Below are 57,671 nucleotides of genomic sequence, written 5' to 3' on the forward strand. Positions count from 1 at the left end.
GGGGTGTCCTGTGGCTGACTGCGTGATGATCATGCTGTGGTCCGCTGGGTTCGGGCGGAGGAGCATGCGTGGCGAGGGTGAAGCGTCGGTTGCCGTGCAGAGCGCGAGCTGGGGTGTAGGGATCTTTACTCACTAAACAGATCGCACTCCTGCGCCTGCGGCGCATCCGTTCGATCTGCCCGTTCGCCAGGGCGCCGCCCTGGACCCGCGCCTCCCGCGGGGCGCCTGCGCAGCGGGCGGCAGGGGGAAGCTCGCCGCGATCCCCTGCACCCCTCGGCGCCTCCCGGCGGGGTCGAGAGGGTTCGTTCGCCACGCCCCCTCGACACTCCCCCACGGCGTCTCCGACGGCTCGGGGGCCGTTCCGCACGCCCCCGAGACCCCCTCGCTCCCGGGGAGGCGCCGGCGCCCTCCCCGATCCCCTCCAGCGCGGCCGTCCCGTTGCCGCGCGCACCTTTCGGTTGCGCGCGCGGCGACGGGACGGCCGAGAGACTGCGATGGTGGGCAGCGGATACGCGGGAGCCCCAGCCTGACCTGCGGCGGCCGGAGGCTGGGGCGATGGCGTTCGACGCACGCACCGTCTGTGACGCGCGCGTCGAGCGCCACCGCCCGGTGGGTGTGGGGTGAGACGGGAAGCGTCGTTCCTCCAACAGCAAGGAGCGAGCCGATGCTCGACACCATGACCGCCATCGCGGCGGCGACCCCGTGGACCCAGACGCTGCAGCGTGGCGATGTGGTTCTCTTCAATTTCCCCTGCGCCGACGACGGCCCGGTGAAGGCCCGGCCCTGCCTTGTGCTCGAGGTCGGCCGCGTCGCCGATCACGCGTTCGCCGAGATCGCCTACGGCACCACCGCGACCGGCAAGGCCAATCGCGGCTGGGAGATCCACATCGGCGCCGTCGCCGGTATGGCGATGGCGGGACTCGACCAGCCGACCCGCTTCGTGGGCTTTCGCCGGGTGACGGTGACCCTCGACAGCACGCTCTTCCGCATGCCGAGGGGCCGCAAGACGCCGGTCATCGGCCGTCTCGACGACGCCGGGCTGGAGCGGATGAACGCCGTCCGCGCCCGCATCTGGGCCGAGCGCGACATGGCGGCCGAGCGGCGCAACGAGCGCCGCGGCGTCACCGAGCAGGGCGTGCCCGTCATCTGGCGCGGGGGCGCCTACAAACTTTCCGCCGCCAGCAAGGGAGCAGCGTGATGCTCGACCTCAACACCGTGATCCGTTCCCTCGATGAAGAGGTCGCCGAGGAGACGCGCAACGACATCGTCGAGGCCTTGGCCACCGCCTGCGCTGGTGCCGTCGCCGAGGCGATGGACACCGCATACTGCTCGCCTGCCGTCTGGGACGGCATGCGTCTTTGGCTTGTCAACAACCTCAACTCTGACTGCGAGGACGAGCGCTACGGCTTGCCGGCGATGACGAGCCTGCTGGAGACGCTGGCCCGAGCGTGCGTGGAGGGCTTTTCCTACAGCGCGCTGCCTAACGACCAGTGGTATCCCGGCGCCCCGGTCGATCTCGACATGCACGACCGCGGCGGCGCGATCATGCACAGGCGGGCCTACAACTGCGCGGCCGTCCTCTGCATGGTCGCCCACGGCGAGCAGGGCGCGACGATCGTCAAGGGCTTCGACGACCTGCAGGACCGCAACCTGCGCAAGATGGCCGAGCTGATCGGCAAGCGGCTGGGCGAGAAGCTCAGGGGGCGGTGAAAAGCCAAACAAGTAGAGAAGCTAGGGCGCAGAATGCGCCCCCACTCACCTAAATCCGTTGCTGCAGCTAGTGATTATTTTACATTCCATCAGAGGACATACGAAAAAAATAAATACAGAATAATTTATTCTACGGTCTCTCCAGAAATATAAAAATATCTTACTTGTCTTCTATTCGCCGCGCATCCCTTACCTGAAATGACAGTATCTCACCATCAGGATCAGTCCGCCGCTGCACAAGCATCTCACAACTTGACGAGTCCCTTCCTTGAAGGAAATATCGACTATGGCTGTCGAGCAAGATGGATACCGCTTGGGAAGGCATATTCTTTGCTATATCTATTGAAACGACCCTACCAAGCTCCGGAAAGAAAGCACCACCAGATCGATCATTGGCATTAAGTCGCGCTACAGATGCCTCCATCCAGACATACTCATGATCGTCATTCATCTCCAAAAGAAACTTCTTTGTATCCGCGTTAAGAACAACTCTTGCGTGATCTCCAATTATTGTTATATTGTGTGATCCGTTATTGACAACATTGTGAGCCCTCTTAAGGGGTGGGCGCAATGCTTGCCTCAACGCTGCAAAATCGCCAGGCCTCCTCTCAACGAGCTCATTGATCTCCTCAGGTGGCTTGCGGCTATCGCCGACGCAATTGGAGATCAGCCAAATCAAAGTTGCTGTTAAAAGCCCGCTAGTAACGGCGAGACCAATCTGCCCACCCATCGAAACTGGTCCAGGATGAGATAAAATAGCAAGCGCGTCAAAAACTACAGAGCCTGACTGCGGCGGCCGCATGACAAGTTGCGCCCTACTGTCATATGGAGCCCTAAACCTAACCTTACCGTTGATCAAATAGTGACTGCTACGCGCAAAGCACAAACCAATATTAGATATACTCTCACCACCTTCCAGAAGGGGCAGCTGGTGGCTGACGGCGCGACCGCCATCAAAGCGAAGCTCTAGCTTTTCAGTCAATGCATTCCCACCGCCAGCTCGCCCACCTGCACAATCAACACCTTAACCAGTCGAAAAAAGCAACCCGCATGATTACGCCTCTTTCGCGCTTGCCGCTCTCCCCCTTGCCAACACCAACCGCGCCGCACCCCGCTAGTGCGACTATTACCTGCGTTAATCGTCTACGAAAGCATGGCTCATCAAGTGCTCCCATGCTGCAGCGTCTTCGGCATCGCTGAACTTCACCGCTCGATCGCCAAGGAAATGGATGAGCGCCCCCGCAGCCGCCTCAGGAGCAAGCGCATCGTTGGGCGGCGTCACGGCGTCGAAACACGGCCAGCTCGCCACCGGCGCGACCGTGACGCTGAATGGAGCGTCGCCACCGAAGATCGTCACGCGCATCGGGTTGCCATCGTCATAGCGCTCGACGGTGACCGCCACCTTCTCGCGCTCGTCGAGGCGACAGCCGGTGAGCACGGGGAAACCCCACTCCGAGTTCGGCGCGATCTCGAAGTGGTAGTTCACCATATCGACCAGCGTTTTCAGTCGCCGGATCTCGCGGTCGGTGTAGTGGAGGTTGGTGATGTCCTTCTGCTTGTGGCCGAGCAGCGCCGCGCAATCGCTGTCCTTCACATCCTGAGCCGCGAGGCGCGAGTTGAAGGTCCGCCGCAGCGCGTAGAAGTCCTCGTTCTCGTCGAGGATGCCGAGGCCCTTGCGGATCGAGGTGAAGCGACCGCCGAAGATGCCCGACAGGCGGTCCGACGCCGCCCCCGGCTCGATGTCGTCGAACAGGAACAGTCCGTCCTCCCGCCGCTTTTCATTGACCCACGCGATGAAGCCGAGCTTCAGCAGAACCTCGGGCACCGGCACATAGCGGCGGCCGGCCTCGGTCTTGACGGTCGTGCCGGCGTCCTCCGCCACCAGGACCGCGTAGACGCCATTGCGGCGGACGACATCGCGCTTGCGCAGCTGCAGGATCTCCTGCGGGCGCATCCCCATCGTCGCGGCGATCAGGGGCGTCCAGTAGAGCGAGTCGCGGGTGAGGTGCTTGCCGGCCGTGTGCCTGCGCTTCGGCTGATGCCCGCGATAGAGCGGGCTGTTGAACAGCGCCATCAGCCGCTCGTCCGACCACGAGGCGCGCACGCGCTGGCGCTGCGCGATGTCCGCGCCGGCTTCGTATTCCATCTGGGCCGCCGTCTTCGCGCGGACGCGGAAATCGGCGAGCACCGCCGGCAGCTCAGGTCCGGCGTAGCCGAGATGATTGCGCGCGACCCTGAACGCGAGGCGGACGAAGGAATGGACCTTCTTCAGCGTCTTCTCGTTCAGCCGGCGCGTCAGGCCGGCCTGCAGGCGCGCCTCGCGCTCGCGGGGCTGAAGTTCGAGCGCGTCGAGCGTGGCGCGCAGCTCAGCGTCCTGCCGGTCGGCGCGCGCGATCTCGTCGTGCTTGCTGATCTCGACGCCGTCGCTCTTGTAGCGGTTCCGGCCGTGCTTGCGGCCGTGGTCAATCGGCAGCCGCCGGGCGAAGAGCAGGAGCGAGAGGAACTCCTCGCGCCCGATCGCCGAGAGCGGGGCGTCGCCCCAGGCGGCCAGCGCCACCCGCATCGCCGAGGCGATGTGGTGGCGGTTGTCGGCCGACTTCTCGACGGCGAGCGCCTTCTCGAACGCCTGGGACACGGTGATGCGCTGACCGCGCGCAGCCTGCCGGGCGCTGACGACGGCGGCGGCGGCGATGTTCGCTGAGGCCGCCGCCTCATCCACGGACGCGCCCTCCTCGACTTGGACCTCGGTCTGGTTCAGCTGGCGCAGCGCGGTGAAGGTGCGCGCGTAGAGCGTCTGGCGCACGCCCGCGTCGGGCGACGGCCCGTAGCCGAGGCTCGCGGTGATCTCGGCCGAGACGGGCTTGGCGCGCTCGTAGTCGCGCAGGCGGGCCTCCTCGCGGAACGCCGCCTGCTCGGCGAAGCGCGCCTTCAGCGCGGCGTCGGCCTCGGCGCGGGTGCGCGCAAGACCCTCCTCGTGCTCGCCGATCATCCGCGCCAGCTCGCGCACGAGCAGTTCGTCGATGATCTGGTCGATCGCCCCGGGGGTCAGGGGCCGCGCCGACGCCGTCTCCATTGCGATGCGCTCCCACGCCGCCTCGAGGACGCGGTCGAGGCCCTGCGCCCGCACCATCGCCTCGGGGAGTCGGTCGGTGCGCAGCGAGATCGCGCGCACCGTCCGCAGACCGAGGGCCCGCAGCGGCTCCGGCGTCCGCCTGCGGTGATGCCAGACGCCGCCGCGGCGCGTCAGGTGGAGGGTGGGCCGTTCGCCGCAGCACGGACGATGCGCCGGCAGCCGCAGGCGCGCGGCCGGCGGCGTTGTGCGGCGCCCTGTGTCGCAGATTGTGCGACAGTCGGACTCGTCAGCGAAAAACCCGCCCCATTCGGCGGCGTAAGTCGCTGAAAGCAGTTGATTTTCGGTGAACATGGCTGGGGAACCTGGATTCGAACCAGGACCGACGGAGTCAGAGTCCGCTGTTCTACCGTTAAACTATTCCCCAATCGCTTCGCGATGCGAGAGGTGTGCGTAAGAGCAGGCGCGGGCGTCGTCAAGAGCGCCGCCCGGCGCGCTTCGCGCAAACCGCTGCGGCGCGCTTGTCGCAGGCGATTGACCGCGCCGGGGGGCGGCCCCATAACCCTCGCCCATGACAGAGCTTTCGCGCATCCGCAACTTCTCCATCGTGGCGCACATCGACCACGGAAAAAGCACGCTCGCCGACCGGCTCATTCAATTGACCGGCGGGCTCTCCGAGCGCGAAATGAAGGAGCAGGTGCTTGATTCCATGGATATCGAGCGCGAGCGCGGCATCACCATCAAGGCGCAGACCGTAAGGCTCGACTACACGGCCGCCGACGGCGAGGCCTATGTCCTGAATCTGATCGACACGCCGGGACACGTCGACTTCGGCTACGAGGTGTCGCGGTCGATGCGGGCGGTCGAGGGCTCGCTGCTCGTGGTCGACGCGTCGCAGGGCGTCGAGGCGCAGACGCTGGCGAACGTCTATCAGGCCATCGACGCCAATCACGAGATCGTGCCGGTCCTGAACAAGATCGACCTGCCCGCCGCCGAACCCGACCGCGTGAAGGAGCAGATCGAGGACGTCATCGGCATCGACGCCTCGCAGAGCGTTCTGATCTCGGCGAAGTCCGGGCTCGGCGTGGCGGACGTGCTGGAGGCCATCGTCAAGCGCCTGCCGGCGCCCAAGGGCGACCGCGACGCGCCGCTCAAGGCAGCGCTGGTGGACAGCTGGTACGACCCCTATCTCGGCGTCGTCGTGCTCGTGCGCATCCATGACGGCGTCCTGCGCAAGGGCGACCGCGTGCGGATGATGCAGACCGGCGCGACCTATCAGGTCGACAAGGTGGGGGTCTGCCGACCGACGCGGAAGGTCGATGTCGAGGAACTCGGCCCCGGCGAGATCGGCTTCCTGACAGCCTCGATCAAGCAGGTGCGCGACACGCGCGTGGGCGACACGATCACCCATGAGAAGCGGCTCTGCGCCAAGGCCCTGCCGGGCTACAAGCCGGCGCAGCCAGTGGTGTTCTGCGGGCTCTTTCCAGTGGACAGCGCCGATTTCGAGGATCTGCGCACCGCGATCGAGAAGCTGGCGCTGAACGACGCCAGCTTCTCCTACGAGGTCGAGACCTCGGCGGCGCTCGGCTTCGGCTTTCGCTGCGGCTTTCTGGGGCTGCTGCATCTGGAGATCATCCGCGAGCGGCTCGAGCGCGAATACGACATCGACCTGATCACGACGGCGCCCAGCGTGGTCTATCACCTGCACATGACCGACGGGACGATGACGGAGCTGCACAACCCCGCCGACATGCCCGACGTGATGAAGATCGACCGCATCGAGGAGCCGTGGATCAAGGCCACCATCCTGGTCCCCGACGAGTTTCTGGGCGACGTGCTGAAGCTGTGCCAGGAGCGGCGCGGCGTGCAGGACACGCTGACCTATGCGGGCTCGCGCGCGATGGTCGTCTATCGCCTGCCGCTCAACGAGGTCGTGTTCGACTTCTACGACCGGCTGAAAAGCGCGACCAAGGGCTACGCCTCGTTCGACTACCAGATGGACGGCTACCAGGCCGACGCGCTGGTGAAGATGCAGATCCTCGTCAACGCCGAGCCGGTGGACGCGCTGAGCATGATCGTCCACCGCGACCGCGCCGACCTGCGCGGTCGCGCGATGTGCGAGAAGCTCAAGGATCTGATCCCGCAGCACATGTTCCAGGTGCCGATTCAGGCTGCCATCGGCGGTCGGATCATCGCGCGAGAGACCATCCGCGCGCTGCGCAAGGACGTGACGGCCAAGTGCTACGGCGGCGACGTAAGCCGCAAGCGCAAGCTGCTCGACAAGCAGAAGGCCGGCAAGAAGAAGATGCGCCAGTTCGGGAAGGTGGACATCCCGCAGGAAGCGTTCATCTCGGCGCTCAAGATGGACAGCTGACGGCGGCCCGCAGGCCGCCGCTTCTTTCGCCTCCACCCGGCGCGTCAGCCGAGCATGTTCACCGCCTTGACGTTCACGAACTCGCGGATGCCGGCGCCGCCGTGCTCGCGGCCGTAGCCCGACTGCTTCACGCCGCCGAAGGGCATGTTGGCCTGCGCGAGGTCGTAGCCGTTGATGAACACCATGCCGGTCTCGAAGGCGTCGCGCGCGATGGCGCGCGCCCGGTCGACGTCGCGCGAGAAGATGCCGCCGCCGAGGCCGTAGCGGCTGTCATTGGCGACGCGGATCGCCTCGGCCTCGTCGCTCACGCGGATCAGGGCTGCGACCGGGCCGAACAGCTCGTCGTCATAGGCGGGCATGCCGGGGGCGACGTTCTCCAGCACCGTCGCGGGATAGTACCAGCCGCGGCCGCCGGGCATTTCGCCGCCGCAGAGCACCCTGGCGCCCTTCTCGACAGACCGGCGCACCTGCTCGTGCAGGCCGTCGCGGAGGTCTTCGCGCGCCATCGGGCCAAGCTCGCTCCCGGCGTCGAACGGGTCGCCGCAGCGGATCGCCTCCATGCGGGCGACGAAGCGATCACGGAACGCCTCATAGATTGCATCCACCACCACGAAACGCTTGGCGGCGATGCAGGTCTCGCCGTTGTTGTAGACGCGGCCCCTTACGCAGCTCTCCACGGCGAGGTCGAGGTCGGCGTCCTCCAGCACCATGAAGGCGTCGTTGCTGCCGAGCTCCAGCACGGTCTTCTTGACCACCGCGCCGGCCCTCGCGGCGATGTGGGCGCCGGCCCTGGTGCTGCCGGTCATCGTCACGCCGCGGACGTGCGCGTGCTCGATGATGCGGTCGGACTGGTCATGGTCGATGACCAGCACGCTGAACACGCCGTCGGGAAAACCCGCCCGGCGGAACAGCTCCGCGATCAGCAGGCCCGAGCCGGTGACGTTCTCGGCGTGCTTGAGCAGCACAGTATTGCCGGCGGCGACGTTCGCCACGGCGTAGCGGATCACCTGATAGAGCGGGAAGTTCCACGGCTGGATGCCGTAGATCACCCCGATCGGCCGATAGGTCACGAGGCCCACGCCGCCATCGGCGAGCGGCCGCTCCTCGTCGGCGAGATAGGTCTGCGCCTCGCCCACCGTGTAGTCGCAGATCGCGGCGCAGGCCGCGACCTCGTCGGCGGAGGCCGAGCGCAGCTTGCCCATCTCGCGGCTCATCAGGTCGGCGATCTCGTCGGCGGCGGCGCGGATCGTCTCGCCGAGCCGGGTGACGGCGGCGCCGCGCTCCTCCATGGACCTGCGGCTCCACGCGCCGAACGCGGCGTGCGCCTGCTCGACGACGGCGAACGCCTGATCGTCGCTCATCAGGTCGTAATGCGACAGCGGCTCGCCGCTGCTCGGGTCGATCGTGGTGAAGCGACGGTCCCGCTCTTCGATGCGGCGTGCGGCGATGGACATTGCCATCCTCCCGAATTCCGGATTTCCGAGGGCGCCCGCGGCGCCTCTCGGCAGGTGAACGCGGATGGAGGCCGAAGGTTGCGCCGCGGCTCGCGGGCTAGACGGCGCCGGCCCGCAGCGCAGGGGCGTGATCTTCGAGGAAGCGCCGCGCACGCTCGAAACCGCGCGCGGCGCGCAGCAGCGTCGGCTCCGCGAACGGGCGGCCGATGAGCTGGAACGCCGCCGGCAGGCCGTTCGGCGTCAGCCCGCAGGGCGCGGTCACGGCGGGCAGGCCGAGGAAGTTCACCGGGCGCGAGCAGTGGCCGAGATCCTCGATCATGGGGCTTGAGCCGCCCGCGGCGGCTTCCGCCTCGGCGATGGTCGGGATCTCGATGGTCCAAGTCGGCGCATAGAGGAGGTCGATGTCGGCGAATGTCTCCGACAGGATCGCGCGCAGGAGGCTGGCGCGGCGGCCGAGCGCGCGCAGGTAGGCGCCGGCGTCCTGGAACAACCCGGCGCAGAGACGGCGGCGGGTGACGGGGCCGTAGTCGGCGGCGCGCGCGGCGAGCCAGGGCGCGTGCTGCGCCGCGGCCTCGACGGCGATGATGAGCATGGTGAGACGGTTGGCGGTCTCGATTCCCGGCGTCTCGACAGGGACGAGCGCGGCGCCCTCGGCCTCCAGCAGCCGCAGCGCCGCCTCGTGCGCGTCCTCCACGGCGGGGGCGAGCGGCGCGAAGAAGTAGCCGCGCGGCACCCCGATGCGCAGGCCCCGCAGGCCGTCCTCGACGCCCGCGAGATGGTCGCGCGGCGCGCGTCGGGCGGACTGAGGGTCGCCCGCGTCGAAGCACGCCAGCGCGTTCAGCATGAGCGCGGCGTCGCGCACGGTGCGGGTGAGCGGCCCCACGGTGTCGAGCGAGCCCGACAGGGGAAAGACGCCGGAGCGGCCAACGAGGCCCGCCGTGGGCTTCAGCCCGATGAGGCCGCAGGCCGCCGCGGGCAGACGGATCGAGCCGCCGGTGTCCGAGCCGAGCGCGGCGGGAACGGCGCCGAAGGCGACCGCGGCGGCGGAACCGCTCGACGAGCCGCCGGTGACATGGGCGGGGTTCCACGGATTGCGGACGGGCCCGGTATGGGCGTTGAGGCCCTCCGCGCCGAGCGCGAACTCGACGGTGTTGAGCCTGCCGAGGTCGAGCGCGCCGGCGGTGTCGAGCCGGGCGCAGGCTGTCGCAGTGTCGGACGCGACGTTTCCGGCGAGGATCGACGAACCCGCCTCCAGTCGCCATCCGGCCCTTGCGTAGAGGTCCTTGTGGGCGAGCGGCGCGCCGTCGAGCGGGCCGGCGGAAGGCCGGCCGTCCCGCGCCGCCGCGTCCAGCTCCGCCGCGCGCGCCAGCGCAGCGTCCCGCTCAAGCCTGGCGACGGCGTTGAGTGCGGCGCCTGCGGCCTCCAGCGCGTCGAGATGGGTTCTTGCGAGCGCCGCGCGGCTCTCGCCGGAAGCCACCCGCGCGACGGCCTCCTCGACGGTCGCCGCCGGCGCCGTCACCCTTCGCCCTCGCGCAGCGCGGCGATGAAGGCGGCGGGGTCGGCGGGGGAGGTCGGATCCTGCGGGGCGGCGTCGGCGGCTTCCGCCTGGGCGCGCGCCGCGGCGCGGGCGGCGTCGATCTCCGCTCCGGGCACGCCCTGCGCCCGGAGCGCGGCGGCCCAGTCTGGCGGCAGCGCCGTCATTGCGCCGCAGCCCCGTCCGGCGCGTCCAGCGCGGGGGCGATCCAGTCGCGGCCGGGCACCGAGGCGAAGAGCTCTCGGGTGTAGGCGTGCCGGGGCGCCGCGAAGACCTCCGCCGTCACGCCCTGCTCCACCACCTCGCCGCGATGCATCACCGCGACGCGGTCGCAGACCTGCGCCGCCACCCGCAGGTCGTGGGTGATGAACACGATCGAGAGGCCGAGCCGCTCGCGGATGTCGGCGATCAGCCGCAGCACCTGCGCCTGCACCGACACGTCGAGCGCGGAGACCGGCTCATCGGCCACCAGCACCTCCGGCTCCAGCGCGAGCGCGCGGGCGATGCCGACGCGCTGGCGCTGGCCGCCGGAGAACTCATGCGGGTAGCGCTCGGCCACCTTCGGGTCGAGCCCGACGAGGCCGAGCAGGTCGCGCGCCCGCGCGCGCGCCTTCGCCGGCGCCAGCCCGTGCACGATCGGCCCTTCGGCGAGGATGTCGCCGATGGTGCGGCGGGGGTTGAGCGAGGCGAACGGGTCCTGGAACACCATCTGCACCCGCTTGCGGTAGGGCCGGAGCGCGCCGCGCGACAGCGGCGCAAGGTCCACCCCGTCGAGGTCGATCGACCCCGCATCGGGTTTCAGCAGGCGCACGAGACAGCGCGCCACGGTGGTCTTGCCCGAGCCGCTCTCGCCGACGATGCCCATGGTCTCGCCGCGTTTCAGCTCGAAAGAGACCGCCTTGGCGGCATGGACGGCGCGGGCGGCGGAGAACAGGCCGCCGCCCATGCGGTAGGTCTTGCCGAGCCCGGTCACGCGCAGCGCCGTGCGCGCCGACGTCGCGGGGCGGCGCGGGGCCGGCGTCAGCGACGGGATCGCCGCGATCAGGGCCCTTGTGTAGGGCGCGGCGGGGCGGTTCAGCACGCTGTCGGCGGTTCCCGCCTCCACCACGCGACCATGCTGCATCACCACGATGCGGTGCGCGATCTCGGCCACGACGCCGAAATCATGGGTGATGAACATCACGCCGGCGCCGTGGCGGGCCTGAAGCTCCGCGATCAGCCTGAGGATCTGCGCCTGCGTCGTGACGTCGAGCGCAGTCGTCGGCTCGTCCGCGACGAGCAGCTTGGGGTCGAGGATCAGCGCCATGGCGATCATGGCGCGCTGGCGCTGGCCGCCGGAGAGCTGGTGCGGGAAGGAGGCCGCCATGCGCGGCGGGTCTGGCAGCCGCACCTCGTCGAGCAGCGCGAGGATCTTCTCGCGCCGCTGGGCCGCCGTCAGCTTCGCGGCGTGGACGATCAGCACCTCCTCGATCTGCCGGCCGACCGTCATCAGCGGGTTGAGCGCCGTCATCGGCTCCTGGAAGATCATCGAGAGGCGTTCGCCGCGCAGGGCGCGGCGCTCACTGGGCGGCAGCGTCAGCAGGTCGCGGCCCTCGAAGTCGATGCGCCCCGCCGAGGCGCGCACCTTCGGTTCAGGCAGCAGGCCCATGACCGCGCGGGCGGTCAGCGACTTGCCCGAGCCGCTCTCGCCGACGACACAGACGATCTCGCCCTCGCCGACGGTGAACGAGACGTCCTCCACCGCGAAGGCGCGGTCGGAGCCCGGCGGCAGCGCCACATGCAGGCCGCGGATGTCGAGCAGCGGGCCGCTCACGACGCGCGCTCCCGCAGGCGCGGGTTCAGCGCGTCGTTAAGGCCCTCGCCGACGAGGTTGATCGCCAGCACCGTCAGCATGATCGCAAGCCCCGGAAACGTCACGATCCACCACGCCCGCCGCAGCACCGTGCGCCCGGCGCCGACCTGGAAGCCCCAGCTCATCACGTTGGGGTCGCCGAGGCCGAGGAAGGACAGCCCGCTCTCGATCAGGATGGCGGTCGCCACCAGCAGCGAGGCGGCGACAATGATCGGCGAGAGGCAGTTGGGCAGGATCTGCACGAGGATGATGCGCCAGTCCGCCATGCCCATCACGACGTTGGCCTGCACGAATTCCCGGTTGCGCATCGACAGGAACTCGCCGCGCACCAGCCGCGCCAGCGCCGGCCACGAGACCACCGCGATGGCGATGATGATGTTGACGATCGAGGGCGTCAGCACCGCCACCAGCAGGATGGCGAAGATGAAGGAGGGGATGGTCTGGAACACCTCCGTCAGCCGCATCAGCACGTCGTCGATCCAGCCGCCGTAATAGCCGGCCAGCCCACCCATCAGCACGCCGAGGCCGACCGCCACCAGCGTCGCCACCACGCCGATCAGCAGCGAGGTGCGCGCGCCATGGGCCATGCCGGCGGCAATGTCGCGCCCCAGCGTGTCGGAGCCCAGCAGGAACTGGCCGGTCATCGGCGGCGACATCGGCCTGCCCGCAAGGCTGAACGGATCGGCCGGGTAGAGCAGCGGCGCCAGCGCCGCCATGGCGATCACGGTGAGAAGGATCACGAGCCCGGCGACGGCGGAACGGTTGCGGACGTAGCGCCGCCAGAAGTCGGCCGCGCGCCCTCGCGTCGTCGGCGCGCCCTGTCCGTGCGGGGCTTCGGAGAGATCGGTCATCGCAGTTCGATCCTCGGGTCAAGCACGGTGTAGAGGATGTCGACGGCGAGGTTCACCACCAGCACCAGCACCGCCGACAGCAGGAAGATGCCGAGCAGCAGGTTCAGGTCGCGCGCGAACAGGCTCTCGAAGGCGAGCTGGCCGAGGCCGGGCCAGCCGAACACCGTCTCCACGATCACCGAGCCGCCGATCAGCGAGGAGACCTGAACGCCCGCCATCGTCACCACGGGCAGCAGCGCGTTGCGCAGGACGTGGCGATAGACGATACGCCGGTCGCTCAGCCCCTTGGCGCGCGCGGTGGTGACATAGTCCATGCCGGACTGCTCCAGCATCGAGGCGCGCATCAGCCTTGCGTAGAGCGCGAGGTAGAACAGCGAGAGCGTCGTCGCCGGCAGCACGAGATGGTGCAGGATGTCCCAAACCCTGTCCCAACCGGTGTGGAAGGCGGCGATGGTCTCCATCCCCGAAGTCGGGAACCAGCCGAGATTGACCGAGAACACCAGGATCAGCATCAGCCCCACCCAGAACAGCGGCGTGGCGTAGCTCACCAGCGCCAGCACCGAGATCAGCGTGTCGCGCCAGGTGTTGAGCCCGGTCGCCGCCAGCAGGCCGAGCAGCGAGCCGACGCCGACCGCGGTGACGATGGTGGCGCCCATCAGGATCAGCGTCGGGCCGAGCCGCTGCAGCACCAGTTCCGCCACCGGCATCTCGTGGCGGAAGGACCAGCCGAAATCGCCGACCGCGACCTTGGCCATGTAGTTGAAGAGCTGGACCGGAAGGGGCTGGTCGAGCCCGAACTTCGCCCGCAGCTCCGCCATGTATTCCGGCGTCGCCGAACCCGCCTCGCCCGCGAGCACGTCCACCGCGTCGCCGGGCGCCAGCTTCAGCAGAAGGAAGTTGATCACGACGATCGCCAGCAGGATCGGTATCGCCTGCAGGGTTCGCCGGAGGATGAAGGCCAGCCGTGCCCCGAGCATTGCGTCCTCGTGTTCTTTGCGCCGCCGCGCCTCGCAGCGCGGCGGCCGGGTTCGAAGATCAGCGCGGACGGGTCACTGCTCCAGCCACACGTCGGCGAAGGAGTTGTAGACGCCGAGCGGGCCGGAGACCGCGTTGTGCAGCTTCGTGTTGTAGACCGTCGTGAACTCCAGCTCGTGCATGAACACGATCGGGCTCTGCTCCACGATGATGTTCTGGAATTTCGCGTAGAGTTCGGCGCGGGCCGCGGGGTCGGTCTCGGTCTTGGCGGCGTCCATCAGGGCGTCCGTCTCCGGGCTCGACCACTTGGTGCCGTTCACGAACACGGTGCCGGGGCGGATCTGGTTCGAGTGGTACTGGCGGTGCACCCCGAGCACCGGGTCGGGCATGCTGAACAGCCAGTTGGACGAGAGCGCATAGTCGTAGTCGGTGTAGACGCGCTTCAGCCAGGTTGCGACGTCCTCGTAGCGCAGCTCGGCGGCGACGCCGATCTCGGCGAGCACCTGCTTGGTGTACTCGCCGAAGCGCCGCCACTCCTCGCCGTAGGGCGTCATGTCGTGGACGATCGAGAAGCGCACGCCGTCGGCGCCGCGCGGATAGCCGGCGTCGTCCAGCATCTTGTTGGCCGCGGCGATCCTGTCGTCCACCTCGAAGCTCGGCACGTCCGCGGTGTAGATGCCGGAGGCGGCGAAGTTCGAGCTGATCGGGCCGGTGGCCGGCTTGCCGAAGCCGAACCAGATGTTCTCCACGACGAACTCGCGGTCCATCGCGGTGGCGACGGCGCGGCGCACCGCCGGGTCGTCGAAGGGCTTGGCGTCGACGTTGAACTGCAGCTGCATGATGGGCGCGAAGTACTCGTAGCCCTTGGTCGTCACCTCGATGCTGTCCATCTCCTCAAGACGCGGCACGTCGATGTTGGGGATGGCGCCGAAGGCGGCGAAGTGGAGCTCGCCGTTCTCCATCGCGGCGGTGCGCGTGGAGGCGTCGGCGATGAAGCGCACCACGACGCGGTCGAGGTAGGGCCGGCCGTCGCGCCAGTAGTTCTCGTTCTTGTCGAGCCGGACGTACTGGCCCTTCTGCCACTCGACGAACTTGAACGGCCCGGTGCCCACGGGGGCGTTCGCCGTCTCGTTGGCGCGGATGTCGGTTCCCTCGAAGACGTGCTGCGCGACCATGGGCGACTCGTAGCCGTTCAGCGCCACCATGAGATAGGGCGCGGGTTCGGAGAGCTTCAGCACGGCCGTCAGCGGGTCGGGGGTCTCGACCGCCTCGATGATCGAAAGGGTGGCGCCGCCGCGCGGGTGAACCTCGCGCAGGACGTTCATGATCGAGAACTGCACGTCGGCGCTGTCGAACGCCTCGCCGTCATGCCAGGTGACGCCGTCCTGAAGGTTGAACGTCACGGTGAGGCCGTCTTCGGAGACCTCCCAGGACTTCGCCAGCGCAGGTTGGATCTCGAAGTCCCATCCCAGCGTGACAAGGCCCTCGTAGACCTTGGTCGCGACCTGGCCGATAGGGCCCGAGGTCGAGAGATAGGAGGCGAGGTTCGGCGGCTCGGGCTGCGTCACCATCACCATGGTTCCGCCGCTCTCCTGAGCTGACGCGGATGCGGCGGCGGCGGCCAGGGCGGCGCCGAGCATGAGGCTTCTCATCGGATGTCTCTCCTGTCGTCGCAGTTTTTTCGTTGTGACGGACGCGCCGCCGGTGCGGAGAAGAGCAGGACTCCTGCGCACTGCAACTGCTGTAGCCGGCGGTGAGCTCAAAAACCACTGCCGAACATGTTTTCGCCTGATTTTCAGGCAGAAAAGCGCAGCTTTCTTGCGCCTGGCCGATGGGCGGCGGCGCGGGACGGCTCCGGTCCGCCGCGAGGAAGCACGCATGCTGCGCAGCGGCTACGTCGGCGCCCGATTGACGCGCGGGGCCAGGCGCGACCAGATGGACCTGCCACAGGAGTTCGCCCGGATGACGCAAGACCCCGCAGAAGCCGCGATCCTCGCCGCGGTCGACCGGAATTTCGACGCCCAGATCGCCTTCACGCAGGAGCTTGTGCGCCGCCCCTCGCTGCGCGGGGCCGAGGCGCCCGTGCAGGACTTCGTGCACGACGCCTATCGCGCCCGCGGCCTCGCCGTCGACCGCTGGCGCGTGCGCGAGGCCGACATCGCCGCACATCCCGGCTTCTCGCCGGTGGCGGTCTCCTACGAGAACGCGTGGAACGTGGTGGGCACCTGGCGGCCCGAGGTCGAGCGCGGGCGGTCGCTGATCCTCAACGCCCATGTCGACGTGGTGCCGACCGGGCCGGAGGACATGTGGACCGATCCGCCCTTCGAGCCGGTCATCCGCGACGGCTGGCTGTACGGGCGCGGCTCGGCGGACATGAAGGCCGGGCACGCCGCCAACCTCTTCGCCTTCGACGCCATCCGCGCCGCCGGCTTCGCGCCCGCGGGCCGCGTCCACCTGCAATCGGTGGTCGAGGAGGAGAGCACCGGCAACGGGACGCTGTCGACCCACCTGCGCGGCTATGCGGCCGACGCCGCGCTGATCCCCGAGCCGGAGGACGAGATGCTCGTCCGCGCCAACGCCGGCGTCGTCTGGTTCGCGGTGGAGGTGCGCGGCAGGCCGGCGCACACCCGCGTCATGGGCGAGGGCGTCAACGCCATCGACCTGGCCTATCGGCTGATCTCCGCGCTGCGGGGGCTGGAGGCGCGGCGCAACGCCGAGCGCGTTGCGCACCCGCATTTCGCGGCGCTGGAGCATCCGCTCAATCTCAACATCGGCCGGATCGAAGGCGGCGACTGGGCGTCGATGGCGCCCGCCTGGTGCCGCTTCGAGGCGCGCTTCGCGCTCTATCCCGGCGAGCGCGCGGCAGACACCCGCGCGATGGTTGAGGCCTGCGTGGCCGAGGCGGCGGCCGCCGACCCGGCGCTCGCCAACCGCCCGCCGACCGTCACATGGCACGGCTTCATGGCGGAGGGCTATGTGCTGGAGCCGGGCGGCGACGCCGAGGCCGCGCTCGCCGGCGCCCATGCCGACGTGTTCGCCGCGCCCCTGCGCAGCTTCACGAGCCCCGCCTATCTCGACAGCCGCGTTCACGCGCTCTACGACCGCATCCCGGCGCTCTGCTACGGCCCGAACTGCCGCGACATCCACGGCGTCGACGAGGCGGTGGAGATCGAGTCCGTGCGCCGCGTGACGCGCACCATCGCGCTGTTCATCGCGCGCTGGTGCGGACTGACGCCGGCGCGCTGACGCTGGCCGGCGGCGAGCTGGCCGCGGGTTCCCGGCGCGTCGTTCAGGGCGCCTTTCGCGCCGCGGCCGCCTCGTCGACCGTCGACCGGGCCGGCGGGTCTCGCTCAGGTGCAGGGCCGCCGCCAGAGACGCCGGCCGGGTCGAGCGCCTGCAGGGCGGCCGGGCGGAACGGGCGTTCGACGACGCCTGCGCCAGGGGCCGCCTCCGCCTCGTCGATCCAGGCCAGCCTGAGCACATGCGGGCCGCCGAACCCGGCGTCGTCGGTGATGGCGAGGGCGACGGGCGGCGGCGCGCCGGCGCCGGTGCGGTAGCCGGCGGCGGCGAGCGCCTCGGCGACGATGGCGGCTTCCTCGGGGTCGGCCACCTTGACGACCGCCGTCGCGCCCGCCGCCGTCTGCGTGATCACCGGCCGCCGGTCGAGCGCGACGAGAGGCGCCTCGAACCAGAACGAGGAGCCGACGCCCAGCTTCGATTCCACGCCCAGCTCGCCGTCCATCATCGTCGCGAGGCCGCGGCAGATGGCGAGCCCCAGCCCCGACCCGCCCGAGCGCCTCGTGGCCGAAGCGTCGACCTGCTCGAAGCGCCCGAAGATCGTCTCGATGTGCGCGGGCGCCACGCCGATGCCGGTGTCGTTCACGGCGATCCTGACGATCCACCGCCCGTCCTCGCGCCACCGCCCGCCGATCTCGACCCGGATGACGCCCTTCTCGGTGAACTTCAGCGCGTTGCCGACATAGTTGACGACGACCTGCCGCAGGCGCGCGAAGTCGCCGCTCAGCAGCCGCGGCGCCGTCGGCTCCACCCTCACGAGGAAGCGCAGCTTCTTCCTGCGGGCCGCGATCGCGAGCGCCGTCAGGTGCTCTCCGGCGAGCGCCTCCGTCGCGAACGGCTCCTCGCGCAGCTCCATCATCCGCTCCTCTAGGCGCGAGAAGTCGAGGATGTCGCCGATGACGCCGCCGAGCGAGATCGCCGTCTCCTTGATCAGCCGCACCATGGAGCGCTGACGGCCGTCCAGCGTCGTGTGCGAGAGCAGGTCGCTAAGCCCGATCACCCCGTTCAGGGGCGTGCGCAGCTCATGGCTCATGACGGCGAGGAACTCGGATTTCGCCTTGTCCGCCGCGAGGGCGCGCTCGGTCATGCCGCGCAGCATCGCTGTCCGCTCGTCGATGCGCCGCTCAAGTTCGCGGCGGCCCGTCTCCGCGTCGGCCATGGAGGCCAGGCGGTCGAGGTTGACCGCGTGGACCGTATGGCACGACACGATGAGCAGGGTGAGATAGGCGAGCGTGTAGAGAAACGCGCTCGACCACACGCCGCCGTCCTCCTGCGCCATCATGGCGAGCGATGAGAACGTGCCCGCCAGAACCGCGATCGAGCCCACGAGACTGTGCGGCTGAAGCAGGATCCAGCCCGCCATCGGCAAGGAAAGCATCATCACGAAGACCGCCGGGTTCTCGCCGCCGCCGCGGCTCGCGACGAGGAAATAGAGCAGCATGACGGTGCCCAGCATCCCGAACCCCGTGACGAGCGCGACGGCGAGATCGCGGGTCATGCCGCGCCACTCGCGAAGGTTCGATGCGACGGCCACAAGGCACAGCGTGGCGTAGAGCGCGCCCACGGCGTTCAGGCCGCTGGCGGCGAGAACGTCCGTCGCGCCGGTCTCGCCGCCGATCAGCGCATGCGCCGCTCCGGCGGAGGCGGCCGTCACGGCGGCCCCGCAGGCCAGGAACACGAGGTACTGCGTGATGCGCGGGGACGCAGGCCGGGCACGTACGGCGGCGCGCATGGCCCGCCAGCCGAGGAAGCCGCCCGCGGACGCGCCCGCCGCAGCCGCCGCGATCTCCTGAAGGGGCGCGTCGAGCAGAAGGTGGCCGACCGCGACCCCGGTCGTCGCGGCGAGTACGCCCGGACCGCGCAGCGACAGCGCGCAGGCCAGCGCCACGCCCGACCACAGCGGCAACGCCAGCCGCCCCGGCCCGTCCGGCGCGACGATGTCGGCCAGCAGAACGCTCAGGGTCGCGACGGCGCACGCCAGCGCCAGCTGCCCCGCCGGCGCCAGTCCGTCTCGCAAAACCTGCCTGAACCGCATCCTGAGCCGCTGGAACTGAGCCTATGGGTCGCCGCGCGCGCCCCATCGATAGGCGGTTGAAGCCTAAGCGCCCGCTAATCCGCGGGACATCGGGCCTTTCGACGCGCGCTCAAAATTTCGGCACGCTGCGCGATCTATCGGCGAGGCGATGGATGAGGCCCGAAAAACTGCTCAGGGTTATCGATTGTCTCTGGTTCGTGGCGCGTCGCGCCCCGTAAGCTTTCCTCCGCGACAAGCCTCGCGCGAGGCGCCAGCCGACAGGGAGAACGGGAAATGAGGAAGATCATGATCGGCGCGGCCCTCGCCGCGCTCGCCTGCGCCGCCGTGGCGCAGGAGAAATACACCGTCGCGCTCGACGGCACCTTCGCGCCCCACGCCATGCCGAAGCTGGGCGGCGGCGTCGAGGGCTTCAACGTCGACCTCGCCAACCTCATCGGCGAGCGGCTGGGCGTCGAGATGGACATCGTCGCCACGCAGTTCTCCGGCATCCTGCCGGGCCTGCAGGCGGGCACCTATGATTTCGTCGTCGCGCCGACGACGATCACGCAGGAGCGCGCGGAAAACCTGCTGTTTTCCGAGGGCTACCTCAACACCGACTTCCAGTTCCTGATCCCCGCCGACGCCGAGGACGTCACCGACCTCAAGCAGCTCGCCGGCAAGACCGTCGCGGTGAACAAGGGCTCCGCCTATGACAGCTGGGCGCGCGGGCTGGCCGAGGAGATCGGCTGGACGGTCGAAAGCTACGGCACCAACACCGACGCGGTGCAAGCGGTGATCGCCGGGCGCGCCGACGCCAACGTGGCGGGCAACACCGTCTCCGCCTGGGCGGCCAAGAAGAACTCCGCAGTCAAGCTGAGCTACCTGCACGAGACCGGGCTGGTCTGGGGCATGCCGTTCCGCCAGGACGACGCCGCGACGCGCGACAAGGTCGAGGCCGTCATCGAGTGCCTGAAGATCGACGGGACCATCGCGGGGCTTTCGGAGAAGTGGTTCGGCGTCACGCCTGCCGCCGGTTCGGCCGCCGTCACGCCGCAGCCGGGCTTCGGCCAGCCGGGCTTTCCCGGATACGAGGATGGCGGCCACAAACCCTCCTGCTGAGCCGCGGCTCCGCCGTGCCGCCCATCCTTGAGCTGATCGGCCTGCGCAAGCGCTTCGGCGCGCTCGATGCGCTGGCCGACGTCAGCCTGTCGGTGGCGCCGGGCGAGCTGGTGTTCGTGCTCGGGCCATCGGGCTCGGGCAAGAGCACCATGCTGCGCTGCTGCAACCTGCTGGAGCGGCCCGACGAAGGGGCGGTCGTTCTGGAGGGGCGCGACATCGCCGCGCGCGGCGTCGACCTCGACGCCGCGCGCAAACGCATCGGCATGGTGTTCCAAGCCTTCAACCTCTACCCGCACCTGAGCGCGCTCGCAAACGTCACGCTGGCGCTGCGCAAGGCGCTGCGCCTGCCGCGGGCCGAAGCGGAGGCGCGGGGCATGGCGGCGCTCGACCGGGTGGGCCTCGCCGACAAGGCGCGCAACATGCCCGGCCAGCTCTCGGGCGGGCAGCAGCAGCGCGTCGCCATCGCCCGCGCCATGGCGCTGGAGCCGGCGGTGATGCTGTTCGACGAACCGACCTCCGCGCTGGACCCGGAACTCGTCGACGAGGTCCTCGCGGTGATGCGCGAACTGCGCGCCGCCGGCATGACGATGCTCGTCGTCAGCCACGAGATGCGCTTCGCCCGCGCCGCCGCGGACCGGGTGGTCTTCATGGACCGCGGCGCCGTGGTCGAGCAGGGCCCGCCCGAACGGATCTTCGAGGCGCCCCGCTCCGAGCGGCTGCGCGCCTTCCTTTCGCGCAGGGCCTGACGCGATGGGGTTCGCCGACGCCTTCCTCGACATGGCGGTGATCGCCCGCTACGCGCCGTCGATCCTCAGCGGCATGGGCGTGACGCTGGCGCTGGCGGTGCTGATCGTGCTGGCCGGGACCGCCGCAGGGCTGGCGCTCGCCTGCCTGCGGGCGACGGGCTCGCGCCGGCTGTCGATCCCCATCGTCATCTTCGCCGACGTGTTCCGCGCGCTGCCGCCGCTGGCGCTGATCCTGCTGGCCTATTTCGGGCTGCCGAACGTCGGCGTCTCGCTGTCGAGCTTCATGGTGCTGTTCACCGTGCTGGCGCTGGTGCTCGCCGCCTTCGCCGAGGAGATCTTCTGGGCCGGGATCGCCGCGACCCCGAAAGGCCAGTGGGAGGCCGCGCGCTCCACCGGGCTCGGCTTCCGGTCAACGCTTTTGTGGGTGGTGCTGCCGCAGGCCGCGCGCATGGCGGTGGCGCCGCTGACCAACCGCGCCATCGCGATCACCAAGATGACGGCGCTGGGCACGGTGATCGGCGTGCCCGACATCCTCAACCAGGCGACGACCGCCGTCTCCTTCTCCGGGGACGCCTCGCCGCTGACGCTCGCCGCGCTCGCCTATGTCGCGATCTTCCTGCCGCTGGTGATCGCCTCGCGGCGGCTGGAGCGGCGCTTCCAGTGGCGGCGACTCTAGATGGACGCGTTGGCCGCCCAGTTCTTCGACCTCTCGATCATGGCCGCGGCGCTGCCGATGGTGATCGAGGGGCTGTGGATGACGCTCGCGCTCTGCGCCGTTGTGGTGCCGATGGGGCTGGCGGGCGGGCTGCTCGTGGCGCTCGCAGCGCTCTCGCCCAAGCGCTGGGTGCGCTGGCCGACCATCGCGCTGATCGACCTCTTTCGCGCCCTCCCGCCGCTGGTGCTGCTGATCTTCGTCTATTCCGGGCTGCCCTTCGCCGGCGTGCGGCTAGACCCGTTCGTGGCGGTGGCCTTCGCCTTCCTGCTCAACAACGCCGCCTATTACGGCGAAATCTACCGCGCCGGCATCGAGTCGGTGCCGCCGGGGCAGATGGAGGCCGCTCGCTCAACGGGGCTGTCGCAGGCGCAGGCGATGGCGTGGGTGGTGCTGCCGCAGGCGGTGCGCAACGTGCTGCCCGACCTCGTCTCCAACACCGTGGAAGTGGTGAAGCTGACCTCGCTCGCCTCGGTCGTGTCGCTGTCGGAGATGCTGCACCAGGCCGATCTGGCGCGTTCGGTAACCTACAACGCCTCGCCGATCGTGCTGGCGGCGGGGATCTATCTGGCGATCCTGTGGCCGCTGGTGCGGCTGGTCGGGCGCTTCGAGCGGCGGATGGCGTCGTGACCGGCTCAGCGGCAGCCGCGCGGCGCCGGCCCGACAGCGCGCTCCCGACAGGAGGTCGAGAAGGCGCCTGGCTCGTCGCACAGGTTCCCGGCCATGTGCTAGGCGGAACCGCGCCAGTCGATCGTGTCGCAGCCGGCCAGCGCCAGCAAAACCACCCGCATCCGACGATTCCCACTTCGATGCATGCCCCCGAAACCTCTTTACGATGAAAGGCGACCCCATGCGTGAAATCGTCCTCGGCGCGGCCCAGATGGGGCCGATCCAGCGGGCCGACAGCCGGCAGGCGGTCGTGCGGCGGATGATCGACCTGCTGGAGCAGGCCCATGGCCGGGGATGCACGCTGGTCGTCTATCCCGAACTGGCGCTGACCACCTTCTTCCCGCGCTGGCTGATGGACTGGGCCGAGGTGGACGACTGGTTCGAGCGCGAGATGCCGAACCCCGCCACCGCGCCGCTCTTCGACCGCGCCAGGGCCCTCGGCGTCGCCATCAGCTTCGGCTACGCGGAGCTGACGCCGGAGGGGCGACGGTTCAACACCCACATCCTGACCGACCGGCAGGGCGCGATCGTCGCGAAGTACCGCAAGGTCCACCTGCCCGGCCACAGCGAGCACGACCCCGACCGCGCCTTCCAGCACCTCGAGAAGCGGTATTTCGAGCCCGGCGACCTCGGCTTCCCGGTCTGGCGCCTGCCGGCCGACATGGGCGGCGCCGTCGCGGGCATGATGATCTGCAACGACCGCCGCTGGCCGGAGGCGTGGCGGGTGCTGGGGCTGCAGGGGGTCGAACTCGCGATCCTCGGCTACAACACCCCCAGCGTGAACAGCCAGCAGGGCGAGGAGGGGCTGGAGAAGCGGCTCTACCACTCCGAACTCTCGGTCTGCGCCGGAGCCTACCAGAACGCGACATGGGCCGTCGCCGTCGCCAAGGCGGGCGACGAGGACGGCCACCCGCTGATGGGCGGCTCGATCATCGTCGACCCCGACGGCTTCGTTGTCGCGCGGGCGGAGACCGAGGCCGACGAGCTGCTCGTCCACGCCTGCGATATGGACGCGACGCGCTTCGGCAAGACGACGATCTTCGACTTCGCCCGCCATCGCCGCATCGAGCATTACGGGCGCATCTGCGGGCAGACCGCCGCGACACCGCCGGCGGGCTGAGCGTGCGGGCGGCGGCGCGCAGGGCGGAGGGCCGGGCGTGAGCCGGGTCGCCGGCGGCCCGGAGCTGCCGCTGCGCCTGCTGGAGGTATTCGCCGCCCTGATGCGCGAGCGCACCACGGTCAGGGCGGCCGAGGCGCTGGGCGTGTCGCAGTCCTCCGTCTCAACCGCGCTGGCGGCGCTGGAGGAGCGTCTAGGCTTCGCGCTGTTTCAGCGTCGCAATCGCCGCCTCGTCCCCACCGCCGAGGCGCTGAGCCTCCACCGCGAGATCGAGCCGGTCTTCATCATGCTCGACGGGATCGAGGCGCGGGCGCGCGACCTGCGCTCGGGCTCGGCGGGGCGGCTGCGGGTGCTGGCGACGCCGCCGCTCGGGCACACGGTCGCGCCGGTGGCGTTGAAGCGGTTTCTCGACGGCCGCTCGCAGGTCTCGGTCGACTATGACGTGCGGCGGGCCGACTCCGTCATCGAGGCCGTCGCGTTCGGGGCCGCCGACGTGGGCCTCGTGCTCGGCATGGAGAACCGCGCGGACGTCGAGGCCGAGGTGATCGAGGCGGCGGCGATGGTGGCGCTGGCGCCGCCGGACCACCCGCTCGCCGACGCCCCGCGCGTCGGCGCCGCGGACGCCGCGGCGGCGGGCTTCGTCGGGCTGCACGCGGGGTCCCGGCTTGGGCGACTGCTGCGCGGCGCCTTCGTTGAGGCGGGCGCGCCCTACGCGCCGCGCGTCGAGGTGCGCTACTGCCACACTGCGGCGGTGCTCGCCGAGGCCGGGCTCGGCGTCGCCGTGGTGGACCAGTTCACGGCGCGCTTCGTCGACAGGCGCGCGCTCGTCGCACGGCCTTTTCTGCCGGCGATCTCCGCGCCCTGCATGCTGCTGACGCGGAAGGAGGCGCCGCCGTCGCGGCTGGTCGCGGCCTTCGCCGAGGAAGTCCGCAGGGCGGCGCGCGACTGTCGCTGAAGCGGTCGGCGGAGATGGCGCACGGCCGCGCGTTCGAGGCGCGACCCGCCGCCATGGCTTCGCGCCGCGGCGTCGCGTAAGCCTGTTCAGGATTGCGCCGAACCGGCTTGCGCCGGATCAGCCCCGCCGCCGGCCCGCCCGAAGGACGCCAGAGCATGAGCGACGCCGATCCCCTTGAGCTTTCCATCGCGACCTGGGACCATGACCGTACCGTTCCCGTGCTGGACGGCCGCGTTCCGGTCGCAGGCGTTGCGGTCAGTCCCACGATCCTGCCGACGACGCAGCTCTTCGCCATCGCGGCGCAGGAGGCGCGCTTCGACGTCACCGAGTTCTCGCTCTCGACACACATCCTGCAGGTCGCGCGCGGGGAGCCGGCCTACACCGCCGTGCCGGCCTTCGTCTCCCGCGCTTTCCGGCACAACGGCTTCTACCGCCGCAAGGGCTGCGGGATAGAGAGCCTCGCCGATTTCCGGGGCCGCGCCGTCGGCGTGCCCGAATACCAGATGACCGCCGCGCTCTGGATGCGCGGGATCATGGCGGACGACTACGACGTGGCCGCGCATGAGGTCGCGTGGCGCAACGGCGCGCTCGACGCTGGCGTGCGTCGCGAGCGGCTCGCGCTGACCCCGCCGCCGGAGCTGTCGATCACGCCGATCGAGGACGGCGACACGCTGCAGGCCATGCTGCTGCGCGGCGAGATCGACGGGCTTCTCGCCCCGAAGCCGCCGCAGGCCTTCCTCGACGGCGACGACCGCATCGAGCGGATCTTCCCCGACTTCGAGGCCGCCGAGCGCGAGTGGAACGCCCGCACCGGGTTCTTCCCGATCATGCATGTCATCGCGGTGCGCCGGACGCTGGCCGAGGCCCATCCTTGGCTTCCGCGCGCGCTCTACGAGGCTTTCGGGGCTGGCCGCGACCTGGCGCTCGAGCGGCTGAAGGACGTCTGGCTAGGCTCCGCGAACCGGCTCAGCCTGCCCTGGCTGAACGCCTCCGTCGAGCGCACGCGCGCCGCCCTGGGCGAGGACTGGTGGCGCTACGGCTTTGCCGGCGCGCGCGCGGAAATCGAGGCGATGTGCCGCTACTCCGTTCAGCAGCACCTCTCGCCCCGCCGGGTCACGCCGGAGGAGCTGTTCCATCCCTCGGTGCTGGAGACGTGAAACCGCTGCGATTTCAGGGAGCGGCTTCTGTTTAGAACGGCCGGAATGCCCGAATTTCAGCCTTTCGCCCTGCCGCCCTGCTGAGCGATGAGGGCCGCGCCCTCCCTCGGGTGGGCGTTTCGCGACGGCTGTACGGCGTGGTTCATGGCGCAAACAACTTCATCGGTTCAGCGGGTTGCGCCGCTGCAGCGCGCCCTCCCTTGGGGGGTGAGCCGCGCCCGGAAAACCCTCCGGGGGAGGGTTTTCAACGGCGAACGGGCGGAACCCCGGCGGGAGGGCGCGGCCCGTGCTGGTCGCATGGGCCAAGGGTCCAGCGGCGCGCCCTCAGGCCACCGGCGACCTTGGCGCCAACCCGGTCATTGGCCAGCACACATTGCCCCCGCAGCGGAAACAACTGCGCAGCTGCGGCGCACCGCATCTGGCGTTCGGCTGCGTCTTGCGCCATAGATGTCGTATGTTGGATGCAGCGGCATATCTTGGGGTGGCGCGCTCGGTCGGCGGGCGGCGCTGGGTTGGTCCGAGCGCCGCGGTGGAGCGGATGGGCGCCGCAATCGCCCAGAGGGCTGGCGTGACGGAGATCGTCGGCCGCGTGCTCGCGGCGCGCGGCGTGGCGCCGGAGGAGGCGGGAGCCTATCTCGCGCCCTCGCTCAAGGCGCTGATGCCGGACCCCTCCACCCTGCGCGACATGGACGCCGCCGCCGAGCGCCTCGCCCGCGCCGCGCGCGATGGCGAGCGGATCGCGGTGTTCGGCGACTACGACGTGGACGGCGCCTGCGCCTCGGCCATGCTGGCGCGCTGGCTGCGCCATTTCGGCGTCGGCGCCACGCTCTACATCCCCGACCGCATCGACGAGGGCTACGGTCCGAACGACCCCGCGATGGCGGCGCTGGGCGCGGTGCACGACCTCGTGATCTGCGTCGACTGCGGCAGCCTCAGCCATGGGCCGGTCGCCGCGGCCCGCGCCGCGGGCGCCGACGTGCTGATCGCCGACCACCATCTCTGCGGCGAGACGCTGCCGGAGGCGCTGGCGGTGGTGAACCCCAACCGGCAGGACGAGACGGCGGGGCTCGGCCCGCTCTGCGCGGCGGGCGTGACGTTCCTGCTGATCGTCGCGGCCAACCGCGCGCTGCGGCGCCTCGGCGTCGCGACGCCCGACCCGTTGCCGCTGCTCGACCTCGTGGCGCTGGCGACCGTCGCCGATGTCGCCCCGCTGACCGGGCTCAACCGCGCCTTCGTGCGGCAGGGGCTGAAGGTGCTCGCCGCGCGCGGCAACGCGGGCCTGCGCGCGCTCGCGGACGTCGCCCGGCTCAGCGGCCCGCCGGGATCGTTCCATCTAGGCTACATGCTCGGCCCGCGCATAAACGCCGGCGGGCGCGTCGGCGAGGCGTGGCTCGGCGCCCGGCTGCTCTCGACCGAGGACGTCCGCGAGGCCGAGGCCGTCGCCGCGCGGCTGGAGGCGCTGAACGAGGAGCGCCGCGCCATCGAGGCGGAGGTTCTCGCCCAGGCGCTCGCGCAGGCGGAGGCGCGCGGCGCCGACGGCCCGCTGGTCTGGGCCGCCGGGCCGGGCTGGCACCCCGGCGTCGTCGGCATCGTCGCGAGCCGCCTGAAGGAGCGCTTCAACCGCCCCGCCGTCGTGATCGGGCTGGACGCGGCCGGCGACGGCAAGGGTGAGGGCAAGGGCTCTGGCCGCTCGACGCAGGGCGTCGACCTCGGCTCGTCGATCGCCGCGCTGGCGCGCGAAGGGCTGCTGCTGAAGGGCGGCGGACACCGCATGGCGGCGGGGCTGAGCGTGGCCGGCGACATGGTCGAACCTGCGATGGCGCGGCTGGCGGAGCTGCTGGCGCGGCAGGGCGCCGGCCGCGAAGGCCCGTCGGACCTCCGGCTCGACGGCGCCGTGGGCCCCGGCGCGGCGACCGTGGCGCTGGCGGAGACGCTGGAGCAGGCGGGCCCCTGGGGCGCCTCGGCCCCCGCGCCGCGCTTCGCCGCCCCCGCCGTGCGCATCGCCTCGGCGCGCATCGTCGGCGCCGGCCATGTGGCGCTGCGGCTGAGCGACGGCGCCGCGAGCCTCGACGCCATCGCCTTCGGCGCCCTGGACGCGCCGCGGCCCGGCGCCGACAGCCTCGGCGACTTCCTTCTCGGCCGCGCGGGGGAGCGCGCGCACCTCGCGGGCCGGCTGATGCTCGACGACTGGAAGGGCCGCCGCCGAGTAAAGCTGCAGCTCGACGACGCAGCGCCGGCGTTCTGAAGCCGCCTCAGCCCTCGCCCATCAGCCGCGCGAACCCGCCGGCATGCGCCGCCCGCAGCGTCGCGAGCGGAACGGCGGCGGCGTCGAGCGCGATGGCGTCGCCTTCCATGCGGCCGACCAGGCACGCCGGGACGCCGTGCTCGGCGGCCAGCGCCAGCACGGGGCCGGCCTCGGCTGCCGCGACGAGATAGCGGGCCTGATCCTCGCCGAAGAACCAGCCCAGCGCCGGCAGGCCAGCATCGGCCATGAGCGCCGCGCCGCAGCCCGCCGCCAGCGCCATCTCCGCCGCCGCCATCGCGAGCCCGCCGTCGGAGAGGTCATGCGCCGCGGAGACCAGCTTCGCCCCGGCCAGCGCCCGGACCAGCCCCCCGGCCCTCGCCTCGGCCGCCAGATCGACCGGCGGCGGCGCGCCCTCGGCGCGGTCAAAGAGGTCCGCGAGCAGCGCCGACTGGCCCATCCAGCCGGTGGTATCGCCCAGCAGCACCAGCGCGTCGCCTGGGTCGGGCCGTATCGTCAGCATCAAGGAGAGATCGCGCAGCAGGCCCACGCCCGCGATGGTCGGCGTCGGCGGGATCGCGGCGCCGTCGGTCTCATTGTAGAGGCTGACATTGCCGGACACGATCGGGAAGCCGAGCGCCCGGCAGGCCTCGCCGATGCCGGTCACGCAGCCCACGAGCTGGCCCATGATGCGCGGCTTCTCGGGGTTGCCGAAATTGAGGTTGTCGCTGCAGGCGAGGGGCTCGGCGCCCACCGCGCAGAGGTTGCGCCAAGCCTCCGCCACCGCCTGCCGCCCGCCCGCCACCGGGTCTGCGAAGCAGTAGCGCGGCGTGACGTCGGAGGTGAAGGCGAGGCCCTTCGCCGTTCCGTGCACGCGCACCACGCCCGCGTCGCCGCCCGAAAGCTGCGCCGTGTCGGCGAGCACCTGCCCGTCATACTGCTCCCACACCCACGCCCGCGAGCAGTGGTTGGGGTGCGCCATCAGCTTCAGCAGCGCCTCGGCGGGGTCGATCTCCGGCAGGGCCCCGAGCGGCGGCGGCGCGGGGCTTTCCTCCCATGGCCGGTCGTATTCCGGCGCGCTGCCCGAGAGCGCGGCGAGCGGCAGGTCGGCCTTCACCGCGCCGCGATGCTTCACGATGAAGCGGTCCTCCGGCGTGGTGACGCCGACCACGGCGAAGTCGAGGTCCCACTTGTCGAAGATGGCGCGCGCCTCGGCCTCCTTCTCGGGGTGCAGCACCATGAGCATCCGCTCCTGGCTCTCCGACAGCATCATCTCGTAGGCGGTCATGCCGGTTTCGCGGCACGGCACGGCGTCGAGGTCGAGCGTGACGCCGAGCCCGCCCTTGTCGCCCATCTCCACCGCCGAGCAGGTCAGCCCCGCCGCGCCCATGTCCTGGATGGCGACCACCGCGCCGGACGCCATCAGCTCCAGGCACGCCTCCAGCAGCCGCTTCTCGGTGAACGGGTCGCCTACCTGCACCGTGGGGCGCTTCTCCTCGATCGTCTCGTCGAACTCGGCGCTGGCCATGGTGGCGCCGCCGACGCCGTCGCGGCCGGTCTTGGCGCCGAGATAGACGACGGGCCGCCCCACGCCCGAGGCGGCGGCGTAGAAGATCGCGTCCGCGTCCGCCACGCCCGCCGCGAAGGCGTTGACGAGGCAGTTGCCGTCATAGCCTGCGTGAAACCGCACCTCGCCGCCCACGGTCGGCACGCCAAAGGCGTTGGCGTAGCCGCCGATGCCCGCCACCGCGCCCGCCACGAGGCTGCGGGTCTTCGGATGCTCGGGCCGCCCGAAGCTCAGCGCGTTCATCGCCGCCACGGGGCGCGCGCCCATGGTGAACACGTCGCGCAGGATGCCGCCGACGCCGGTGCCCGCCCCCTGATAGGGCTCGATGTAGGAGGGGTGGTTGTGGCTCTCCATCTTGAACACCACCGCCTGCCGGACGCCGTTCTCGTTGGCGCCGATGTCGACGACGCCGGCGTTCTCGCCCGGCCCGCAGATGACCTGCGGCCCCTCGGTGTGCAGCGTGCGCAGCCAACGCTTGGACGACTTGTAGGAGCAGTGCTCGTTCCACATCGCCGAGAAGATGCCCAGCTCGGTGAAGCTCGGCGCGCGGCCCAGCAGGTCGAGGATGCGCCGGTACTCGTCGGGCTTCAGCCCGTGGTCGGCGGCGAGCCCCTGCGTGACCTGCGGCTCCAGAGCGTCTGCGGCGTCCATGTCCCTCATCCCCTCCGGCCCGACAGCCGCCGTCTCGCGCGGGCCGCGGCGCCTGTCAAGCGAGGGGGGCGAGTTTGGCCTAGCCGCGCCGGGCCGCCGCCGGTTACGCTCGGCGCGCATTGGAAAGGGGCGCCCCTTGCTGGACGACGAGGCCTGCCGCGAGAAACTGGCGATCATCGCGGTGGGCGCGGCGGCTGCGGCTTTCGGCGCGACCGGCGTCGCCCTGCCCGCAGGGGTCGGGGAGGCCGCGACGGGCGGCGCCGGCCTGCTTTCCAGATTGAGCGGCAAACGGGCAAGCGACCGCGACGCGGTCATCACCCGACTGTCGGCCGAACTCTGCGACGACTGGCGATCATGGGCTGAGAGCGAGACAGGCGCCGGCGAGCAGGCTCGCACCGGCGCCCGCACCGCCTTCGCGCTGGTGATCGACCGGCTGCACCCCGCGCCCGCCGAGATCGTCGGCCGCCGGCTCGACGCGGGGGCGCTGGCCCGCGCAATGCTCGCCCGAGCCCAGACCGCGCTGCCCGTCGCCTACGCCGACCCCGACCCGCGCAACGCCGAGGCGCATCTGGCCCGCAGCTTCCTGCTGCACGTCTGCACGCGCGCCTACGCCCGCCTGCTCGCCAACCCGGACTTCACCAGCCGCCTCGCCCCCGACCTCTGGCGCGGCCTGTTCGAGGCGGTGGACGGGCTGCGCGAGACGCTGGACGCCCTGCCCGCCGCCATCCGCCGCGAGGTCGAGGCGGCGGTCGAGCGGCTGCGCGGCGAACTGGGCGCGCGCGACCGCCTCATCCTCGGCTTCATCCGCACCGCTGCGCAGCGGGAGGTCGCGCCCGACCAGATCGAGGCGACCCTGTTCGAGATGGCCGTGGAGTGGCGCGCGGCGCGCGGACGGGCGGACGGCGGCGCGCTGTCGAACCTCACGCCCGACCTTGGCCCCCTGCGCGCCGACGCGCAGGCCGCGCATGACGCCGACGACGTGGAGCGCTTCTGGATCCTCGTGACCGAACTGGAGCGGCGCGAGGCGGCGGCGCTGACGGCGCTGGCGGCGCGGCGCCGCGACATCGAGGCCGAGGAGGAGGCGATGACCGCCGCCCATGTCGCGACCAAGCGCCGCGCCATCGCCGCCGCCCTCTCCCGGCTCGACGCGTCGGGCGCCGCGACGCGCATTGCGGAGATCATCGCGCTGGAGACCCCCGACGCCTCGGCGCGCTTCGCCGCGCTGCGGGCGAGATGGGACGAATGGCATATGCGGGGCCGCGACCAGGGCCTGAACCTCGATCTGGCGGTGGCCGCCGACCTCGCCCGCATCGCCCATGCGCAGGCGGTCGACGCCGACCAGCGCGGCGCCGCCCTGAACGATCTAGGCGTCTCGCTCCAGACCCTCGGCGAACGCGAGCCGGGAACCGAGCGGCTGGAGCAGGCCGTCCAGGCCCACCGCGCCGCGCTGGAGGGGCGCACCCGAGAGCGCGTCCCCCTCGACTGGGCCATGACCCAGATGAACCTCGGGACCGCGCTCACGACCCTCGGCGCGCGCGAGGCGGGAACCGAGCGGCTGGAGCAGGCCGTCGAAGCCTACCGCGCCGCGCTCGAGGAATCGACACGCGAACGCACCCCCCTCGACTGGGCCATGACCCAGATGAACCTCGGGACCGCGCTCAGGATCCTCGGCGAGCGCGAGCCGGGAACCGAGCGGCTGGAGCAGGCCGTCGAAGCCTACCGCGCCGCGCTCGAGGAATGGACACGCGAACGCACCCCCCTCGACTGGGCCAGCACTCAGATAAACCTCGGGAACGCGCTCGCGGCCCTCGGCGAACGCGAGCCGGGAACCGAGCGACTGGAGCAGGCCGTCCAGGCCTACCGCGCCGCGCTGGAGGAGCGCACCCGAGAGCGCGTCCCGCTCGACTGGGCCAAGACCCAGATGAACCTCGGGACCGCGCTCAAGACCCTCGGCGAACGCGAGGCGGGAACCGAGCGGCTGGAGCAGGCCGTCGAAGCCTACCGCGCCGCGCTGGAGGAGCTTGCCCGAGAGCGCGTCCCCCTCTACTGGGCCATGACCCAGATGAACCTCGGGAACGCGCTGCAAGCCCTCGGCGCGCGAGAGTCGGGAACCGAGCGGCTGGAGCAGGCCGTCGAAGCCTACCGCGCCGCGCTGGAGGAATACACCCGCGAGCGCGTCCCCCTCGACTGGGCCAGGACCCAGATGAACCTCGGGATCGCGCTCTGGACCCTCGGCGAACGCGAGCCGGGAACCGAGCGGCTGGAGCAGGGCGTCCAAGCCTACCGCGCCGCGCTGGAGGAATACACCCGCGAGCGCGTCCCCCTCGACTGGGCCAGGACCCAGATGAACCTCGGGATCGCGCTCTGGACCCTCGGCGAACGCGAGCCGGGAACCGAGCGGCTGGAGCAGGCCATCAAAGCCTACCGCGCCGCGCTGGAGGAATGGACCCGAGAGCGCGTCCCCCTCGACTGGGCCAACGCGCGCGGCAATCAGGCGGTGGCGATGGTCTCGCTGGCCGAGCGCGCCGGCGACGCGGCGTTGGCGGCGCGGGCGGCGGCGCAGTTGGCGGAGGCGGCGGCGGCGCTGCGCGCGGGCGGGCATGGACCGTGGGCCGCGACCCTCGAGCGCCAGCTTCCCGCCGCCCGCGATCTCGCGGCGCGCCTCGCCGCCCCCCTGTCGCCCGGCGCGACGCCCGGCTAGCCTGCCCTCGCGGGCGCGCGCCGCCGGCGAGGAGGAGCGGACGCCGATGGCCCCGATGCGACCAGCCTCCCCGCGCCTCGCCGGCCCCGCCCTCGGCTACGCCGCCGCCGCCTTCGCCGTGCTGGTCTGGGCGGGGTGGATCGTGCTGACGCGCGCCGGCGCCGCCGCCTCGGCGCTGACGCCGCTCGACGTCGCCGCGCTGCGCTACGCCGGCCCGGCGCTGGCGCTGGCGCCGGTGTGGCTGCGGCGCGGGCCGGTTCCCGCGGGCGTGGCGCGCTGGCGGCTCATGGGCATGACGCTGGGCTGGGGCGCGCCCTTCGCCCTGTTCGCCGCAAAAGGGCTGGAGAGCGCCGACGCCGCCCTTTTCGCCGCGCTCGCCCCCGGCGCCATGCCGCTCTGGGCCGCGCTGCTGGCCGCGATGTTCTTCGGCGCGCGCTTCTCAAGGCTCGCCGTCGCGGGGCTGGCGATGATCGGCGGCGCGGTCGCCCTCGCGCTCTGGGCCGCGGCGCCGCAGACGCTCGCGGGCGCGCCCTGGGTCACGGCGGCGGCGATCGGCTGGGCGGTCTACACGCTGAGCTACCGCGGCTCGGGGCTGACGCCGGTGGAGGCCACCGCCATCGTCGGCTTCTGGTCGAGCCTTTTGGTCGCGCTGCTGGCGCTCGGCGGGGCGATGGGCGGGCTGACCCTGCACATGCTGCCGCCGCCGGAGGCGCTCGGCTGGTTCGCGGCGCATGGGCTGGTGTCGGGCGTGCTGTCGGTCGCGGCCTATGCGGTGGCGATCCGCGAACTCGGCGCGACGCGGGCGGCGGGCTCCGCGGCGCTGGTGCCGGCGCTGGCGACGCTCATGGGCTGGCTGTTTCTCGGCGAGGCGCCCGGCGCCGGTCCGCTCGCGGCGGTGGCGCTCGCAACCCTAGGCGTCACGCTGGTCAGCGTCGCGCCCGCGCGCCCGCGAGGCTGAGCCGAGCCGGCGGAGCGAGCGCCCGGCTCAGGCGGGCGCGCCGGCGCCGGCGCCGGCCAGCGCGGCGAAGAGCGCGGCGCCGTCGGCCGGGCCGAGCGCCGGGTCGGCGGCGCGCTCGGGGTGCGGCATCAGCCCCAGCACGCGGCGGTTCTCCGACAGCACGCCGGCGATGTCGTCCATCGAGCCGTTCGGGTTCTCGCCCGGCGCATAGCGGAACGCGACCCGGCCTTCGCCCTTCAGCCGCGCCAGCGTCTCGTCGTCGGCCACGAAGCAGCCGTCATGGTGGGCGACCGGCAGGCGCAGGGTCGGGGGGACGCCGTGGGTGAACGGGCTCCGGCCCGCCGTCTCCAGCCCCACCGTGCGGCAGACGAACCTGAGCCCGGCGTTGCGCATCAGCGCCCCGGGCAGCAGCCCGGCCTCGATCAGCGCCTGAAAGCCGTTGCAGATCCCGAGCACGAGGCCGCCGCGGGCGGCGTGGGCGCGCACCCCGTCCATCGCCGGCGCGCGCGCCGCGATGGCGCCGCAGCGCAGGTAGTCGCCGAACGAGAAGCCGCCCGGCAGGCCCACGACGTCGAGCCCCTGCGGCAGTCCGGCGTCCTTCCACCAGTGCATCGCGACGTCGAAGCCCGCGGCGCGCAGCGCGACCGCGAGATCGCGATCGCAGTTCGCGCCGGGAAAGACGACGACCGCGGCCTTCATGCGATCTCCACCGCGTAGGTCTCGATCACGGTGTTGGCGAGCAGCTTCTCGCACATCGCCTCGACCTCGGCGCGCGCCGTGGCGGCGTCGCCCTCGGCGAGATCGATCTCGATGAGCTTGCCCTGCCGCACGCCCTGCACGCCCGTGAAGCCGAGCCCACCCAGCGCCTGCGCGATGGCGGCGCCCTGCGGGTCGAGCACGCCGGGCTTGAGGGTGACGGTGACGCGGGCTTTCATCTCGGCGGTCTCCGGACATCTGGACGCTCGCGCCGCATAGCATCGAGCGCCCCGGCGGGGAAGCGCTTGCGGGCGGCCGCCGGACGCGGCAGCCTCGGGCGCGCCCGCCGATGGGCCTCGGCCTCGGAGATCGACATGCGACCCGCCATGCTTCTCGTCCTGTCGGCCGCTCTCGGCTTCTTCTCCGGTCCCGGGGCGGCGAAGGACGAGACGCGGCTTCTCGGCTACGAGGCGATCCCCTCGGCGCAGCTCGCGCTCGACCTCGACGGAGCGGACTACGCCCAGCGCGCCGAACTGACCGACGCCGTCCACACCGCGCTGGTGGCCGACGTCATCCGCGCGACCGGGCTGGACCCTGCGACCGCGACGACCGAGCTCACGCCCGGCGGCTATCTCCTGCGCACCAACGCCTCGCTTCAGACCGAGATCTTCGCCGACGAGGCGCAGGCCGCACGGCTGGCCGCGGCGCTGGGCTACGTCCTGCGGCAGTGGAGCGTGCTCGTGACGGCGCTGGCGGAGGAGGGCGGCGACACCGGCTACGTCGTCGTGAACTTTCCCGAGGACGTCCTGACGCCGGCGCTGGCGCAGTCGTTCTTCGAGGCCGCCGTCGCGGAGGACGCGGGGCTCGGCGGCGGCTACACGGCGTTCGGCGACGCGATGATCTTCCTCAACATGCGCGACGCGGACGGCGCGCCCTACAGCGGGCTCGACGACATCGCCTTCGCCGCCCGGCTCGGTCTCGCCGCCGGGCGCTTCCCGGGCGCAGACCTCGGCGTGGCCGGCGCCGGGCTGGCCTACGCGCGCTTCGTCGCGAACGACTGGGACGCCTCCCCCGAAGGCGAGGACTACGCCGCGCTGCTGGCCGACCCGGAACTCATGGCCGCGCTCGACGCGCTGCGCCGGCGCCACGACGCGCTGGTGGTCGAGAAGGCGACCGGTTTCGGCTGGCGCTGAGACCGCGCCCGCCTCACTTCTCCAGGACGAACGCCGTCAGACCCAGCGGCGGCAGGTCGAGCGTCAGCGAATGCTCCCGACCCTGCGCCGCGACGGCCTCGCTGTCGCGCGCGCTGTTCGGCCTGTACCCCGACCCGCCATAGGCGACGGCGTCGGTGTTGAGCACCTCGCGCCAGCGCCCCGGCGCCGGAACGCCGATGCGCACGCCCTCGCGCGGGACCGGGGTGAAGTTCGCCGCGATCAGCACGGGCGCGTCGCCCGCGGCGCCGAAGCGCGCCCAAGCGTAGAGCGACTGGTCGGCCGCATCGGCCTCGATCCACTGGAAGCCGTCGCTCTCGCAGTCCTTCGCATGCAGCGCCGGCGTCTCGCGGTAGAGGCGGTTGAGGTCGCGGATCAGCGTCTGTACGCCCTTGTGGAGCGGATTGTCGAGCGCCGCCCAGTCGAGCGCCGCGTCGGCGTTCCACTCCGCCCGCTGGCCCCATTCGAGGCCCATGAACATCAGCTTCTTGCCCGGATGGGTCCACATGAAGCCATAGTAGGCGCGCAGGTTGGCGAAGCGTTGCCATTCGTCGCCGGGCATCCGAGCATACATCGAGCCCTTGCCGTGCACCACCTCGTCATGGCTGAGCGGCAGGATGAAGTTCTCGCTGAACGCATAGACGAGCCCGAAGGTCATCTGGTGGTGATGGTGCCGGCGGTGGATCGGATCCTTGCCGATATAGGTGAGGGTGTCGTGCATCCACCCCATGTTCCACTTGTAGCCGAAGCCCAAGCCCCCGGCGTCGACGGGCTTGGAGACGCCGGGCCAGGCCGTGCTCTCCTCCGCCACCGTCATCACCGAGGCGTCCTCGCCATAGACGGTCTGGTTCATGCGGCGGATGAACTCGACCGCCTCGAGGTTCTCCCGCCCGCCGTAGCGGTTGGGGATCCACTCGCCCTCCTTGCGGCTGTAGTCGCGGTAGAGCATTGAAGCCACCGCATCGACGCGCAGCCCGTCGACATGGTGCTCCTTCAGCCAGTAGAGCGCGTTGGCGATGAGGAAGTTCGAGACCTCGCGCCGGCCGTAGTTGTAGATCGCCGTGTTCCAGTCGGGGTGGAAGCCCTCGCGCGGGTCGGCGTGCTCGTAGAGCGCCTGACCGTCGAACATGGCCAGCCCGTGCGGGTCGACGGGGAAATGCGCCGGCACCCAGTCGAGGATAAGCCCGATCCCGGCGGCGTGGCAGGCCTCGACGAAATCGCGGAACTCGCCGGGCGCGCCATGGCGGATGGTCGGCGCGTAGAGCCCGACCGGCTGGTACCCCCACGAGCCGTCGAAAGGATATTCGCTGACCGGCAGCGCCTCGATATGGGTGAAGCCCATGTCGCGGACGTAAGGAACGAGCTGGTCGGCCAGTTCGTGATAGCTGAGCGGGCGGTTGTTCTCGGCGCGCCGCCAGCTCGGCAGATGCGTCTCGTAGATCGAGATCGGCGCGTCGCGGCGCTGGCGGGCGGCGCGGGCGGCCAGCCATTCGCCGTCGCGCCAGTCGCGGCCCGAGAGGTCGCGGACGATGGAGGCGGTGGCGGGCGGATGCTCCGAGCCGAAGCCGACCGGATCGGCCTTGAGCGGCAGCACGCGCCCGTCGGCGGCCATGATCTCGTACTTGTAGAGGGCGCCGGCCTCCACGCCGGGCGCGAATATCTCCCATATTCCCGAGGCGCCGCGCGGGCGCATCAGGTGGCGCCGCCCATCCCAGTCGTTGAACGCGCCGACGACGGAGACCCGCCGCGCGCTTGGAGCCCAGACGGCGAAGGCCACGCCCGCCACGCCCTCATGGGTCGTCGGATGGGCGCCGAGGCGTTCCCAGAGTCGCATGTGGGCGCCTTCCGAAATGTAATGCTCGTCCTGCGCCCCGAGCACGGGGCCGAACTGGTAGGGATCCTCGATCTCCCACACGTCGCCGCCGCGGCGCGCGCGCAGCCGCCAAGGGGCCGGACGCTCGGCGAGGCGCGCGGCGAACAGGCCCGGCGCGCCGGCGGGCTCCAGCGTCGCGATCTCCGCCCCGCCGTCCCGCCCCGCCAGCGCGACCGCCTCCGCACCCGGAACATGCGCCCGGACCACCCAGGCCCCGTCGTCGGGATGCGCGCCGAGGGTCGCGAAGGCGTCCGGGACGTCGGCGGCGGCGATGCGGGCCGCCTGTGCGGGGTCGATCAGGGGCGCTTGGGTCAAACCTTCAGCTCCGAATTGGGATCGTCGCCCCCCCGCATAGCGCGATCCGCCCGGAAACGCGACCTCGCGGCGGCGCAGCGCGACCGGGCCCGCGTCTCCGGCGACCCGAAAGGCGCGCCGTTCACGCATCTTCGGGCGCGCAAGGGCCGGTCGTCCGGGCTATCCTGCGCCACCGACAGCCACGGAGGCGCCAGAATGGCCAACCAGCGCGACGTCACCTTCGCCACCATCAACCTGCTGAACCTCCACGATGCGGACGGCCGGGTGTACGGCGCGCCGGCCTTCCCGGACCGCGCCGCCTATGAGGCCCGAATCGCATGGCTCGCGCAGGCGGTGCGCCTGCTCCAGGCCGACGTCATCGGCTTTCAGGAGCTGTGGAGCGTCGCGGCGCTGCGCGACGTTTTCGAGGCGGCCGGTCTCGCCGACGACTACGATCTGGCGGCGCGCGACGCGCTCGGGCCGGGCAAGCCGCAGGTCGCCATGGCGATCCGCAAGGGCTGGCTGGTGGGCGAGCCGGAGTGGACGGCGGAGTTTCCCGAAACCTACCGGCTTGAGAACCTGCGCGAGCAGCGCGACGCGGAGGAGATCGTGTCGATCTCCATCGCCGCCTTCTCGCGTCCGGTGCTGAAGGCCGTGGTGCGCCCGCCCGTGCGCTCCGGCGCGAAGCCGCCCGACATCGCCGTGTTCGTGGCGCACCTGAAGTCGAAGGCCCCGGCGCGCATCACCACCGACCGCACCCTGCCCGTGCTGATGGAGCACGGCGGCATCGCGCGCGCCGTCGTCTCGCATGTCCGCCGGATGGTCGAGGCCGGGGCGCTGCGCGCGATGCTCGACGCCGCGATGCGGGAGAGCGAGGACGCCGCCCTGTCGCCCACCGTGGTGATGGGCGACCTCAACGACGCCACCTACGCGGTATCGACCGAGGTGATCTCCGCCCAGCCGAGCTACCGGCTCGCGGCGTCCTCGCGCGCCGGATCCCGCTCCGACCGCGGCCTCTACTCCGTTGAGACGCTGCAGCAGTATCGCAGCGATCGGAACGTCTATTACTCCTACATCTACCGCAACAAGATCGAGACGCTGGACCACATCCTCGTCTCGGAGGAGTTCTACGACCACTCCGAGAAGCGCCACTGGTCCTTCGTCGAGATGGAGGCGTTCAACGACCACCTCGCGCTGGCCGACGAGAGCGACAGCGTCAAGAAGCGCATCCGCAACGAGACCGGGACCATCGATCACGGCATCATCCGGGCCGAATTCGCCTGGGATCCGATCGAGGAGGATCTCAGGCGCATCGCGGCGAAGCTCGCGCAAGGGTGAGCGCGGCGCGCGCGGGGTTGACAGACCGCCGCGCGCAGTGCGCCGTTCGATCAGGCTGGTCCGGGGGGAGTTCCGATGATCGACCGCAGGCGGCTGCTTGCTCTGACAGGCTCAGCGGGACTTGGCGCCGCCATGGCGCTCCGGCCCCGCCTTACGCGCGCCGAGGGGGGCGCGGTAGAGTTGCGGGCCGCCCCGGCCATGGCGCGGCTGGCGCCGGCGGACATGCCCGAGACGGCGGTATGGGCTTTCGGCGGCGCCGTTCCGGGGCCCGAGATCCGCGTCGCGCAGGGCGCCCGCGTGACCCGGCGCTTCGTCAACGACCTGCCGCAGCCCTCGGCGGTGCATTGGCACGGCCTGCGCCTGCCCAACGCCATGGACGGCGTGCCGCATCTCACGCAGGAGGCAGTCCCGCCCGGCGGCGCCTTCCTCTACGATTTCGTCGCGCAGGACGCCGGGACGTTCTGGTTCCACAGCCACGCGCGCAGCTTCGAGCAGGTCGCCCGCGGCCTCTACGGCCCGCTGATCGTCGAGGAGGCGGCGCCGCCGGACGTCGACCGCGACGCGACGCTGATGCTCGACGACTGGCGCCTCGGCGACGACGCGCAGATCGTGGAGAGCTTCGGCGCGCTGCACGACGCGGCGCATGCGGGGCGCATCGGGAACTGGATCACCGTCAACGGCGCGCCGGAATGGCGGGGAGCGGCCAGGGCGGGCGATCGGCTCCGGCTGCGCCTCGTCAACGCCGCCAATGCGCGGGTGATGAGCGTCGGCGCGCAGGGGCTGGAGGGCTGGGTGGCGGCTCTCGACGGGATGCCGCTGGCGCGGCCCGAGGCGTTCGACCGGCTGACGCTGGCGCCGGCCCAGCGCGCCGACCTGCTGGTGGACGTGACGGCGGCGGCGGGCGAGGAGGCGCTGCTGATCTCCTTCGAACGCGAAGGCGCCTTCGCGCTGGGCGCGCTTTCGGTCGCCGCCGGCGGCGCGCGGCGCCCGGACCCCGCGCCGCTGCAGCCGAATCCGGTCCCCCCGCTCGGCGATCTCGCCGCCGCCCGTCGCGCGACGGTGCGCATGGAGGGCGGCGCCATGGGGGGGATGGGCCACGCCATGCTGGGCGGCGAGCGCATGGGGCCGCGCGAACTGGCCGCCGCCGGCAAGGTCTGGGCCTTCAACGGCCGCGCCGACATGCCGGAGGCGCCGCTGATCGAGGCGGCGCTGGGCGAGACGCTGCGCCTGTCCTTCGTCAACGACACCGCATGGCCCCACGCGATCCACCTGCACGGCACCCATTTCCGACGGCTCGGCGCCGACGGCGCCCCGGGCCCGCTGCGGGACGTGACGCTGCTGGCGCGCGGCGAGACCGCAGAAATCGCCTTCGTCGCCGACAATCCGGGCGACTGGCTCATCCACTGCCACATGCTGGAGCACGCGGCGGGCGGCATGACGACATGGCTCCGCGTGGTCTGAGCCGGGGCCGCCCGCGCGATGCTGCGGCGCGGCGCCCCGTTGTCCCACCACCCGAAAGGGCGTAACGCGCCCCCGAGAGGGTGATGCGCACGCCGCTGTCCGGGGGGGAACCGACCGCCATGAACATCCACGAGTACCAGGCCAAGACGCTGCTGAAGGAATTCGGCATGCCGGTTTCCGCCGGCGTCGCCGTGATGGACGCCGCCGACGCCCGCGCCGCCGCCGAGAGCCTCGGCGGCCCGCTCTGGGTCGTGAAGGCGCAGATCCACGCCGGCGGCCGCGGCAAGGGCTCGTTCAAGGAGGCCGAGGCGGGCGAGAAGGGCGGCGTTCGCCTCGCGAAGTCGGTGGACGAGGCCGTGGCCTTCACCGAAGCGATGCTGGGCCGCACGCTGGTCACGATCCAGACCGGGCCGGCCGGCAAGCAGGTCAACCGCGTCTACATCGAGGCCGGCTCTGACATCCAGCGCGAGCTCTACCTCTCGATGCTGGTGGACCGCGCCACCTCGCGCGTCGCCTTCATCGTCTCCACCGAGGGCGGCATGGACATCGAGGAGGTGGCGCATTCCACCCCCGAGAAGATCCTTACCTTCAGCGTCGACCCGGCGTCCGGCATCTCGGGCTTCCACGGCCGCAAGGTGGCGTTCGCGCTGGGCCTCGAAGGCAAGCAGATCCGCCAGTGCGTGGACCTGATCGAGAAGCTCTACCGCCTGTTCATGGCGCGCGACGTCTCGCTGCTGGAGATCAACCCGCTGATCGTGGACGGCGAGGGCGACCTCAAGTGCCTCGACTGCAAGATGAACTTCGACAGCAACAGCCTCTACCGCCAGAAGGCCGTGCTGGAGATGCGCGACGAGACCGAGGAGGACCCCAAGGAGCTGGCGGCCTCCAAGTACGACCTCAACTACATCGCGCTGGACGGCGAGATCGGCTGCATGGTCAACGGCGCCGGGCTGGCGATGGCGACGATGGACATCATCCAGCTCTACGGCTCCTCGCCCGCCAACTTCCTCGACGTCGGCGGCGGCGCGACCAAGGAGAAGGTGACGGAGGCGTTCAAGATCATCACCGCCGACCCGAAGGTGAAGGGCATCCTCGTCAACATCTTCGGCGGCATCATGCGCTGCGACGTCATCGCCGAGGGCACCATCGCCGCGGTGAAGGAGGTCGGCCTCTCGGTGCCGCTGGTGGTGCGGCTGGAGGGCACCAACGTCGAACTCGGCAAGAAGATCATCAACGAGTCGGGGCTCAACGTCATCGCCGCCGACAACCTCGCCGACGCCGCGCAGAAGATCGTCGCGGCCGTGAAGGGCTGATCGGGCGATGCGGGTCGCTCTGATCATCGCGCTGGGCCTGCTCGCGGGGCCGGCGGCGGCGCAGACCGCGCGAGAAGCGGCCGAGGCGAACATCGGCGTCGCGATGCAGCTTTGCGTCACGAACTACCTGACGCCGGAACGCATGCTGCCGGCGTTCCACGCGGCGGGCTTCGACTACCGCCCGGAGGACTGGGGGGGCGGCGAAGTCCACCACTGGTTCGCCGTTCCCGGCGGCGACGTCTCGGCGATGGTCTCTCCCGAGGAACGCTTCTGCGCGATCAGTTCGCAGACCATCGGCGTCGGCGAAGCGCTCCCCCTTGCGCGCGCCGCGCTCGGCCGGTTGTTCACCGGCCAGATCGCCGAGGGAACCCCCGAAGGCCGCAACATTCGTCCCAGCGACCCCGAGGGCCGGAACGCCGAATGTTCGGGCTACCACTTTCTTGCGCCCCAGAGGCTGATCGCCGTCTCCGTCGGCAACGCCGGCAACGACCCGCTCTGCGTTGAGGACGGGACGTCGCAGATCATCCTGAGAATGTAGACCAGAGAGGAACCCCATGGCCGTTCTCGTCGATGCCAACACCAAAGTCATCTGCCAGGGCCTCACCGGCGCGCAGGGCACCTTCCACTCCGAGCAGGCCATCGCCTACGGGACGAAGATGGTCGGCGGCGTTACGCCGGGCAAAGGCGGCTCCAACCATATCGGCTTGCCGGTGTTCGACACCGTGGTTCAGGCCAAGGAGGCGACCGGCTGCCACGCCTCCGCCATCTACGTGCCGCCGCCCTTCGCCGCCGACGCGATCCTCGAAGCCATCGACGCCGAGCTGGAGCTGATCGTCTGCATCACCGAGGGCATCCCCGTGCTCGACATGATGAAGGTGAAGCGCGCGCTGATGGGCTCGAAGTCGGTGCTGATCGGGCCGAACTGCCCCGGCGTCATCACGCCGGACGCCTGCAAGATCGGCATCATGCCCGGCCACATCCACCGCCGCGGCTCGGTCGGCGTCGTCTCGCGCTCGGGCACGCTGACCTATGAGGCCGTGAAGCAGACCACCGATGCGGGCCTCGGCCAGAGCACCTGCATCGGCATCGGCGGCGACCCGATCAAGGGCACCGAGCATCTCGACGCCATCGAGTGGCTGCTGCGCGACCCCGAGACGACGAGCATCATCATGATCGGCGAGATCGGCGGCGACGCCGAGGAGACCGCCGCCCAGTTCATCGCCGACGAGAAGAAGGCCGGCCGCGGCAAGCCGGTCGCGGGCTTCATCGCCGGCCGCACCGCGCCGCCGGGCCGCCGCATGGGCCATGCGGGCGCGATCATCGCCGGCGGCAAGGGCGGCGCGGAGGACAAGATCGAGGCGATGAAATCCGCCGGCATCGTCGTGGCCGACAGCCCGGCGGGTCTCGGCGAGGCCGTCATCAAGGCGATCGGAGGCTGAGATGGGCGTCCTTGAGGCCGTCTCGACCTGCCTGCGCAAGTACGCGACGTTCTCGGGGCGCGCGGCGCGGCCGGAATACTGGTGGTTCGCGCTCGTGGTGGTGGCGCTGAACATCGCCGCGACGGCCGCCGATCTCACGTTCTTCGGCGTCGAGATGATCGAGGTGGAGCGCACGGAGTCGCTGGCGGACGGCACGACGCGGACGATGGAGATGACCGCGGCGCAGCAGTCGGCCAGCCCCTTCGCGCTCGTCGTCTCGCTGCTGACGTTCCTGCCTTTCCTCGCCGTGGGCTGGCGCAGGCTGCACGACACGGGGCGCTCTGGCTGGTGGCTGGTGGCGCCGAACGGCGCCGGGCTGCTGACGGTCGTGCTGTCGGCGGCGGGCTTCTCGGTGGCGCCGGCGCTCGGCGGGGCGCTCGGCCTCGTTCTCGGACTCGTCATTCTCGTCCTGTGGATCCTACTGATCTACTGGCTCGCAAGCCGGGGCGACACTGAGACCAACGCCTACGGCCCGCCGCCCGCCTGACGGGGGCGCGGCTTCTGTGCGCATCGACTTTTGGCGCCCCAGGGGCCAACAGGGTGCGAGTTTGCGCTGAGCGTCGCGACGGTCGCGGCGCCTCAATCAGGGACCTGGACGCCGCAAGGCGCCCCCGTGAGCCATGACCGATCAGAGCGGAAACGACGCGTTCCACTCCACCTCCTTCCTGCAGGGCGGCAACGCGGAATACGTCGAGCAGATGTATGCCCGCTACGCGGCCAACCCCAACGCCGTCGACGAGGGCTGGCGGGAGTTCTTCGCCGCGCTGGGCGACGAGAACATGGCGGTGCGCGAGGAAGCCGCCGGCGCCCCTTGGGAGCGCGCCGACTGGCCGCCGCAGATGAACGGCGAGCTGATCGCCGCGCTCGACGGCCAGTGGCCGGAGGCGGCGGCGGCGAAGATCGGCGAGAAGATCAGGGCGAAGGCCGACGCGGCCGGCGTCGAGGTCACGCCGGCGCAGATGCGCGCCGCCTCGCTCGATTCGATCCGTGCGATCATGTTCATCCGCAGCTTCCGCTCGCGCGGCCATCTCGGCGCGGACCTCGACCCGCTGAAGCTGAACCCGATGCCGGCGCACCCCGAGTTCGACCCGGCGTTCTTCGGCTTCAGGGAGGGCGACCTCGACCGCCCGATCTTCATCGACAACGTGCTGGGCCTTGAGACCGCCACCATGCGCGAGATCCACGCGCTGGTGAAGCGCACCTACCAGGGCACCTTCGCGCTGCAGTTCATGCACCTGCAGGACCCCGAGGAGAAAAGCTGGCTGCAGTCCCGCATCGAGGGCTACGGCAAGGAGATCAGCTTCACCATCGAGGGCCGGCGCGCGATCCTCAACAAGCTGATCGAGGCGGAGGGCTTCGAGAAGTTCCTGCACGTCAAGTACCAGGGCACCAAGCGCTTCGGGCTCGACGGCGGCGAGGCGCTGATCCCGGCGCTGGAGCAGATCATCAAGCGCGGCGGCGCGCTGGGCGCGCAGGAGCTGGTGTTCGGCATGCCCCACCGCGGGCGGCTCTCGGTGCTGGCGGCGGTGATGGGCAAGCCCTACCGCGCCATCTTCAACGAGTTCCAGGGCGGCAGCTTCAAGCCCGACAGCGTCGACGGCTCGGGCGACGTGAAATACCATCTCGGCGCGAGCTCCGACCGCGAGTTCGACGGCAACAGCGTCCACATCTCGCTGACCGCCAACCCCTCGCACCTAGAGGCGGTGAACCCGGTCGTGCTCGGCAAGGTCCGCGCCAAGCAGGAGCAGGCGGGGCGCGACCGCACCAAGGTCATCCCGGTGCTGCTGCACGGCGACGCCGCCTTTGCGGGGCAGGGCGTGGTGGCGGAGTGCTTCGGCCTCTCCGGCCTGCGCGGCCACCGCACCGGCGGCACCATGCACATCATCGTCAACAACCAGATCGGGTTCACGACCTCGCCGGCCTTCTCGCGCTCCTCGCCCTACCCGACCGACATCGCCAAGATGGTCGACGCGCCGATCTTCCACGTGAACGGCGACGACCCCGAGGCGGTGGTGCACGCCGCCAAAGTCGCGACCGAATATCGCCAGAAGTTCCAGAAGGACGTCGTCATCGACATCTTCTGCTACCGCCGGTTCGGGCACAACGAGGGCGACGAGCCCATGTTCACCCAGCCGCTGATGTACAAGGCGATCAAGAAGCAGAAGACCACGCTGCAGCTTTACGGCCAGCGGCTGATCGACGACGGGCTGATCTCGCGCACCGAACTCGACGAGGCGCGCGCCGAGTTCGCCGAGCGCATGAACGCCGCCTTCGAGGCCGGGCGCGACTACAAGCCCAACAAGGCCGACTGGCTCGACGGGCGCTGGAAGCATCTCGAAAGCGGGCAGGGCGACTACCAGCCCGGCGACACCGCCACGGCGATGGAGACGCTGCGCGAGATCGGCCGCGGCATCTCGACCATCCCCGAAGGCTTCTCGCCCCACCGCACCATCGAGCGGCTGATGGCGGCCAAGCGCGAGATGATCGACACCGGCGAGGGCATCGACTGGGCGACGGCCGAGGCGCTCGCCTTCGGCGCGCTGTTGCTCGAAGGCTACCCTGTTCGCCTGTCGGGGCAGGACTGCACGCGCGGCACCTTCTCCCAGCGCCACAGCGGCATCGTCGATCAGGAGACCGAGGAGCGCCACTACCCGCTCAACCACATCCGCGAGGGGCAGTCGCAGTACGAGGTCATCGACTCGATGCTCTCCGAATACGCGGTGCTCGGCTACGAATACGGCTACACGCTGTCTGAGCCGAACGCGCTGGTGCTGTGGGAGGCGCAGTTCGGCGACTTCGCCAACGGCGCCCAGATCATGATCGACCAGTTCATCTGCTCGGGCGAGGCGAAGTGGCTGCGCATGTCGGGCCTCGTGATGCTGCTGCCGCACGGCTACGAGGGGCAGGGGCCCGAGCACTCCTCGGCGCGTCTGGAGCGGTTCCTGCAGCTCTCCGCACAGGACAACTGGATCATCGCCAACTGCACCACTCCGGCGAACTATTTCCACATCCTGCGGCGGCAGCTGCACCGGAGCTTCCGCAAGCCGCTGATCCTTATGACGCCCAAATCATTGCTGCGTCACAAGAAATGCGTGAGCAAGCTGAAGGAGATGGCCGACGGCTCCAGCTTCCACCGGGTTCTGTGGGACGATGCGGAGTTGGGCGGCGCCGACATCACGCTGAAGGCGGACGACAAGATCAGCCGCGTCGTGATCTGCTCGGGCAAGGTCTACTATGACCTGCTGGAGGAGCGCGACAGGCGTGGACTCGACGACGTTTACATCCTGCGGCTGGAGCAGTTCTACCCGTTCCCGGCGATGTCGCTGACCAAGGAGCTGGGGCGCTTCAAGCAGGCCGACGTGATCTGGTGCCAGGAAGAGCCGAAGAACCAGGGCGCGTGGACTTTCGTGGAGCCCAATCTGGAATGGGTGCTGGGCCGCATCGGCTGCGCGACCACGCGGCCGCGCTATGCGGGCCGCTCGGCGTCGGCGTCGCCGGCGACAGGCCTCGCCTCGCGCCACAAGCAGGAACAGGCTGATCTGATCGACGCGGCGTTGGCCGGCTGAGCGCAGCAACCTCGAGGGGAAGACGACGATGACGACGGAAGTGCGCGTGCCGACGCTGGGCGAATCGGTCTCGGAAGCGACGATCGCCACCTGGTTCAAGCAGCCGGGAGACACGGTCGCCGTGGATGAGATGCTGTGCGAGCTCGAGACCGACAAGGTGACGGTGGAGGTGCCGGCGCCGGCGGCGGGGCGTCTGGTCGAGCATGTGGCGGCGGAGGGCGACACCGTGGGCGTCAACGCGCTGCTGGCCACCATCGAGGAAGGCGCCGGCGCGGCCGATGGCGGGACCAAGCCCGCGCCGAAGGCGGAGGCTGCGCCAGAGCCCGCGCCAGAGCCCGCCACGCCGGCCTCGAAGCCCGACCGTGCCGACGTGGAGGACGCGCCGTCGGCCAGGAAGGCGATGGCGGAGGCCGGCCTCTCCCGCGACCAGGTCGCGGGCTCCGGCCGCGACGGGCGCGTAATGAAGGAGGACGTGCTCAAGGCGGTCGCCGAACTCGGGACCAGGGCCGAGGCGGCGCTCAAGGCCCCCGCCTCCCGCGGCCCGGTCGCGGTGGCGGACGCCGCGCGCGAGAAGCGCGTGAAGATGACCCGCCTTCGCCAGACCATCGCCCGCCGGCTGAAGGATGCGCAGAACACCGCCGCCATGCTCACCACCTACAACGAGGTGGACATGTCCGGCGTCATGGGCCTGCGCAACGAATACAAGGAACTGTTCGAGAAGAAGCACAAGACCAAACTCGGCTTCATGGGCTTCTTCGTGAAGGCCTGCACCCATGCGCTCAAGGAGGTCGCGGCCGTCAACGCCGAGATCGACGGGACCGAGATCGTCTACAAGCATTACTGCCATATCGGCGTGGCCGTCGGCACACCGAACGGGCTGGTGGTGCCGGTGGTGCGCGACGCCGACCAGATGGGCTTCGCCGAGATCGAGAAGACCATCTCCGACTTCGGCCTGCGCGCCCGCGACGGCAAGCTGACCATGGACGAGATGCAGGGCGGCACCTTCACCATCTCCAACGGCGGCGTCTACGGCTCGCTGATGTCCTCGCCCATCCTCAACCCGCCGCAGTCGGGCATCCTCGGCATGCACAAGATCCAGGAGCGGCCCGTGGTGGTCGGCGGTCAGATCGTCATCCGCCCGATGATGTATCTCGCCCTCAGCTACGACCACCGCATCGTGGACGGCAAGGAGGCCGTCACCTTCCTCGTGCGGGTCAAGGAGAGCCTCGAAGATCCCCGCCGCCTGCTGATGGACCTGTGACGGCGTGAGCCGCCCCATGAGCCGCCCGTGATCCGCTTCGACCACATCGCGCTCGCCGCCGACACGCTGGAGGCGGGCGCGGACCTTGTCCGGGCGCGGCTCGGCGTCAAAATCGGGCCGGGCGGAGCGCATCCGCTGATGGGCACGCACAACCTGCTCGGCGCGACGGGACCGGACAGCTTCCTGGAAGTGATCGCCGCCGACCCCGGCGCCCCCCCCGCCCGTCCGCGCTGGTTCGGTCTCGACCGCCCGGAGACGCTGACGCATGGCCCGCGCCCCTTCCTCGTCGCCGCGACCGACGATCTGGACGCGGCGCTGGCGGCGGCGGCGCGCGCCGGGTTCGACCTTGGCCGGCCGGAGGCGCTGAGGCGGGGCGAGTTGCATTGGCGCTTCGCCGTGACCGCGAACGGCGCGCCCGCCGAGGACGGCGCCGCGCCGCTGCTGATCGAGTGGCCGGCGGGGCCGCATCCGGCGGGCCGCATGGCCGACGCCGGGCTGCGCTGCGCCGGCGTCACGCTGCGCACGCCGAGGCCCGAACGCCTCCGCGCGCTTATGGCGGCGCTGGGCGCGGCCAACCTTTTCGCGATAGCCGAAGGGGCGGCGGGCGTCGTCGCGACGTTCACCGGCCCCGGAGGCGCAGGCGGGACGCTCGAACCGATGATGGAGGCCCTCCCGTGACCCCCGAACTCACCGTCCTCTCGCTCGCCCTGCTGCTCGCCATCGCCCAGCTGTTCCTGTTCGCCGTACCGGCGAACAGGGACATCGGCACGAGATATCTCGCCGGGCCGCGCGACGAAGGCGTGAAGCTCGAAGGCCGCACCGCCCGACTGCAACGCGCCTTCCAGAACCACATCGAGGGGCTGGCGCTGTTCACGCCGGCCGCGCTGGTCGTCGCGGTTTCGGGGCAGTCGACCGCCTTCACCGCCGCCTGCGCCTGGGCCTACCTGCTCGCGCGGGTGGTCTATGTGCCCGCCTACGCCTACGGTTGGGCGCCATGGCGCTCGGCGATCTGGGCCGTCGGGCTCCTCGCCACCGTCCTCATGCTGCTCGCTGCGCTGTTCTAGGAGAACCCCATGGCCGAATACGACGTCATCATCATCGGCGGCGGCCCGGGCGGCTATGTCTGCGCGATCCGCGCCGCGCAGCTCGGCCTGAAGACGGCGGTGGTCGAGGGCCGCGGCGCGCTCGGCGGCACCTGCCTCAACGTGGGCTGCATCCCGTCCAAGGCGCTGCTGCACGCCTCCGAGTTCGCGCACGAGGCGGAGGGCAACTTCGCCGCCATGGGCATCAACGCGAAGTCGGTCAGCGTCGACGTGCCCAAGATGCTGGGCTACAAGCAGTCCGTCGTGGACAGCAACGTGAAGGGCATCGAGTTCCTGTTCAAGAAGAACAAGGTCGACTGGATCAAGGGCTGGGGCCGCATCTCGGCAAAAGGCGAGGTGACGGTCGAGGGCGAGAACGCGGGCGTCCACAAGGCGAGGAACATCGTCATCGCCACCGGCTCCGAGCCGTCGCCGCTCAAGGGCGTGGAGGTCGATCAGGAGCGTGTGGTGGACAGCACCGGCGCGCTCGACATCCCGAAAGTTCCCAGGAAGCTGGTGATCATCGGCGCCGGCGTGATCGGGCTGGAGCTCGGCTCGGTCTGGAAGCGTCTCGGTTCCGAGGTCGCGGTGATCGAGTATCTCGACCAGATCACTCCGGGCATGGACCTGGAGGTGTGCAAGACCTTCCAGAAGATCCTGCGCAAGCAGGGTATCGATTTCGTCATGGGCGCCGCCGTCTCGGGCGTGGAGAAGCTCAAGACCAAGTTGAAGGTCGCCTACAGCCTGCGCAAGGACGACAGCGCCCACGAGATGGACGCCGACGTGGTGCTGGTCGCCACCGGACGCCGCCCGTTCACCAAGGGGCTCGGGCTGGAGGCGCTGGGCGTGGCGCTCGACGAGCGCGGGCGCGTCAGGACCGACGCGCACTGGCGCACCAACGTCGAGGGCGTGCTCGCCATCGGCGACGTGATCGCCGGTCCGATGCTCGCCCACAAGGCCGAGGACGAGGGCGTGGCGGTGGCCGAGCAGCTCGCCGGCCAGCACGGCCACGTCAACTACGGCGTGATCCCGTCGGTGATCTACACGTCGCCGGAGGTGGCGATGGTCGGCCAGACCGAGGAGCAGCTGAAGGAGGCGGGCCGCGCCTACAAGGCGGGCAAGTTCAGCTTCATGGGCAACGGCCGCGCCAAGGCGCATTTCGCCACCGACGGCTTCGTGAAGATCCTCGCCGACAAGGCGACCGACCGCATCCTCGGCGCCCATGTCATCGGACCGATGGCGGGCGACCTGATCCACGAGGTCTGCGTCGCCATGGAGTTCGGCGCCTCGGCCGAAGACCTCGCCCGCACCTGCCACGCGCACCCGACCTTCTCGGAGGCGATGCGCGAGGCGGCGATGGCCTGCGGCGACGGGCCGATCCACGGCTGAGGCGAAACGGCCCGCCGGAAGCGGGAAAATCGTCAGGCGTGAACGATCCGTTTCCCGTCGCGCACTGACGCGGCGGGAAATCCTGCTTATGTGGCGCTGCAACACATCGTCATGAGGGACAGCAGATGAACCTGCTCGGCATTTCCGGCTCGCTCAGGGCCGACAGCCTGAACACGCAGCTCGTGAGCGTCGCGGCCGAGGCGTTCGGCGACGCGGACTTCACGCTCGCCGACCTGCGCCTGCCGCTCTACGACGGCGATCTTGAGGACAGGGGGATGCCGGCGGAGGTGACGACCCTCGTCGACCAGATCCGCGCGGCGGATGCGATCATCATCTCGACGCCGGAATACAACGCCGGCCTGTCCGGCGTGCTGAAGAACGCGCTCGACTGGGTCAGCCGGATTCCGCCGATGGCCTTCGCCGGCAAGCCGACCGCGATCATGTCCGCCGCCGCCGGCAAGGCGGGGGGCGCGCGGGCGCAGATGACGCTGCGTCACTGCCTCGTGGCGTTCCGCCCGCGCATCGTGCTCGGGCCGGAAATCATGGTCGGCGGCGCCATGAGCGCGTTCGAGGACGGCAGGCTCACCGACGAAATGGCGGTCAAGCTCGTCGCGGACCAGATGGCCGCGCTGCGCGCCATGGTCTGACGGGGCGCGCCCGCCAGGCGGCTCAGCCCGCCCGGCGCAGCCTCAGCGCGTTGGCGACGACGCTGACTGACGAGAGCGCCATCGCCGCGCCCGCCAGCATCGGCGAGAGCGTAACGCCCCAGGACGCCAGCACCCCCGCCGCAACGGGAATCAGCGCGGCGTTGTAGCCGAACGCCCAGACGAGGTTCTGGCGGATGTTCGCCATCGTCGCCCGCGAGAGGCGCACGGCCTTCGCCGCGGCGGCGAGGTCATCCGCCATCAGCACCACGTCCGCGCTCTCGATGGCGATGTCGGTTCCTGCCCCGATGGCCACACCAACGTCGGCCTGCGCAAGGGCGGGCGCGTCGTTGACGCCGTCGCCGATGAAGGCGACCCGGCGGCCTGACGTCTGAAGCGCCGCGACGACCTCGGCCTTCTCGGCGGGCAGCACGCCGGCATGGACCGTTTCGAGCCCGAGCTGACGGGCCACGGCGCGCGCGGCGGCCTCGGCGTCTCCGGTGACCATCACGAGCTTGAGGCCCAGCGCCTTAAGCTCCGCGAGCGCCGCCCCGGCGCCCGGCTTGATCGGATCGGCCACGGCGATCAGCCCGGCGGGCCGGCCGTCGACGGCGACGCAGAGGGCCGTCGCGCCGGCTTCGTCAGCGCGCGCGGCCGCCGCCGAGAGCGGCGCGAGGTCGACGCCCGCCTCGCGCAGCATCCGCGCAGAGCCCACGAGGACGAGCCTTCCTGCAACGGTCGCCGAGACGCCGCGGCCCGTCTCCGCCCGGAAGCCGTCGGCCGACGCAGGGGCAAGGCCCCGCGCCGCGGCGGCCTCGCGCACGGCGCGGGCGACGGGGTGCTCCGAGAGGGCCTCCACCGCCGCCGCATCGGCGAGAAGCGCGGCGCCGTCGCCGTCGAGCGCCGTCACCTCCGTCACCGCGGGACGGCCTTCGGTGAGCGTGCCGGTCTTGTCGAAGGCGGCCACATCGACGTCGCGCAGGGCCTGAAGCGCCGCACCGCGCCGGAAAAGCACGCCAAGCTCGGCGCCGCGCCCGGTCCCCACCACAATGGATATCGGCGTCGCCAGACCCATGGCGCAGGGACAGGCGACGATCAGCACCGCGACGGCGTGCGACACCGCCTGCTCCGGCGCCGCCCAGAGCCAGAAGCCGAGCGTCAGCGCCGCGACGACGAGGATCGCCGGAACGAACCACAGCGTCACCCGGTTGACCAGCGACTGGATCGGCAGCTTGGCGCCCTGGGCCGTCTCGACCATGGCGACGATCCGGGCGAGCAGCGTGTCGGCGCCGACGCGCTCGGCGCGGAAGGTCAGCGCGCCGGCGCCGTTGACCGTGCCGCCCGTCACCGCGTCGCCGGGGCCCTTGCGCGCAGGCGCCGGCTCACCCGTCACCATGCTCTCGTCGATCCAGCTCTCGCCCTCGGTCACCACGCCGTCGACCGGCGCGCGTGCGCCGGGGCGCAGAAGCACGAGTTCGCCCACGGCCAGCGCCGCCACGGTCTTCTCCACCGGAACGCCCTCGCGCAGCACGAGCGCGGTGGGCGGCTGCAAGGCGACGAGACTGCGGATGGCGGCGCCGGCGCGGCCCCGCGCCCGGCCCTCCAGCCAGCGGCCGAGCAGGATGAGCGTCACGATCACGGCGCCGCTCTCGAAGTACACATGGCCCGCGGCTTCCGCCGTCGGCCCCGCCGCGATCAGCGCGGCCGTCGAATAGGCCCACGCCGCGCCTGCGCCCAGCATCACCAGCGCGTTCATGTCCGGCGCGCCGCGCGCAAGCGCCCGAGCGCCGTCCACGAAGAACGCCCGCCCCGGCCCGAACAGGACGACGCTAGCGAGCGCGAACGCCAGCCATCCGGCGAAGCCGCCGAGCGCGGACGCGGCCCACGCGCCGAAGGCGGGCGACGCATGCCCGCCCATCTCCAGGACCACGAGCGGCGCCGTGGCGAGGCCGGCGAGCGCGGCGCGTCGGCCGAGCGCCGCCGTCTCGCGCGCCGCGGCCCCCTCGCCGCGATCGGCGGCGGCTCCGGGAACATGCTCCTCCACAAGCGGATACCCGGCTTTCCGGGCGGCTGCGGACAGCGCCTCGCGCGGGGTTGCGCCGAGGCTGCGCACTTTCGCCCGCCCGGTCGCGAGGTTGACCGAGACATCCCTGACCCGAGGCGCCGCGGCGAGGGCGGCCTCGAGCCGCCCGACGCAGGCCCCGCAGCGCAGGCCCGAGACGTCGAAACTCGCTTCGGTCAACCCGGGGGCGTAGCCCGCGTCTCGCACGGCGCGCTCGACGGCGGCCCAGCCGCCTTCGGGCGTCAAAGTCACGGTGGCGCGGCGCGCGGCGAAGTTCACCGAGGCCGACGCCACGCCCGGCGCCGCATCGAGCGACCGCTGGATGCGCGCGGCGCATCCGCCGCACGTCATCCCCTCGACGGCGAATGCGGCGGAGCGCCCGTCATCGGTCGCGCCCGCCCGCCCGCCGCGGTCGGCGTCCTCAGGGGGGGTCGAACCGTCCATCTAGTCACCTCCGCACCGTCGGGAGCGGAGATGGGGCTTCCAGCAAGTGGAAGGTCAAGCGCCGCCGGACATGCGCGGCTCGGCGTCGCAGCCGGGCGCGGCTTGCAAATGGCGGTCGGCGTGGCAGGGTGGCGGTTCAAAACCGGTTCCGGCGCAGGCTTGCGTCAACGGAGCCGCATCCGGGGAGACGTGATCAAGATGACCATCCTTCTGACGCGCCGCGGGCTCGCCGCCTGCGCAGCAGCCTTCGCGCTTTCGCTGGGCGGCGTCGCCCAGGCCGAGCCGAAGATCGGCAGCGTGCACTTCCTCATTCCCGGCGGCGCCGGCGGCGGCTGGGACGGCACCGCCCGCGGCGTGGGCGAGGCGCTGACCAGGGCCGGCCTCGTCGGAAACGCATCGTTCGAGAACATGTCGGGCGGCGGCGGCGGCAAGGCGATGACCTGGCTGATCGACAACGCCCGGTCCAACTACAACGTGCTGATGGTCAACTCGACGCCGATGATCATCCGCGGACTAAACGGTGAGGTCGACCAGACCTTCCGCGACCTGACCAACATCGCCGGCGTCGTCGGCGACTATGCGGCGCTCGTCGTCAACACCGACAGCCCGATCAACAGTTTCGGCGACCTCAAGGCCGCCTACGACGCCAACCCCAACCAGGTCGCCATCGGCGGCGGCTCGGTGCCGGGCGGGATGGACCATCTGATCACCTCGATGATCATGCAGGCGTCCGGCGCCGACCCGCTGGCGGTCAAGTACATTCCCTACGACACCGGCGGCCCTGCGATGGCGGCGCTGCTGTCGGGCGAGATCAAGGCGCTCTCGACCGGGCTCTCCGAGGCCATCGAGCTGGCGCGGGCCGGCGAGGTGAAGATCATCGGCATCACGGCGACCGAGCGCGTGCCCGCCTATCCCGACGCGCCGACCTTCAGGGAGCAGGGCGTCGACATGGAGTTCGTCAACTGGCGCGGCTTCTTCGCGGCGCCGGGCCTGCCGGAGGATCAGGCGGCGGCCTACCGCGAGACCATCGCGGCGATGTACGAGACCGAGGCGTGGGAAGAGGTGCGGGCCCGCAACGGCTGGGTGAACATCCACAACTCGGGCCCCGAGTTCACGGCGTTCCTGGAGAAGCAGGAAGCCGAGATGAAGGCGCTGATGACCAAGCTGGGCTTCCTCTGACGCCCCCCGCCCGTGCGGAGGGAAAACCCTTCGCGCGGGCGCTTCACGGAAGGCCCGCCCATGGCGCTCGACCGCTGCATCGCCCTCGTCTTCATCGCGATCTGCCTCGTCTATGGCTGGACCGCCTGGTTCGGCATGGACGGTTCGCTGCCGCCCTTCATGCGGCGCAACCCGGTGTGGCCGTCGAGCTTTCCGAAGGTTCTGTCGATCGTCGGCCTGCTGATCGGCCTTGCCGTGGTGCTGACCCAGCCGCCGCCCGCGCCCCCCAAGGAGGGCGACATCGATTACCGCCGGCTCACCGACTACAAGCTCGGCCAGGCGCTGCTGCTGATGGGCCTGATGGTGGCCTATGCGCTGCTGCTGCGGCCGCTCGGCTTCATCGGCTCGACGGCGGGCTTCCTGATCGCCGGCGCGATGACGCTGGGCGAACGCAAGCTGCACATCCTCATCCCGGTGGCGCTGGCCGCGTCGCTCTCGGTCTGGTGGCTGGTGCAGGAGGTGCTCGGCATCTTCCTGCGTCCCCTGCCCTCCTTCCTCTGATCGCCTCGGGAGCGCCGCGCCATGATGGAAGGAATGCTGCAGGGGCTCATGACGGCGATCTCGCCGTTCAACATCGTCATGGTGGTGTCGGGCTGCATCATCGGGACGCTGATCGGCATGCTCCCCGGCCTTGGGCCGATGTCGATCATCGCCATCATGATCCCCATCGCCATCTCGATCGGCGATCCGTCCTCGGCGCTGATCCTGCTGGCGGGCGTCTATTACGGGGCGATCTTCGGCGGCTCGACGTCGTCGATCCTCATCAATGCGCCGGGCGTCGCCTCGACCGTGGCGACGGCCTTCGACGGCTACCCGATGGCGCGCAGGGGGCAGGCCGGCAAGGCGCTGACCATCGCGGCAATCGCGTCGTTCTGCGGCGGCACCATCGGCGCGATCCTGCTGATGGCCTTCGCGCCGGCGCTCTCCTCCGTCGCGCTGCTGTTCCACTCCGCGGAGTACTTCGCGCTGATGGTGCTGGGCCTCTCCGCCATCGCCGCCTTCGCGGGGTCGGGCAGCGTCGGCAAGGCGCTGATGATGACCGTGCTGGGGCTGATCATGGCGACCGTGGGCGAGGCCGCGCTCTTCAACGCGCCGCGCTTCACCGGCGGCGTGCAGGAGTTCCAGTCCGGCTTCAGCTTCATCACGCTGGCCATGGCGATGTTCGCCCTGCCCGAGGCGCTGTATCTCGTGCTCGACCCCAACCGCTCCGGCAAGGCGGGCGAGGGCGGCGGCGAGATCAGGGACATGCGCATCACGCGCGAGGAGGCCTGGACGATAGCGCCGGTGATCGGGCGGCAGTCGCTTCAGGGCTTCTTCATCGGCGTTCTTCCCGGCGCCGGGGCGACGATCGCCTCCTTCCTCGGCTACGCCGTGGAGCGCAACCTCGCCACCAAGGAGGAGCAGGCGGAGTTCGGCAAGGGCTCGATCAAGGGCCTCGCCGCGCCGGAATCGGCCAACAACGCCGCCTGCTCGGGCAGTTTCGTGCCGCTGCTGACGCTTGGCATCCCCGGTTCGGGCACGACGGCGATCCTGCTCGGCGCGCTGATGTCGCTCAACGTCTCGCCCGGGCCGCGGCTGATGATCGACGAGCCGGACATCTTCTGGTCCGTCATCATCTCGATGTATCTCGGCAATCTCGTGCTGCTGATGCTGAACCTGCCGCTGATCCCCTACATCGCGAAGCTGCTGGCCATACCGCGCAACTACCTGATTCCGTTCATCCTGTTCTTCACCCTGATGGGCAGCTACATCGGCCAGAACAACGCGACGGAACTGCTGATCCTCGTCGGGCTGGGGCTGGCGGCGACGGTGCTGCGCTTCGCGGACTATCCGCTGGCGCCGCTGCTGATCGGGTTCATCCTTGGCCGGATGCTGGAGGACAACTTCGCCCGCGCGATGCAGCTCTATGACGGGTTCGGCTTCATCCTGGAGCGGCCGATGACCATCGGCCTGCTGGTGATCGCCACGGCGCTGGTGCTGCTGCCGTCCTACCGCGCGCGTCGGGCGCGGCTGCTGCGCAAGGGCGTGGCGCAGGGCGACTGAGCCGGCGGCCGAGGGCCAGATTTACGGCTGGCGCTGCGCGAAGGGCGGCTGGAGCTCCCGCAGCAGCTTGCGCAGGATCGCGCCGGGATAGTCCGTGTAGCTGTGGATCACTTCGAGGAACGCGCCGGGCCCGTGCAGGACTTCGGCGCGATAGTAGAGCACCGGGTCAGGATCGGCCCCCGCGATCACCAGCCCGTTGAAGGTGATGCCTTCGAAGGCCCCCCTCTCGCGATGCCATTGCGGCCCGACGCCGTCGTTGTTGGCGCCGTCTCCCGAAACGTCCACGACGCGGCGGCGGCACGGCACCGGGTTCTCGCCATGGAGCGCCGCGGCGAAGCCGGTGGCCCGGCCCAGCGCCGTCGGCCAGTGGTCGTATCGGCGCGGCGCGGCTGCTAGACTGGCGGCGAAGGCCTCGATGGACGCCCGGTCCCCGAGCCAGGTCCAGTCGATCAGCAGCTCCTGGTGCTGGAAGCCGCTCCACGCGAAGGCGCTCGCCATCACGCCCGCCCCTGGCGGCGAGAGGATCGTCTCCACCACCGCCGGGTCGCGCAGCGCTGCGGCGAGACCCTGCAT

46 protein-coding genes and 1 tRNA gene (1 of these 47 running past the window's edge) are annotated in these 57,671 nt (G+C 70.8%); 30 read left to right on the forward strand and 17 right to left on the reverse strand.

The features are described 5' to 3' along the window. The first annotated feature begins 664 nt into the window (after positions 1–664). Positions 665–1,198, forward strand: coding sequence for a hypothetical protein (locus tag BLW43_RS16365; protein ID WP_093255106.1), 534 nt, complete (start codon positions 665–667; stop codon positions 1,196–1,198). Next, a complete protein-coding gene (locus BLW43_RS16370; protein WP_093255107.1) occupies positions 1,198–1,710 on the forward strand; it encodes a hypothetical protein in 513 nt (170 codons plus the stop codon). Before BLW43_RS16365 ends, BLW43_RS16370 begins: the two co-directional genes overlap by 1 nt. 160 nt (positions 1,711–1,870) lie before the next feature. Here the strand turns inward: BLW43_RS16370 and BLW43_RS24815 are convergent, their stop codons facing one another. From BLW43_RS24815 to BLW43_RS16380, 3 genes are all read right to left on the reverse strand, one after another. Next, the gene (locus BLW43_RS24815) at positions 1,871–2,692 is read right to left on the reverse strand and encodes a DUF7946 domain-containing protein (RefSeq protein WP_483880060.1); all 822 of its coding nucleotides are present in this window, start codon (positions 2,690–2,692) and stop codon (positions 1,871–1,873) included. Positions 2,693–2,845: 153 nt separating this feature from the next. Next, complete coding sequence (locus BLW43_RS16375) at positions 2,846–5,134, reverse strand: site-specific integrase (RefSeq protein WP_093255109.1); 2,289 nt, start codon at positions 5,132–5,134, stop codon at positions 2,846–2,848. Beyond that, positions 5,134–5,207 (reverse strand) — tRNA-Gln (locus BLW43_RS16380). Before BLW43_RS16380 ends, BLW43_RS16375 begins: the two co-directional genes overlap by 1 nt. A 144-nt stretch (positions 5,208–5,351) precedes the next feature. On the opposite strand from BLW43_RS16380, the gene lepA reads away from it, so the two are divergent. After that, positions 5,352–7,154: a translation elongation factor 4 gene (gene lepA, locus BLW43_RS16385; RefSeq protein WP_093255111.1), complete on the forward strand. Its 1,803-nt coding sequence runs from the start codon at positions 5,352–5,354 to the stop codon at positions 7,152–7,154. A 44-nt stretch (positions 7,155–7,198) separates the two neighbouring features. Here the strand turns inward: lepA and BLW43_RS16390 are convergent, their stop codons facing one another. From BLW43_RS16390 to BLW43_RS16415, 7 genes are all read right to left on the reverse strand, one after another. After that, positions 7,199–8,608 (reverse strand): NAD-dependent succinate-semialdehyde dehydrogenase, encoded by a 1,410-nt coding sequence (locus BLW43_RS16390; RefSeq protein WP_093255113.1) that lies wholly within the window; start codon positions 8,606–8,608, stop codon positions 7,199–7,201. Positions 8,609–8,705: 97 nt separating this feature from the next. Further along, on the reverse strand, positions 8,706–10,127 hold the full coding sequence (locus BLW43_RS16395) for an amidase (RefSeq protein WP_139284100.1): 1,422 nt from the start codon (positions 10,125–10,127) through the stop codon (positions 8,706–8,708). Beyond that, the gene (locus BLW43_RS23005; protein WP_139284101.1) at positions 10,124–10,309 is read right to left on the reverse strand and encodes a hypothetical protein; all 186 of its coding nucleotides are present in this window, start codon (positions 10,307–10,309) and stop codon (positions 10,124–10,126) included. The genes BLW43_RS16395 and BLW43_RS23005 overlap by 4 nt, the downstream gene beginning before the upstream one ends. Further along, the gene (locus tag BLW43_RS16400; RefSeq protein WP_093255116.1) at positions 10,306–11,955 is read right to left on the reverse strand and encodes an ABC transporter ATP-binding protein; all 1,650 of its coding nucleotides are present in this window, start codon (positions 11,953–11,955) and stop codon (positions 10,306–10,308) included. Before BLW43_RS16400 ends, BLW43_RS23005 begins: the two co-directional genes overlap by 4 nt. Beyond that, positions 11,952–12,845, reverse strand: a complete 894-nt coding sequence (locus BLW43_RS16405) for an ABC transporter permease (RefSeq protein ID WP_093255118.1) — start codon at positions 12,843–12,845, stop codon at positions 11,952–11,954. The genes BLW43_RS16400 and BLW43_RS16405 overlap by 4 nt, the downstream gene beginning before the upstream one ends. After that, positions 12,842–13,822, reverse strand: a complete 981-nt coding sequence (locus BLW43_RS16410) for an ABC transporter permease (RefSeq protein WP_093255119.1) — start codon at positions 13,820–13,822, stop codon at positions 12,842–12,844. The genes BLW43_RS16405 and BLW43_RS16410 overlap by 4 nt, the downstream gene beginning before the upstream one ends. A gap of 72 nt (positions 13,823–13,894) precedes the next feature. After that, positions 13,895–15,472, reverse strand: a complete 1,578-nt coding sequence (locus tag BLW43_RS16415) for an ABC transporter substrate-binding protein (protein WP_175478957.1) — start codon at positions 15,470–15,472, stop codon at positions 13,895–13,897. 226 nt (positions 15,473–15,698) lie between these two features. Between BLW43_RS16415 and BLW43_RS16420 the strand changes: the two genes are divergently transcribed. Next, positions 15,699–17,066 (forward strand): ArgE/DapE family deacylase, encoded by a 1,368-nt coding sequence (locus tag BLW43_RS16420; RefSeq protein ID WP_342741624.1) that lies wholly within the window; start codon positions 15,699–15,701, stop codon positions 17,064–17,066. A 43-nt stretch (positions 17,067–17,109) separates the two neighbouring features. Here the strand turns inward: BLW43_RS16420 and BLW43_RS16425 are convergent, their stop codons facing one another. Further along, positions 17,110–19,134 (reverse strand): ATP-binding protein, encoded by a 2,025-nt coding sequence (locus BLW43_RS16425; RefSeq protein WP_175478958.1) that lies wholly within the window; start codon positions 19,132–19,134, stop codon positions 17,110–17,112. Positions 19,135–19,425: 291 nt separating this feature from the next. Between BLW43_RS16425 and BLW43_RS16430 the strand changes: the two genes are divergently transcribed. The 8 genes from BLW43_RS16430 to recJ all read left to right on the forward strand — a co-directional run bounded on the left by BLW43_RS16430 (position 19,426) and on the right by recJ (position 27,851). Then, the gene (locus tag BLW43_RS16430; RefSeq protein WP_093255124.1) at positions 19,426–20,250 is read left to right on the forward strand and encodes a transporter substrate-binding domain-containing protein; all 825 of its coding nucleotides are present in this window, start codon (positions 19,426–19,428) and stop codon (positions 20,248–20,250) included. Between the two features lie 23 nt (positions 20,251–20,273). After that, positions 20,274–20,996 carry an amino acid ABC transporter ATP-binding protein gene (locus tag BLW43_RS16435; RefSeq protein ID WP_093255243.1) on the forward strand — a complete coding sequence of 241 codons (723 nt, stop codon included), beginning with the start codon at positions 20,274–20,276 and terminating at the stop codon, positions 20,994–20,996. A gap of 4 nt (positions 20,997–21,000) precedes the next feature. Then, a complete protein-coding gene (locus tag BLW43_RS16440; protein WP_093255126.1) occupies positions 21,001–21,672 on the forward strand; it encodes an amino acid ABC transporter permease in 672 nt (223 codons plus the stop codon). Further along, positions 21,673–22,338: an amino acid ABC transporter permease gene (locus tag BLW43_RS16445; protein WP_093255128.1), complete on the forward strand. Its 666-nt coding sequence runs from the start codon at positions 21,673–21,675 to the stop codon at positions 22,336–22,338. A gap of 220 nt (positions 22,339–22,558) precedes the next feature. Next, entirely contained in the window at positions 22,559–23,497 is a 939-nt protein-coding gene (locus BLW43_RS16450) for an N-carbamoyl-D-amino-acid hydrolase (protein ID WP_093255130.1), read from the forward strand. Positions 23,498–23,534: 37 nt separating this feature from the next. Continuing rightward, positions 23,535–24,449, forward strand: a complete 915-nt coding sequence (locus BLW43_RS16455) for a LysR family transcriptional regulator (protein ID WP_093255131.1) — start codon at positions 23,535–23,537, stop codon at positions 24,447–24,449. A 155-nt stretch (positions 24,450–24,604) separates the two neighbouring features. Further along, positions 24,605–25,606 (forward strand): substrate-binding domain-containing protein, encoded by a 1,002-nt coding sequence (locus BLW43_RS16460; RefSeq protein WP_093255133.1) that lies wholly within the window; start codon positions 24,605–24,607, stop codon positions 25,604–25,606. A gap of 454 nt (positions 25,607–26,060) precedes the next feature. Next, complete coding sequence (gene recJ, locus BLW43_RS16465; RefSeq protein WP_093255135.1) at positions 26,061–27,851, forward strand: single-stranded-DNA-specific exonuclease RecJ; 1,791 nt, start codon at positions 26,061–26,063, stop codon at positions 27,849–27,851. A 7-nt stretch (positions 27,852–27,858) separates the two neighbouring features. Here the strand turns inward: recJ and purL are convergent, their stop codons facing one another. After that, positions 27,859–30,066 (reverse strand): phosphoribosylformylglycinamidine synthase subunit PurL, encoded by a 2,208-nt coding sequence (gene purL / locus BLW43_RS16470; RefSeq protein ID WP_093255137.1) that lies wholly within the window; start codon positions 30,064–30,066, stop codon positions 27,859–27,861. Positions 30,067–30,202: 136 nt separating this feature from the next. On the opposite strand from purL, the gene BLW43_RS24055 reads away from it, so the two are divergent. Next, a complete protein-coding gene (locus BLW43_RS24055) occupies positions 30,203–32,767 on the forward strand; it encodes a tetratricopeptide repeat protein (RefSeq protein ID WP_217632212.1) in 2,565 nt (854 codons plus the stop codon). A 46-nt stretch (positions 32,768–32,813) separates the two neighbouring features. Continuing rightward, a complete protein-coding gene (locus BLW43_RS16480) occupies positions 32,814–33,725 on the forward strand; it encodes a DMT family transporter (protein WP_175478960.1) in 912 nt (303 codons plus the stop codon). A gap of 27 nt (positions 33,726–33,752) precedes the next feature. Here the strand turns inward: BLW43_RS16480 and purQ are convergent, their stop codons facing one another. Then, on the reverse strand, positions 33,753–34,424 hold the full coding sequence (gene purQ / locus BLW43_RS16485; RefSeq protein ID WP_093255140.1) for a phosphoribosylformylglycinamidine synthase subunit PurQ: 672 nt from the start codon (positions 34,422–34,424) through the stop codon (positions 33,753–33,755). Further along, on the reverse strand, positions 34,421–34,660 hold the full coding sequence (gene purS, locus BLW43_RS16490; protein WP_093255141.1) for a phosphoribosylformylglycinamidine synthase subunit PurS: 240 nt from the start codon (positions 34,658–34,660) through the stop codon (positions 34,421–34,423). The genes purQ and purS overlap by 4 nt, the downstream gene beginning before the upstream one ends. Positions 34,661–34,795: 135 nt before the next feature. Here purS and BLW43_RS23655 point away from each other — a divergent pair, with 135 nt between their 5' ends. Continuing rightward, a complete protein-coding gene (locus tag BLW43_RS23655; protein WP_093255143.1) occupies positions 34,796–35,614 on the forward strand; it encodes a hypothetical protein in 819 nt (272 codons plus the stop codon). 13 nt (positions 35,615–35,627) lie between these two features. On the opposite strand, the gene glgB is transcribed toward BLW43_RS23655, so the two are convergent. Beyond that, positions 35,628–37,820 carry a 1,4-alpha-glucan branching protein GlgB gene (gene glgB / locus BLW43_RS16500; protein WP_245731096.1) on the reverse strand — a complete coding sequence of 731 codons (2,193 nt, stop codon included), beginning with the start codon at positions 37,818–37,820 and terminating at the stop codon, positions 35,628–35,630. A gap of 195 nt (positions 37,821–38,015) precedes the next feature. On the opposite strand from glgB, the gene BLW43_RS16505 reads away from it, so the two are divergent. The 12 genes from BLW43_RS16505 to BLW43_RS16560 all read left to right on the forward strand — a co-directional run bounded on the left by BLW43_RS16505 (position 38,016) and on the right by BLW43_RS16560 (position 51,334). Next, positions 38,016–39,137, forward strand: coding sequence for an endonuclease/exonuclease/phosphatase family protein (locus tag BLW43_RS16505; RefSeq protein ID WP_093255146.1), 1,122 nt, complete (start codon positions 38,016–38,018; stop codon positions 39,135–39,137). Between the two features lie 75 nt (positions 39,138–39,212). Beyond that, positions 39,213–40,598, forward strand: coding sequence for a multicopper oxidase family protein (locus tag BLW43_RS16510; RefSeq protein WP_245731097.1), 1,386 nt, complete (start codon positions 39,213–39,215; stop codon positions 40,596–40,598). Between the two features lie 119 nt (positions 40,599–40,717). After that, positions 40,718–41,911, forward strand: coding sequence for an ADP-forming succinate--CoA ligase subunit beta (gene sucC, locus BLW43_RS16515; protein WP_093255247.1), 1,194 nt, complete (start codon positions 40,718–40,720; stop codon positions 41,909–41,911). Between the two features lie 7 nt (positions 41,912–41,918). Beyond that, positions 41,919–42,449 (forward strand): hypothetical protein, encoded by a 531-nt coding sequence (locus BLW43_RS16520; RefSeq protein WP_093255147.1) that lies wholly within the window; start codon positions 41,919–41,921, stop codon positions 42,447–42,449. A gap of 16 nt (positions 42,450–42,465) precedes the next feature. After that, positions 42,466–43,350 carry a succinate--CoA ligase subunit alpha gene (gene sucD, locus BLW43_RS16525; RefSeq protein ID WP_093255149.1) on the forward strand — a complete coding sequence of 295 codons (885 nt, stop codon included), beginning with the start codon at positions 42,466–42,468 and terminating at the stop codon, positions 43,348–43,350. 1 nt (position 43,351) lies between these two features. Next, on the forward strand, positions 43,352–43,876 hold the full coding sequence (locus tag BLW43_RS16530; RefSeq protein WP_093255150.1) for a DUF805 domain-containing protein: 525 nt from the start codon (positions 43,352–43,354) through the stop codon (positions 43,874–43,876). Between the two features lie 133 nt (positions 43,877–44,009). After that, a complete protein-coding gene (locus tag BLW43_RS16535; RefSeq protein ID WP_093255152.1) occupies positions 44,010–46,955 on the forward strand; it encodes a 2-oxoglutarate dehydrogenase E1 component in 2,946 nt (981 codons plus the stop codon). 28 nt (positions 46,956–46,983) lie between these two features. Next, the gene (odhB, locus tag BLW43_RS16540; RefSeq protein ID WP_093255153.1) at positions 46,984–48,216 is read left to right on the forward strand and encodes a 2-oxoglutarate dehydrogenase complex dihydrolipoyllysine-residue succinyltransferase; all 1,233 of its coding nucleotides are present in this window, start codon (positions 46,984–46,986) and stop codon (positions 48,214–48,216) included. Between the two features lie 27 nt (positions 48,217–48,243). Beyond that, positions 48,244–48,894, forward strand: a complete 651-nt coding sequence (locus BLW43_RS16545; RefSeq protein WP_093255155.1) for a VOC family protein — start codon at positions 48,244–48,246, stop codon at positions 48,892–48,894. Further along, entirely contained in the window at positions 48,891–49,280 is a 390-nt protein-coding gene (locus tag BLW43_RS16550; protein ID WP_093255156.1) for an MAPEG family protein, read from the forward strand. Before BLW43_RS16545 ends, BLW43_RS16550 begins: the two co-directional genes overlap by 4 nt. A gap of 9 nt (positions 49,281–49,289) precedes the next feature. Next, positions 49,290–50,687, forward strand: coding sequence for a dihydrolipoyl dehydrogenase (gene lpdA, locus BLW43_RS16555; RefSeq protein WP_093255158.1), 1,398 nt, complete (start codon positions 49,290–49,292; stop codon positions 50,685–50,687). A gap of 125 nt (positions 50,688–50,812) precedes the next feature. Continuing rightward, on the forward strand, positions 50,813–51,334 hold the full coding sequence (locus BLW43_RS16560; protein ID WP_093255159.1) for an NADPH-dependent FMN reductase: 522 nt from the start codon (positions 50,813–50,815) through the stop codon (positions 51,332–51,334). A gap of 22 nt (positions 51,335–51,356) precedes the next feature. Here BLW43_RS16560 and BLW43_RS16565 read toward each other — a convergent pair whose 3' ends face one another. Further along, positions 51,357–53,837, reverse strand: a complete 2,481-nt coding sequence (locus BLW43_RS16565) for a heavy metal translocating P-type ATPase (RefSeq protein ID WP_093255161.1) — start codon at positions 53,835–53,837, stop codon at positions 51,357–51,359. A 198-nt stretch (positions 53,838–54,035) separates the two neighbouring features. Between BLW43_RS16565 and BLW43_RS16570 the strand changes: the two genes are divergently transcribed. Genes BLW43_RS16570 through BLW43_RS16580 form a run of 3 tightly spaced genes read left to right on the forward strand, consistent with a single transcriptional unit; the run spans position 54,036 to position 57,098 of the window. Beyond that, complete coding sequence (locus BLW43_RS16570; RefSeq protein WP_093255249.1) at positions 54,036–55,016, forward strand: Bug family tripartite tricarboxylate transporter substrate binding protein; 981 nt, start codon at positions 54,036–54,038, stop codon at positions 55,014–55,016. A 60-nt stretch (positions 55,017–55,076) separates the two neighbouring features. After that, on the forward strand, positions 55,077–55,556 hold the full coding sequence (locus tag BLW43_RS16575) for a tripartite tricarboxylate transporter TctB family protein (protein WP_093255162.1): 480 nt from the start codon (positions 55,077–55,079) through the stop codon (positions 55,554–55,556). Positions 55,557–55,577: 21 nt separating this feature from the next. Continuing rightward, the gene (locus BLW43_RS16580; protein WP_093255164.1) at positions 55,578–57,098 is read left to right on the forward strand and encodes a tripartite tricarboxylate transporter permease; all 1,521 of its coding nucleotides are present in this window, start codon (positions 55,578–55,580) and stop codon (positions 57,096–57,098) included. Between the two features lie 21 nt (positions 57,099–57,119). On the opposite strand, the gene BLW43_RS16585 is transcribed toward BLW43_RS16580, so the two are convergent. After that, positions 57,120–57,671, reverse strand: partial view of a DUF1194 domain-containing protein gene (locus tag BLW43_RS16585; RefSeq protein ID WP_093255250.1) — the 3' portion only. 132 nt of this gene lie beyond the right edge of the window; only the last 552 of its 684 coding nucleotides appear in the window; its start codon lies off the right edge, out of view — the gene reads right to left on this strand; it ends in the stop codon at positions 57,120–57,122.

The organism is Rubrimonas cliftonensis (assembly GCF_900107585.1).
GTDB lineage: Bacteria > Pseudomonadota > Alphaproteobacteria > Rhodobacterales > Rhodobacteraceae > Rubrimonas > Rubrimonas cliftonensis.

What these genes read in the sequence shown, in the direction of transcription:
- BLW43_RS16505 (WP_093255146.1), top strand. Translation starts at nt 38,016, where the DNA reads ATGGCCAACCAGCGCGACGTCACCTTCGCCACCATCAACCTGCTGAAC.
- BLW43_RS16570 (WP_093255249.1), top strand. Translation starts at nt 54,036, where the DNA reads ATGACCATCCTTCTGACGCGCCGCGGGCTCGCCGCCTGCGCAGCAGCC.
- BLW43_RS16460 (WP_093255133.1), top strand. Translation starts at nt 24,605, where the DNA reads ATGAGCGACGCCGATCCCCTTGAGCTTTCCATCGCGACCTGGGACCAT.
- BLW43_RS16520 (WP_093255147.1), top strand. Translation starts at nt 41,919, where the DNA reads ATGCGGGTCGCTCTGATCATCGCGCTGGGCCTGCTCGCGGGGCCGGCG.
- BLW43_RS16375 (WP_093255109.1), bottom strand. Translation starts at nt 5,134, where the DNA reads ATGTTCACCGAAAATCAACTGCTTTCAGCGACTTACGCCGCCGAATGG.
- BLW43_RS16510 (WP_245731097.1), top strand. Translation starts at nt 39,213, where the DNA reads ATGATCGACCGCAGGCGGCTGCTTGCTCTGACAGGCTCAGCGGGACTT.
- BLW43_RS23655 (WP_093255143.1), top strand. Translation starts at nt 34,796, where the DNA reads ATGCGACCCGCCATGCTTCTCGTCCTGTCGGCCGCTCTCGGCTTCTTC.
- BLW43_RS16445 (WP_093255128.1), top strand. Translation starts at nt 21,673, where the DNA reads ATGGACGCGTTGGCCGCCCAGTTCTTCGACCTCTCGATCATGGCCGCG.
- purS (WP_093255141.1), bottom strand. Translation starts at nt 34,660, where the DNA reads ATGAAAGCCCGCGTCACCGTCACCCTCAAGCCCGGCGTGCTCGACCCG.
- BLW43_RS16370 (WP_093255107.1), top strand. Translation starts at nt 1,198, where the DNA reads ATGCTCGACCTCAACACCGTGATCCGTTCCCTCGATGAAGAGGTCGCC.
- BLW43_RS16365 (WP_093255106.1), top strand. Translation starts at nt 665, where the DNA reads ATGCTCGACACCATGACCGCCATCGCGGCGGCGACCCCGTGGACCCAG.
- purQ (WP_093255140.1), bottom strand. Translation starts at nt 34,424, where the DNA reads ATGAAGGCCGCGGTCGTCGTCTTTCCCGGCGCGAACTGCGATCGCGAT.
- BLW43_RS16575 (WP_093255162.1), top strand. Translation starts at nt 55,077, where the DNA reads ATGGCGCTCGACCGCTGCATCGCCCTCGTCTTCATCGCGATCTGCCTC.
- BLW43_RS16410 (WP_093255119.1), bottom strand. Translation starts at nt 13,822, where the DNA reads ATGCTCGGGGCACGGCTGGCCTTCATCCTCCGGCGAACCCTGCAGGCG.
- sucD (WP_093255149.1), top strand. Translation starts at nt 42,466, where the DNA reads ATGGCCGTTCTCGTCGATGCCAACACCAAAGTCATCTGCCAGGGCCTC.
- BLW43_RS16415 (WP_175478957.1), bottom strand. Translation starts at nt 15,472, where the DNA reads ATGAGAAGCCTCATGCTCGGCGCCGCCCTGGCCGCCGCCGCCGCATCC.
- BLW43_RS16560 (WP_093255159.1), top strand. Translation starts at nt 50,813, where the DNA reads ATGAACCTGCTCGGCATTTCCGGCTCGCTCAGGGCCGACAGCCTGAAC.
- BLW43_RS16450 (WP_093255130.1), top strand. Translation starts at nt 22,559, where the DNA reads ATGCGTGAAATCGTCCTCGGCGCGGCCCAGATGGGGCCGATCCAGCGG.
- BLW43_RS16420 (WP_342741624.1), top strand. Translation starts at nt 15,699, where the DNA reads ATGCTGCGCAGCGGCTACGTCGGCGCCCGATTGACGCGCGGGGCCAGG.
- BLW43_RS16580 (WP_093255164.1), top strand. Translation starts at nt 55,578, where the DNA reads ATGATGGAAGGAATGCTGCAGGGGCTCATGACGGCGATCTCGCCGTTC.
- odhB (WP_093255153.1), top strand. Translation starts at nt 46,984, where the DNA reads ATGACGACGGAAGTGCGCGTGCCGACGCTGGGCGAATCGGTCTCGGAA.
- BLW43_RS16535 (WP_093255152.1), top strand. Translation starts at nt 44,010, where the DNA reads ATGACCGATCAGAGCGGAAACGACGCGTTCCACTCCACCTCCTTCCTG.
- BLW43_RS16565 (WP_093255161.1), bottom strand. Translation starts at nt 53,837, where the DNA reads ATGGACGGTTCGACCCCCCCTGAGGACGCCGACCGCGGCGGGCGGGCG.
- BLW43_RS16530 (WP_093255150.1), top strand. Translation starts at nt 43,352, where the DNA reads ATGGGCGTCCTTGAGGCCGTCTCGACCTGCCTGCGCAAGTACGCGACG.
- BLW43_RS16430 (WP_093255124.1), top strand. Translation starts at nt 19,426, where the DNA reads ATGAGGAAGATCATGATCGGCGCGGCCCTCGCCGCGCTCGCCTGCGCC.
- BLW43_RS16480 (WP_175478960.1), top strand. Translation starts at nt 32,814, where the DNA reads ATGGCCCCGATGCGACCAGCCTCCCCGCGCCTCGCCGGCCCCGCCCTC.
- purL (WP_093255137.1), bottom strand. Translation starts at nt 30,066, where the DNA reads ATGGACGCCGCAGACGCTCTGGAGCCGCAGGTCACGCAGGGGCTCGCC.
- recJ (WP_093255135.1), top strand. Translation starts at nt 26,061, where the DNA reads ATGTTGGATGCAGCGGCATATCTTGGGGTGGCGCGCTCGGTCGGCGGG.
- BLW43_RS23005 (WP_139284101.1), bottom strand. Translation starts at nt 10,309, where the DNA reads ATGACGGCGCTGCCGCCAGACTGGGCCGCCGCGCTCCGGGCGCAGGGC.
- BLW43_RS16440 (WP_093255126.1), top strand. Translation starts at nt 21,001, where the DNA reads ATGGGGTTCGCCGACGCCTTCCTCGACATGGCGGTGATCGCCCGCTAC.
- lepA (WP_093255111.1), top strand. Translation starts at nt 5,352, where the DNA reads ATGACAGAGCTTTCGCGCATCCGCAACTTCTCCATCGTGGCGCACATC.
- lpdA (WP_093255158.1), top strand. Translation starts at nt 49,290, where the DNA reads ATGGCCGAATACGACGTCATCATCATCGGCGGCGGCCCGGGCGGCTAT.
- BLW43_RS16390 (WP_093255113.1), bottom strand. Translation starts at nt 8,608, where the DNA reads ATGTCCATCGCCGCACGCCGCATCGAAGAGCGGGACCGTCGCTTCACC.
- sucC (WP_093255247.1), top strand. Translation starts at nt 40,718, where the DNA reads ATGAACATCCACGAGTACCAGGCCAAGACGCTGCTGAAGGAATTCGGC.
- BLW43_RS16405 (WP_093255118.1), bottom strand. Translation starts at nt 12,845, where the DNA reads ATGACCGATCTCTCCGAAGCCCCGCACGGACAGGGCGCGCCGACGACG.